At 57.0% G+C, this 55,408-nt stretch carries 59 protein-coding genes, 1 tRNA gene and 2 pseudogenes (1 of these 62 cut by a window edge); 15 read left to right on the plus strand and 47 right to left on the minus strand.

Annotated elements, in window-relative coordinates; translation table 11 throughout:
• Window positions 1-77: 77 nt before the first annotated feature.
• From AKU94_RS20720 to AKU94_RS04330, 13 genes and pseudogenes are all read right to left on the minus strand, one after another.
• Window positions 78-758 (minus strand): annotated as a pseudogene (locus AKU94_RS20720) (IS66 family transposase).
• A pseudogene (tnpB, locus tag AKU94_RS04275) lies at window positions 640-897 on the minus strand (IS66 family insertion sequence element accessory protein TnpB); the annotation flags it as partial. The pseudogenes AKU94_RS20720 and tnpB, both read right to left, overlap by 119 nt.
• On the minus strand, window positions 894-1,163 hold the full coding sequence (locus AKU94_RS20825; RefSeq protein WP_408633661.1) for a hypothetical protein: 270 nt from the start codon (window positions 1,161-1,163) through the stop codon (window positions 894-896). The gene AKU94_RS20825 and the pseudogene tnpB, both read right to left, overlap by 4 nt.
• A 527-nt stretch (window positions 1,164-1,690) precedes the next feature.
• A tRNA-Arg gene (locus AKU94_RS04285) sits at window positions 1,691-1,767 on the minus strand.
• Window positions 1,768-1,877: 110 nt separating this feature from the next.
• A complete protein-coding gene (locus tag AKU94_RS04290) occupies window positions 1,878-2,483 on the minus strand; it encodes a serine O-acetyltransferase (protein ID WP_198144826.1) in 606 nt (201 codons plus the stop codon).
• 173 nt (window positions 2,484-2,656) lie between these two features.
• Window positions 2,657-3,265 (minus strand): peptidoglycan-binding domain-containing protein, encoded by a 609-nt coding sequence (locus AKU94_RS04295; protein WP_050526099.1) that lies wholly within the window; start codon window positions 3,263-3,265, stop codon window positions 2,657-2,659.
• Window positions 3,240-3,644: a hypothetical protein gene (locus tag AKU94_RS04300; RefSeq protein WP_050526100.1), complete on the minus strand. Its 405-nt coding sequence runs from the start codon at window positions 3,642-3,644 to the stop codon at window positions 3,240-3,242. The genes AKU94_RS04295 and AKU94_RS04300 overlap by 26 nt, the downstream gene beginning before the upstream one ends.
• Complete coding sequence (locus tag AKU94_RS20830) at window positions 3,641-3,949, minus strand: choice-of-anchor L domain-containing protein (protein ID WP_198144827.1); 309 nt, start codon at window positions 3,947-3,949, stop codon at window positions 3,641-3,643. Before AKU94_RS20830 ends, AKU94_RS04300 begins: the two co-directional genes overlap by 4 nt.
• Before the next feature lie 239 nt (window positions 3,950-4,188).
• Complete coding sequence (locus tag AKU94_RS04310; protein ID WP_050526102.1) at window positions 4,189-4,599, minus strand: DUF2177 family protein; 411 nt, start codon at window positions 4,597-4,599, stop codon at window positions 4,189-4,191.
• A 15-nt stretch (window positions 4,600-4,614) separates the two neighbouring features.
• On the minus strand, window positions 4,615-5,358 hold the full coding sequence (locus tag AKU94_RS04315) for an SDR family NAD(P)-dependent oxidoreductase (RefSeq protein WP_050526103.1): 744 nt from the start codon (window positions 5,356-5,358) through the stop codon (window positions 4,615-4,617).
• Window positions 5,351-6,508, minus strand: a complete 1,158-nt coding sequence (locus AKU94_RS04320) for an SAM-dependent methyltransferase (RefSeq protein WP_050526104.1) — start codon at window positions 6,506-6,508, stop codon at window positions 5,351-5,353. Before AKU94_RS04320 ends, AKU94_RS04315 begins: the two co-directional genes overlap by 8 nt.
• Complete coding sequence (locus AKU94_RS04325; protein ID WP_050526105.1) at window positions 6,508-7,263, minus strand: DUF1365 domain-containing protein; 756 nt, start codon at window positions 7,261-7,263, stop codon at window positions 6,508-6,510. The genes AKU94_RS04320 and AKU94_RS04325 overlap by 1 nt, the downstream gene beginning before the upstream one ends.
• Complete coding sequence (locus tag AKU94_RS04330; RefSeq protein ID WP_050526106.1) at window positions 7,260-8,540, minus strand: NAD(P)/FAD-dependent oxidoreductase; 1,281 nt, start codon at window positions 8,538-8,540, stop codon at window positions 7,260-7,262. Before AKU94_RS04330 ends, AKU94_RS04325 begins: the two co-directional genes overlap by 4 nt.
• Before the next feature lie 125 nt (window positions 8,541-8,665).
• Between AKU94_RS04330 and AKU94_RS04335 the strand changes: the two genes are divergently transcribed.
• Window positions 8,666-9,388, plus strand: a complete 723-nt coding sequence (locus AKU94_RS04335) for an SDR family NAD(P)-dependent oxidoreductase (RefSeq protein WP_083444925.1) — start codon at window positions 8,666-8,668, stop codon at window positions 9,386-9,388.
• Window positions 9,389-9,395: 7 nt separating this feature from the next.
• Here AKU94_RS04335 and AKU94_RS04340 read toward each other — a convergent pair whose 3' ends face one another.
• Window positions 9,396-10,868, minus strand: a complete 1,473-nt coding sequence (locus AKU94_RS04340; protein ID WP_050526107.1) for an MFS transporter — start codon at window positions 10,866-10,868, stop codon at window positions 9,396-9,398.
• Between the two features lie 87 nt (window positions 10,869-10,955).
• Between AKU94_RS04340 and AKU94_RS04345 the strand changes: the two genes are divergently transcribed.
• Complete coding sequence (locus AKU94_RS04345) at window positions 10,956-11,528, plus strand: TetR/AcrR family transcriptional regulator (protein ID WP_050526108.1); 573 nt, start codon at window positions 10,956-10,958, stop codon at window positions 11,526-11,528.
• Window positions 11,529-11,552: 24 nt separating this feature from the next.
• On the opposite strand, the gene AKU94_RS04350 is transcribed toward AKU94_RS04345, so the two are convergent.
• Together AKU94_RS04350 and AKU94_RS04355 are read right to left on the minus strand one after the other, a co-directional pair.
• The gene (locus tag AKU94_RS04350; protein ID WP_050526109.1) at window positions 11,553-12,449 is read right to left on the minus strand and encodes a nickel/cobalt transporter; all 897 of its coding nucleotides are present in this window, start codon (window positions 12,447-12,449) and stop codon (window positions 11,553-11,555) included.
• Entirely contained in the window at window positions 12,440-13,081 is a 642-nt protein-coding gene (locus AKU94_RS04355; RefSeq protein WP_198144828.1) for a DUF1007 family protein, read from the minus strand. The genes AKU94_RS04350 and AKU94_RS04355 overlap by 10 nt, the downstream gene beginning before the upstream one ends.
• A 208-nt stretch (window positions 13,082-13,289) precedes the next feature.
• On the opposite strand from AKU94_RS04355, the gene AKU94_RS04360 reads away from it, so the two are divergent.
• Window positions 13,290-13,475, plus strand: a complete 186-nt coding sequence (locus tag AKU94_RS04360; protein WP_050526111.1) for a hypothetical protein — start codon at window positions 13,290-13,292, stop codon at window positions 13,473-13,475.
• 525 nt (window positions 13,476-14,000) lie between these two features.
• Entirely contained in the window at window positions 14,001-14,291 is a 291-nt protein-coding gene (locus AKU94_RS19560; protein WP_157056411.1) for a hypothetical protein, read from the plus strand.
• A gap of 367 nt (window positions 14,292-14,658) precedes the next feature.
• Here the strand turns inward: AKU94_RS19560 and gyrB are convergent, their stop codons facing one another.
• The 7 genes from gyrB to mutM form a co-directional block, all read right to left on the minus strand.
• A complete protein-coding gene (gyrB, locus tag AKU94_RS04370; protein WP_050526113.1) occupies window positions 14,659-17,112 on the minus strand; it encodes a DNA topoisomerase (ATP-hydrolyzing) subunit B in 2,454 nt (817 codons plus the stop codon).
• A 200-nt stretch (window positions 17,113-17,312) separates the two neighbouring features.
• Window positions 17,313-18,407 (minus strand): DNA replication/repair protein RecF, encoded by a 1,095-nt coding sequence (gene recF, locus AKU94_RS04375; RefSeq protein WP_050526114.1) that lies wholly within the window; start codon window positions 18,405-18,407, stop codon window positions 17,313-17,315.
• 32 nt (window positions 18,408-18,439) lie between these two features.
• Window positions 18,440-19,558 carry a DNA polymerase III subunit beta gene (gene dnaN / locus AKU94_RS04380; protein ID WP_050526115.1) on the minus strand — a complete coding sequence of 373 codons (1,119 nt, stop codon included), beginning with the start codon at window positions 19,556-19,558 and terminating at the stop codon, window positions 18,440-18,442.
• A 159-nt stretch (window positions 19,559-19,717) separates the two neighbouring features.
• A complete protein-coding gene (gene dnaA / locus AKU94_RS04385; RefSeq protein ID WP_050526116.1) occupies window positions 19,718-21,061 on the minus strand; it encodes a chromosomal replication initiator protein DnaA in 1,344 nt (447 codons plus the stop codon).
• Between the two features lie 514 nt (window positions 21,062-21,575).
• Window positions 21,576-21,851, minus strand: a complete 276-nt coding sequence (gene rpsT / locus AKU94_RS04390; RefSeq protein ID WP_050526117.1) for a 30S ribosomal protein S20 — start codon at window positions 21,849-21,851, stop codon at window positions 21,576-21,578.
• Window positions 21,852-22,014: 163 nt separating this feature from the next.
• Window positions 22,015-22,791 carry an enoyl-CoA hydratase gene (locus AKU94_RS04395; protein WP_050526118.1) on the minus strand — a complete coding sequence of 259 codons (777 nt, stop codon included), beginning with the start codon at window positions 22,789-22,791 and terminating at the stop codon, window positions 22,015-22,017.
• A 62-nt stretch (window positions 22,792-22,853) separates the two neighbouring features.
• Window positions 22,854-23,705 (minus strand): bifunctional DNA-formamidopyrimidine glycosylase/DNA-(apurinic or apyrimidinic site) lyase, encoded by an 852-nt coding sequence (mutM, locus tag AKU94_RS04400; protein WP_050526119.1) that lies wholly within the window; start codon window positions 23,703-23,705, stop codon window positions 22,854-22,856.
• Between the two features lie 93 nt (window positions 23,706-23,798).
• Between mutM and ubiE the strand changes: the two genes are divergently transcribed.
• Complete coding sequence (gene ubiE, locus AKU94_RS04405; RefSeq protein WP_050526120.1) at window positions 23,799-24,551, plus strand: bifunctional demethylmenaquinone methyltransferase/2-methoxy-6-polyprenyl-1,4-benzoquinol methylase UbiE; 753 nt, start codon at window positions 23,799-23,801, stop codon at window positions 24,549-24,551.
• Window positions 24,552-24,563: 12 nt separating this feature from the next.
• Window positions 24,564-26,093, plus strand: a complete 1,530-nt coding sequence (gene ubiB, locus AKU94_RS04410) for a 2-polyprenylphenol 6-hydroxylase (protein ID WP_050526121.1) — start codon at window positions 24,564-24,566, stop codon at window positions 26,091-26,093.
• Window positions 26,094-26,109: 16 nt separating this feature from the next.
• Here the strand turns inward: ubiB and AKU94_RS04415 are convergent, their stop codons facing one another.
• Genes AKU94_RS04415 through AKU94_RS04455 form a run of 9 tightly spaced genes read right to left on the minus strand, consistent with a single transcriptional unit; the run spans window position 26,110 to window position 30,563 of the window.
• Window positions 26,110-26,565 carry a flagellar basal body-associated FliL family protein gene (locus tag AKU94_RS04415; protein ID WP_050526122.1) on the minus strand — a complete coding sequence of 152 codons (456 nt, stop codon included), beginning with the start codon at window positions 26,563-26,565 and terminating at the stop codon, window positions 26,110-26,112.
• A gap of 4 nt (window positions 26,566-26,569) precedes the next feature.
• Window positions 26,570-27,289, minus strand: coding sequence for a flagellar basal body L-ring protein FlgH (gene flgH / locus AKU94_RS04420; protein WP_050526123.1), 720 nt, complete (start codon window positions 27,287-27,289; stop codon window positions 26,570-26,572).
• Between the two features lie 10 nt (window positions 27,290-27,299).
• Window positions 27,300-27,677, minus strand: coding sequence for a flagellar basal body P-ring formation chaperone FlgA (gene flgA / locus AKU94_RS04425; protein ID WP_232295678.1), 378 nt, complete (start codon window positions 27,675-27,677; stop codon window positions 27,300-27,302).
• Between the two features lie 44 nt (window positions 27,678-27,721).
• On the minus strand, window positions 27,722-28,507 hold the full coding sequence (gene flgG / locus AKU94_RS04430; protein WP_050526125.1) for a flagellar basal-body rod protein FlgG: 786 nt from the start codon (window positions 28,505-28,507) through the stop codon (window positions 27,722-27,724).
• A gap of 9 nt (window positions 28,508-28,516) precedes the next feature.
• On the minus strand, window positions 28,517-29,227 hold the full coding sequence (locus tag AKU94_RS04435; RefSeq protein WP_050526126.1) for a flagellar hook-basal body complex protein: 711 nt from the start codon (window positions 29,225-29,227) through the stop codon (window positions 28,517-28,519).
• A gap of 2 nt (window positions 29,228-29,229) precedes the next feature.
• Window positions 29,230-29,496: a flagellar biosynthetic protein FliQ gene (locus AKU94_RS04440; protein ID WP_050526127.1), complete on the minus strand. Its 267-nt coding sequence runs from the start codon at window positions 29,494-29,496 to the stop codon at window positions 29,230-29,232.
• Window positions 29,493-29,783: a flagellar hook-basal body complex protein FliE gene (gene fliE / locus AKU94_RS04445; RefSeq protein WP_050526128.1), complete on the minus strand. Its 291-nt coding sequence runs from the start codon at window positions 29,781-29,783 to the stop codon at window positions 29,493-29,495. Before fliE ends, AKU94_RS04440 begins: the two co-directional genes overlap by 4 nt.
• 12 nt (window positions 29,784-29,795) lie before the next feature.
• Complete coding sequence (gene flgC / locus AKU94_RS04450; RefSeq protein WP_050526129.1) at window positions 29,796-30,176, minus strand: flagellar basal body rod protein FlgC; 381 nt, start codon at window positions 30,174-30,176, stop codon at window positions 29,796-29,798.
• 3 nt (window positions 30,177-30,179) lie between these two features.
• The gene (locus AKU94_RS04455) at window positions 30,180-30,563 is read right to left on the minus strand and encodes a FlgB family protein (RefSeq protein ID WP_050526130.1); all 384 of its coding nucleotides are present in this window, start codon (window positions 30,561-30,563) and stop codon (window positions 30,180-30,182) included.
• An 84-nt stretch (window positions 30,564-30,647) separates the two neighbouring features.
• Between AKU94_RS04455 and AKU94_RS04460 the strand changes: the two genes are divergently transcribed.
• Window positions 30,648-31,967, plus strand: a complete 1,320-nt coding sequence (locus tag AKU94_RS04460; RefSeq protein ID WP_050526131.1) for a FliI/YscN family ATPase — start codon at window positions 30,648-30,650, stop codon at window positions 31,965-31,967.
• Window positions 31,968-31,981: 14 nt separating this feature from the next.
• On the opposite strand, the gene AKU94_RS04465 is transcribed toward AKU94_RS04460, so the two are convergent.
• From AKU94_RS04465 to AKU94_RS04490, 6 genes are all read right to left on the minus strand, one after another.
• A complete protein-coding gene (locus tag AKU94_RS04465; protein ID WP_050526132.1) occupies window positions 31,982-32,773 on the minus strand; it encodes a DUF1217 domain-containing protein in 792 nt (263 codons plus the stop codon).
• Window positions 32,770-33,174 carry a flagellar biosynthesis repressor FlbT gene (gene flbT, locus AKU94_RS04470; RefSeq protein ID WP_050526133.1) on the minus strand — a complete coding sequence of 135 codons (405 nt, stop codon included), beginning with the start codon at window positions 33,172-33,174 and terminating at the stop codon, window positions 32,770-32,772. The genes AKU94_RS04465 and flbT overlap by 4 nt, the downstream gene beginning before the upstream one ends.
• Window positions 33,171-33,545, minus strand: coding sequence for a flagellar biosynthesis regulator FlaF (flaF, locus tag AKU94_RS04475; RefSeq protein ID WP_232295685.1), 375 nt, complete (start codon window positions 33,543-33,545; stop codon window positions 33,171-33,173). The genes flbT and flaF overlap by 4 nt, the downstream gene beginning before the upstream one ends.
• Before the next feature lie 83 nt (window positions 33,546-33,628).
• Window positions 33,629-35,155 carry a flagellin N-terminal helical domain-containing protein gene (locus AKU94_RS20635; RefSeq protein ID WP_050526169.1) on the minus strand — a complete coding sequence of 509 codons (1,527 nt, stop codon included), beginning with the start codon at window positions 35,153-35,155 and terminating at the stop codon, window positions 33,629-33,631.
• A 221-nt stretch (window positions 35,156-35,376) separates the two neighbouring features.
• The gene (locus tag AKU94_RS04485) at window positions 35,377-35,721 is read right to left on the minus strand and encodes a hypothetical protein (RefSeq protein ID WP_050526134.1); all 345 of its coding nucleotides are present in this window, start codon (window positions 35,719-35,721) and stop codon (window positions 35,377-35,379) included.
• Window positions 35,718-35,999: a rod-binding protein gene (locus AKU94_RS04490; protein WP_050526135.1), complete on the minus strand. Its 282-nt coding sequence runs from the start codon at window positions 35,997-35,999 to the stop codon at window positions 35,718-35,720. The genes AKU94_RS04485 and AKU94_RS04490 overlap by 4 nt, the downstream gene beginning before the upstream one ends.
• Before the next feature lie 118 nt (window positions 36,000-36,117).
• Here AKU94_RS04490 and AKU94_RS04495 point away from each other — a divergent pair, with 118 nt between their 5' ends.
• The 5 genes from AKU94_RS04495 (at window position 36,118) to AKU94_RS20245 (ending at window position 44,248) form a co-directional block, all read left to right on the plus strand.
• Window positions 36,118-37,695 (plus strand): flagellar hook-length control protein FliK, encoded by a 1,578-nt coding sequence (locus AKU94_RS04495; RefSeq protein WP_050526136.1) that lies wholly within the window; start codon window positions 36,118-36,120, stop codon window positions 37,693-37,695.
• Between the two features lie 23 nt (window positions 37,696-37,718).
• Entirely contained in the window at window positions 37,719-38,381 is a 663-nt protein-coding gene (locus AKU94_RS04500) for a flagellar hook capping FlgD N-terminal domain-containing protein (protein WP_083444926.1), read from the plus strand.
• 310 nt (window positions 38,382-38,691) lie between these two features.
• Window positions 38,692-40,422 (plus strand): autotransporter assembly complex protein TamA, encoded by a 1,731-nt coding sequence (locus tag AKU94_RS04505; protein WP_232295679.1) that lies wholly within the window; start codon window positions 38,692-38,694, stop codon window positions 40,420-40,422.
• On the plus strand, window positions 40,422-42,347 hold the full coding sequence (locus AKU94_RS20240; RefSeq protein WP_232295680.1) for a translocation/assembly module TamB domain-containing protein: 1,926 nt from the start codon (window positions 40,422-40,424) through the stop codon (window positions 42,345-42,347). Before AKU94_RS04505 ends, AKU94_RS20240 begins: the two co-directional genes overlap by 1 nt.
• Window positions 42,348-42,370: 23 nt before the next feature.
• Entirely contained in the window at window positions 42,371-44,248 is a 1,878-nt protein-coding gene (locus AKU94_RS20245) for a translocation/assembly module TamB domain-containing protein (RefSeq protein WP_232295681.1), read from the plus strand.
• Here AKU94_RS20245 and AKU94_RS04515 read toward each other — a convergent pair.
• Window positions 44,242-45,090: a YihY/virulence factor BrkB family protein gene (locus AKU94_RS04515; RefSeq protein WP_232295682.1), complete on the minus strand. Its 849-nt coding sequence runs from the start codon at window positions 45,088-45,090 to the stop codon at window positions 44,242-44,244. The two genes, AKU94_RS20245 and AKU94_RS04515, sit on opposite strands and share 7 nt — an antisense overlap.
• Window positions 45,091-45,158: 68 nt before the next feature.
• On the minus strand, window positions 45,159-47,063 hold the full coding sequence (locus AKU94_RS04520; protein WP_232295683.1) for a polysaccharide biosynthesis protein: 1,905 nt from the start codon (window positions 47,061-47,063) through the stop codon (window positions 45,159-45,161).
• A 470-nt stretch (window positions 47,064-47,533) separates the two neighbouring features.
• Between AKU94_RS04520 and AKU94_RS04525 the strand changes: the two genes are divergently transcribed.
• Both AKU94_RS04525 and mobA read left to right on the plus strand, forming a co-directional pair.
• Window positions 47,534-48,451: a DMT family transporter gene (locus tag AKU94_RS04525; protein ID WP_050526140.1), complete on the plus strand. Its 918-nt coding sequence runs from the start codon at window positions 47,534-47,536 to the stop codon at window positions 48,449-48,451.
• A gap of 48 nt (window positions 48,452-48,499) precedes the next feature.
• A complete protein-coding gene (gene mobA / locus AKU94_RS04530) occupies window positions 48,500-49,111 on the plus strand; it encodes a molybdenum cofactor guanylyltransferase MobA (protein WP_050526141.1) in 612 nt (203 codons plus the stop codon).
• Here the strand turns inward: mobA and AKU94_RS04535 are convergent.
• From AKU94_RS04535 to AKU94_RS04560, 6 genes are all read right to left on the minus strand, one after another.
• A complete protein-coding gene (locus tag AKU94_RS04535) occupies window positions 49,095-49,322 on the minus strand; it encodes a sulfurtransferase TusA family protein (RefSeq protein ID WP_050526142.1) in 228 nt (75 codons plus the stop codon). The genes mobA and AKU94_RS04535 overlap by 17 nt on opposite strands.
• Before the next feature lie 3 nt (window positions 49,323-49,325).
• Complete coding sequence (locus AKU94_RS04540; protein WP_157056412.1) at window positions 49,326-50,207, minus strand: amino acid ABC transporter permease; 882 nt, start codon at window positions 50,205-50,207, stop codon at window positions 49,326-49,328.
• Between the two features lie 45 nt (window positions 50,208-50,252).
• A complete protein-coding gene (locus tag AKU94_RS04545; protein WP_050526144.1) occupies window positions 50,253-51,086 on the minus strand; it encodes a transporter substrate-binding domain-containing protein in 834 nt (277 codons plus the stop codon).
• A 24-nt stretch (window positions 51,087-51,110) separates the two neighbouring features.
• Window positions 51,111-51,920, minus strand: coding sequence for an amino acid ABC transporter permease (locus AKU94_RS04550; protein ID WP_050526145.1), 810 nt, complete (start codon window positions 51,918-51,920; stop codon window positions 51,111-51,113).
• Window positions 51,921-52,673, minus strand: a complete 753-nt coding sequence (locus tag AKU94_RS04555) for an amino acid ABC transporter ATP-binding protein (protein ID WP_050526146.1) — start codon at window positions 52,671-52,673, stop codon at window positions 51,921-51,923. It abuts the gene before it with no gap.
• Window positions 52,674-52,791: 118 nt separating this feature from the next.
• Window positions 52,792-54,222 carry an aminotransferase class V-fold PLP-dependent enzyme gene (locus tag AKU94_RS04560; protein WP_050526171.1) on the minus strand — a complete coding sequence of 477 codons (1,431 nt, stop codon included), beginning with the start codon at window positions 54,220-54,222 and terminating at the stop codon, window positions 52,792-52,794.
• 104 nt (window positions 54,223-54,326) lie between these two features.
• On the opposite strand from AKU94_RS04560, the gene AKU94_RS04565 reads away from it, so the two are divergent.
• Window positions 54,327-54,791 (plus strand): Lrp/AsnC family transcriptional regulator, encoded by a 465-nt coding sequence (locus AKU94_RS04565; protein WP_050526147.1) that lies wholly within the window; start codon window positions 54,327-54,329, stop codon window positions 54,789-54,791.
• On the opposite strand, the gene AKU94_RS04570 is transcribed toward AKU94_RS04565, so the two are convergent.
• Window positions 54,780-55,408 carry the 3' portion of a DUF1624 domain-containing protein gene (locus AKU94_RS04570; RefSeq protein WP_050526148.1) on the minus strand. It continues 91 nt past the right edge of the window, so the window shows 629 of its 720 coding nt (coding positions 92-720); the start codon falls outside the window, past its right edge; its stop codon occupies window positions 54,780-54,782. The two genes, AKU94_RS04565 and AKU94_RS04570, sit on opposite strands and share 12 nt — an antisense overlap.

Raw genomic sequence — 55,408 nt, forward strand, 5'->3', positions numbered from 1 at the left:
GACCTGCATGGCGCGTTCGGCGGTGTTGTTGTCCAACTCGAGGATACCATGGTATGGCCGGAGCCGCGCCATGCGGGTCAGGGCATAGCGGATCGCGCCTGCCAACGGCGATTTTCCAGAGATACTGGAGAGATACTGGGGAGTTGGGCATGTAGCCAGGATTCCAGATCATCGAAGATCGATTTTGCCTGTGCTTGTCGGAGATGGGCGCGCCGTTCTGGCGGTGATCCACGGGCCTCTTTCTCGACCGCATCCAGCTGTGCGATGCACTAGATGGCTTCGTCGGTGATGGCAGAGCCTTGGGCGCGGTGGATATCGGCGAACTTACGCCTGATGTGCGCCATGCAGGCACCCTCGTGGATATCGCCGGAACGATAGAGATCCTCAGATCCGGCATAACCATCCGCATGCATCCAGCCGCGATACCTCGCGAGGTGATCCTGGGGCTGCTGCCCTTTGCGATCTGGAGAGAATTGATGCCAGCTGGCGGGTGGGATCGAGCTGCCCCAAGATCCTTCGTCCCGACCACAGACCCACAATCGCGCCGTCGCTGTTTTGCCGGTGCCGAGGGCCAGCGTCGAGCGGTCAATATCGATCCCATCGCGTTCAAAGATGTCGCTGACCAGCCAACTGATGCCGCAGCTTGCCCTCTTTCGCCGATGGCCACACAAACCGACCCTTCCCAAGCCGGGTGCTGAACAGGCAGCCACCTTGTCCGTTCCACCAAATGATTTTAATGAGATCGCCGCGCCGACCACGGAAGACAAACAGATGGCCGGTGAATGGATCCTGCTTCAGCATTTGGTCGGCCTGTGCCGCCAGCGTCGTGAACCCGCGCCGCATGTCGGTCACACCGGCAGCTGGCCAGACCCGCGTGTTTGCCGGAACCGGGATCATACAGACAGACCTCGGATGAGCCGGGCCAGTGCTTCTGGATCATAGCTGCCGACAGTCCTCAGCTGATGGCCGCCTGCGATATCGATCTCAATCGCGCTTTGTGCGGGCTGGGCGTCGGTCGTTGGGGCCGTGCCTTTGGTCTGAGGGCGATCCACAATCTCGACGGGGAGAAAGCATGGCGTCTGAGCAACCTGCTCTTTAAATATCGCTCGATCCGGCGCAAACTTGGGATCACGCAACCATTTATGGATCAAATTGGGGTTCATGGCATACCGCCGCGCGACCTGCGCGACAGATACCCTCGGCGCGCAGGATTACCCGCAGATCGACACCTTCTCCTCATCAGGCCAGAACCGCTTCTTCTTACCCGTCATATCTGCACTCAAGATGTCCACTATCAACGGGGGACACTTATCAACACACTCTATGACGCGTCAGTAAAGGCAGGACGGACGCTTACGGTGCAGGTGTGCGTGACGGAGGAGCATATAAAGACTTTTTATCGGAGGTTCCCGACCACAACCATGATTGAACGGGGATTCGGGTTGCATCGCAATGCTATCGTGGCGTCTTTGAGAGCCAGAAAAGTGCTGCCATTCGCCGCGAATGGTCAAGAGTTCGGGACGTTATGGCTGTGTGAGGAAGGCGCAGGACTATTTTGAGCGCAACAATTCGTGCCCGTGTCTCCCCGACATCAAGGATGATTTCGCGGTTTGTTGAACTTAATCGAAGACCTGAGTGAAGGCCGTCTGTGGTTTCGAGCCTCAGACCCTGCATTCACTTGTCGCGCTGTTGGTGAGCCGTGCGGGACTCGAACCTGCTACCTCCAAATTAGGAATTTGGCGCTCTATCCAGATGAGCTAACGGCCCTGAGTGTTCTCTTTTAGGGAAGGACCCGACAATGTCAACGGCCCTGCACGCCCGTATTATACCCAAGCAACAGAAAGTGAATACCGTAAAAGCAGGGGCTTTCGCCAAGGTTATTCCTCGGGGCGCTTTACGATGCGGGCGGGCACGCCGACCGCCAGACAGCCGGGCGCAACGTTTCTTCGCACAACCGCATTGGCGCCGATCATTGCACCATCGCCAATTGTGATATTACCGACCAGAACTGCGCCGGCGCCGATATCGACACCCTTGCCGATAATCGGCCTTCCATCCAGGCTGTTGGCGCGGATTACGCCAAAGGTGGTATTCTGCCGGATGATCACATCATCCCCGATGCTTTGGGCAACCAGTATCATTCCGCCGAAATGCTCTAATTTAACGCGCCGCCCGACATAGGTGGTATAGGGCAGGTCAATTCCCCCAAACCACTGACATGCTTTATACATCACCTTGTAAAGTACGCTAAGGGGAAGCCGTAGTATCTGCGGCTTTACCGACATTCGCCAATTGCCAAAACGGTGCCAGAACAGCGCCCAAAACCCCTGCGCAAAAAAATCACGGTTATGGGTATCAAGATCCTCGCGGACCAATTTCCAGAAACGAATTCCACGCGGATTTTGGTTTTGATCGCCGGGGTTCAGGATGTGAGGATCTGCCATATCCGGGTTCAGGACTTTATCAAGCTGATCATCAGACACGAGCGCACTCTCAACAACATACCAAGCGGCTTCAGGAGTAAGAGATATTAATTTCAGCGTAAAGGTTAATTGAACATCTGCCGAACCATGGCTGATGATACGGCGCGTTATTGCCTGAATGATGAAATCGAAAGCAAAAAACCGCTCTGTTCGGATTATGAAAACTATTAAAATTAACAGCTATTTTTAAAAAACATCGCAAATAGGGTCGGTTGATCGGGTAGCCCTGTGGCCACCAGCCCGTTCTTGCGTTGATAGTCCATAAGCTGGCGGATCGGTGCCTGATCAACACCGCCGGTGTTATCCGCAATTTCATAACCATCATCGCGAAGCGCTTGTTGAACCCGGTTCAACACTTCGACATAGGCGATGGAACGGGCCTCACCATTGCTGATCCCCACCACGGCGCTTTCGGACTGCAGGCGTGCGGGAAAGAGGATGCGAAACACCCCCGCAAAGGTATCAATGAACCGCGTGTCCGGCCTGGCCTGATTGCACAAGGATTTTGTCAATTCCAACAGGGTGTTGGTCGTTTGCCACGGCGCGATGTCATAGGTGTCTTCGTTATGCTGGTTCTGCGCCGTTATGAACCCCTCAATCCAACCGCCATAAAGCGCGACCTCTGTTGAGCCTGTCTCCATGGCATCCATGAATTTTCCACAGGTCTGAAGCCCGCCTCCCTTGATCCCGAACTTGCGGTTTTCCTCTGCGGCATAGGCGGTCGCGGCGGTGAGGCCGCGCGCAAACTGCTTTTTGTCAGCGGCAAAACGCACGACCTGCAAGCAATACAGCCCCAAAATAGAGCAGGCCGGATGCAGGCAGCGGAACCGGTGACGGGCCGTCGATATCCTCGGTGATAGGGGTGATGACAACCGCAACGGCCAACGGTTCAGTGGGATCCAGTGACAGGGATGTGTCGATGCCCGAAAGGGTCAGGAAATCAATGCCAGCGCCGACAAAGGTATATGTCGCCCCCGCAGCAAGCGCGAAATCGCTCGCGCCGAAAATGAGGGTGTAACCGTCGATATCGGCAACTGTGGCCGAGGAAGGCGCTGTGACCGAAGTAATCAGGGACCCGCCGGTGACCTCATAGGTGAAACCGACAGAAACCGGTGGGTCGGTCCAGACCAGGGTGCCGCCCGGGGGCAAGAATGCCGTCAAGCTCGGTTCCGGCAATATTTGTCATGCTTGGGTGGTCGATATTGAACAGGCAGGTTTGGCCCCCCGGCACCTGCCGAAACACCTGCCTTATTGATACCCATCACGAAAAGACCAAACCCGTCGGTCACGCTTCCGCCAACATATTCGGGGAATTCCTCGGACCCGAACGTCCCTAAGAACGTAACCCTGTTCACATCTGCAGAAGTTTCGAACTCTATGTTCAGTTGCACGGCGTCAAAGTGACGATCCATTCCGGTGATCGGTTGAAGCAGGGCTCCTTGGCTTTCGGTGACCCGATTGCCCATTTTCGGGAAAATCTCAACCTCAGGGAAATCATCGTTGAATTCGACCGAGGCCGGAACACTCTCGTCAATCGGCGGGGAGTCTCCCCCATGAGCCAGCTCACACGATGATTTGAGCCTTAATCAAACTCTACACATCATCTTGACAAGCGGTATTTATCCGACCCGTAGACCGGTAAATAACAGGTTATCGACGAAATATCGCGCAATAATAGCTGTCTGTCGCAATTAATGCCGTCCAATCAAAGGACCTTTATTGAAAGGCTGCGCGTAATGAGCACCCCCGCCCAAGCCGAAAACCCCGTCAGCGCGCCGCCCCACAGCATATCGGTGGCAACCTGTTGCAGTGACCAGTCGCGCAGGGTCGCGTAATTGGTAAATTCATAGGTGCCATAGGCCATCAGCCCCAAAAGCACGCCTCCGGTCAAGGCAGCCATCGGATCCCCATTATGCAGGGCCGGAACCGACACGAACCAAAGCAGCCCCGCAACATAGGCAAGATAGAACACCAACGCGGGCCCAAAGCGAAAGGGCTCGGCATAGAGGTGGGCAATATGCCGGTCAAACACGGGCTTGATCAACAGGCGCAATCCGATTGCATCGGCCGCAAGAAAGATCACCGTGGTGACCGCATAGAGGATCATGATTTTCATCGGAGTGGTCCTTTTTCAGCGCAGAAGACGGCGCGTTAATTGCAGGGCGGCCCAATAGGGCAAAGCGCGCAAGAGTTTCAGCGCGTAAGTGAGCCGACGCGGGAAATGCACCTCAAACCGGTGGGAGTTGAGGCCTTTTATGATCGCGCGGGCCGCAGCCTCGGGCGTGACCATCGCGGGCATGTCAAAGTCGTTCGTTTTTGTCATGCGGGTGTCGACAAAGCCTGGGCATATCAGCCGAACGTCGACGCAGCCCTCCAATTCGATACGCAGTGTTTCGGCGAGGTTGATGACGCCCGCTTTGGTGGCCGAATAAATCTGACCTTGTGGCAGGCCGATATAGCCCGCAACAGAGCCGCAAAGCGCCAATTGCCCACCTGAGCGCAACAAAGGCGGCGCGATCTGTGCGATGTGAAAGCTGCCGGTCAGGTTGACCGTAATGATCTTGGCGGCGCGATCGGGATTTGCATCAGTCACCTTTCCGGGATCATAAAGGGCCGCCAGATGTACAATACGGTCCAGCGGCCCGATCGTGGCCAGCTTTGCCGCCGCTGCCTCGATGCTTTGGCGATCAGAAACATCCAGCGGCAGGGCAATATGCTGCGGCCCAAGGCGTGCCGCCAACGCGGCCAACCGGTCCTCTGATCGTGCAGACAGGATCAGCCGCGCCCCGCGCCCCGCCCATTCCTGGGCCAATGCTGCGCCGATGCCGTCGCTGGCGCCGATGATCCAGATGGTTTCGCCTGTGGCTTCACGCATGGGCCAGTTCCACCTGTACAACATCGGTCTGGCCAACCGCGAAACAGGCCGCGCTGGATTCAAGATAGAACCGCCAGTTGCGCATAAATCCCTCATCATAGCCCAGCCTGCGGATGCGCTTGGACTGGGCCTTCAGACGGTCCGCCCATATCTCGCAGGTCCGCGCATAATCGCGCCCGAAGGCATGGCTCTCGCGTACAACAAGACCGGCCTTGCGGGCCTGTTTTGCGATGACCGAATCAGACAAGAGCATCCCGCCGGGAAAGGTATAGTGCCGGATGTAGTCAGAGCTGCGGCGGTAGGTGTCGAACCCCGTATCCGCCACGGTTATGGCCTGCACCATTGCCACGCCGGTTTCGGCCAGCCGCGCCTTGAGCGTGGCAAAATAGGTGGGCCAGTAACGTTCACCTACGGCCTCGACCATCTCTATCGACACGATATTGTCATACCGTCCGCTGGTTTCGCGGTAATCCTGCAACCGAATATCTGCACGCCCGTCCAGTATCGCCGCAGCATAGCCCTTTTGGCTGGGGGAAATGCTTAGTCCCGTCACATGGCGCCCGCTGTCGGCGGCGCGCGCGGCAAACCCGCCCCAACCACAGCCGATTTCCAACACACGCTCTCCACTTGAAAGCCGGTCCAGAATGCGGTCGTATTTCCGGTTCTGGCCCCGCAAAAGATCATCATCCCCTGTTGCGAAAATCGCGGATGAATAGGTCATGCTGTCATCCAGCCAAAGCTGGTAAAACTCATTGCCCACATCGTAATGCGCCCGGATATTGCGTGCAGATCCGCGCAATGTATTGGCCCGCATCAGCCGGTTTATCAGGCGGAACTTCAACCCGTTCCAGAAATTGGCATTGTCGAATTCATGAAACAGATCGAGGTTCAGCAGGCCCACCTTTATCAAATCCTCAACCGAGGGCGTATCCCAAAGACCCGCGACATAGGTTTCCCCCATGCCGATATTGCCGCGGGCGACAATCGCCTGCACCGCGGCCAGATCGTTGATCTGCATCTCGGCCGCCGGATCGCCCGCCCCGAAATCATGGGTGGACCCGTCGGGCAGGCGCAGCCGCAGGCTTCCGTTCCGGATACGCCCACAGGTTTCCAGCAATTTTTTTTTCAAGCGCTTGTCGAGGAACGACATCAGGTAATCTCCGAATTCGGGGGGGTGGGATGGGCGCGGTATTTGGCGCCCTTTAATTTCAGGCGCAACGCCTGCCAATAAATCAGCGCGATGGTTCGCAACGCGCCAAACGGGCGGCGGATACCGGCACCGAGCAGGCCCGCATTGGTCATCGGCTTGCGCGGCCCCGACAGCATCGCAAGCACGCCCTCGGGGCCGTTACGGTGCAGGATGCGAATCGTGATTTGTTCAGGGCTTATGTCAAACCCGAACGCATAGGTTCCCGCCACATCCTGAAAGGGGGACACATGGAGCGATTTCGGTGTCTTGATGCGGGTATCCTTGGTAATCGGACTAAAATCAGCGTTGTGGCACAGATAGGAATGGCGATCGCCAAAGGGCGTAGAAACCTCAGCAATCACGGCGATAAGGGCGTCATCCTCCATCACCAGCCAAAAGCTGACGGGGTTAAAGACATAGCCCAGAAAACGCGGCTGGGTGAGCAAAAGCAAGCGCAGCTTGCGCGCCCCCAGCCCCCTGGCGGCCAAAACCGCACGCGCCCAGGCCGGACCACGCCCCTGACGCAATGGCCCGCCATGATCGCAGTCGTGGACCGCCATCAGGTTAAAACGGTTGCGTGAAAACAGCTTGGGCCAAGGCCCGCCCCTCTCGGGATCAATCAGCACATAATCGACGCCATAGCGAAACCCGTGGCTGATCCTGCCCAGCCGTTTATGGGTCGTGATGCCCGCGATATGTTGCGCTTGATGGGTCATGCGTGCTGGCGTTGCATCAGTCGGTTGATGCGGGCGGCACTGGCAAAGCCGTCCTCGTGAAACCCGTGCCGCAACCATGCCCCCGCAAACCAAGTATTGTTCTGCCCCTGCATCCGGGCGATCTGATCCTGTGCGGTCAGGGCGGCGGCATCAAAGACTGGATGGCGAAACACGGTTTGATCATAGATCAGATGCTCCGGTATCGTGCGCGCAGGGTTGAGCGTGACAAAGAGCGGGTCCTCCTCGGGGATGTTTTGCAAACGGTTCATCCAGTAGGTCACGCCGATGGCGGTCTCTGCCCCAGAGGTATCGGCATTATAGACCCAGCTGGACCAGACCGCCTTGCGCTTGGGCATCTGGGCGGTATCGCGGTGCAACACCATCAGGTTATCCTGAAAGCGAACAGCCGAAAGTGCAGCACGCTCTTGCGCGGTCGGTTCCTCTAGCAACTGTAATGCCTGATCGGCATGGCAGGCAAAGATCACATGATCAAAAGTTGCCGCCCCCTGTTCACGGCTTTGCACGATGCTTTGGGATGCGCTACGGCTGACGGATTGCACCGGCGTCGCTGCGTGGATGGTCACGCCCTGACTGCGCAGGTGATCCTCCAGCCGGGTGACATATTGCGTGCTGCCGCCATCGACGGTCCACCACTGATGCTGTGCCGTGGCACTCAGCAAGGCGTGGTTGCGAAAAAACTGGATGATGGCGCGGGCGGGAAAGCTGCGGATCTGCGCAGGCGGTGTTGACCAGATCGCCCCGCAAAGTGGCATCAGGTAATAGTCCTGAAACCAGCGCCCCAAGCGCATCTTGTCCATCAATTCACCGATGGTCATATCGCCGCCCTGCTCCACCGCTTCGGCGCCGGTGTTAAAGCGGTGGATGTCACGCAACATCCGCCAAAATCCGAGGCGCAGCATATTGCGCCGCTGTGCCATCAAGGACCGCAGGTTGCGCAAGGCATATTCGATCTGCCCGCCATTGACCGAAATACCAAAGCTCATATCGCTTTTGATAACGGGCACGTCCAACGCCTGAAACATGCGTGTCAAATGTGGGTAGTTGGCATAGTTGAACACGATGAACCCCGTATCCACCGCTTGGTCGCCATTCTTGCCCGCGATGACCGTGCGGGCATGCCCGCCAAGACGGGGGGCGGCCTCATACACTGTGACGTGATGGTTGGGCGCCAAAAGATAGGCAGCAGACAGCCCCGATATACCGCCACCAATAATAGCAATGCGTTGAGGGCGAAAAGGCGCGGCATCAAATGACATGAGCAATCCGGTTGTTGTTATGACACTCCTACGGCCGTGCCGAGCAACCGGATCAAAAATGATCCGGTAAAGCTGTTTTTGCGTAAGGGATTTATGACCATCCCATATGATGAAAGAAGGCAGCCATGACCGATAGAGTGGAAATTACGGCCAGCGGGTCCGGAAAGTCCGGTGGGACACCGATCAAGCGGGCGTTGGTTTTGGGCAGCTCTGGCGGGATCGGGGCGGCTGTGGCGCGCGCTTTGGAACAACGGGGGGCGGATGTTACCGGCCTGTCACGCCGCGATGACGGGCTGGATGTGACGGATGAGGCCTCTATCCAGCGCGCCTTTGGGCGGTTACAGGGAAAGCAGTTCGATCTGCTGTTCAATGCGACGGGCGGGTTGATCCTGAACGGGGTTGCGCCGGAAAAGACCATCGGTGCAATTGATCCCCAGAACATGACGGCCCATTTTGCGCTGAACGCTACGGCGGTTGCATTGCTCATAAAACATGGCACGGCCCTTATGTCGCCGGGACGCGCGGTCTTCGCCTCTCTCTCTGCGCGGCTGGCCTCGGTTGGGGATAACCGGCTGGGGGGGTGGATCAGCTACCGCGCGGCCAAAACGGCACAAAACCAGATCATCCATACTGCGGCGATTGAACTGGCCCGTACCCGTCCGGGGGCAATTCTGGTGGCACTTCACCCCGGTACGGTTGCGACACCCCTGACCGCGCCATTCCGGACTGCGGCGCAAACCGACACCGCGGCCGGCGCTGCCGCCCGCCTGATCGGCGTGATCGAAGGGCTGGAACCCGCTGACAGCGGCGGCTTCAGGGACCAGCACGGTGACACGGTCGCTTGGTAATTTTGTCCTAGGGCCCCCCGACCGGTTTGCGCCAGATGCTGATCGCGGTACAGGATGCCAAAATCGTCGCAAGGGCGATGACCCCGAAAAATGCCTGATCGAATGCCCCCCGCGCCAATTCGACCAGATGCGCCGCCGCCGCCGGTTCCAGGGTTGCGGCAACCAGCAGGGCCTCGTCGATGCTGTCCGATACGGTGGCTGACAGGCCTTGGGGGAGAACCATAGCGCGGGTGTATATCGCGGACATCAGGCTGCCGAGGATTGCAATGCCCAACGCGCCTCCCAGTTCAAAAGACACTTCCTCGATCGAGGCGGCCATACCGGCGCGATCCTCGGGCGCGGACATCATGATGGTACTGGACGCGGCTGTCATGGTGGCGCCGATCCCGACCCCCATCACCGCCAAAAACGACATCCACAGCCATGGTAGACCCTGATAGGTCATAAGATAGCCCGCCAATGCCAGCCCCGTTAGCGCCATCGACACGGTCAATACCCGCTTAGCCCCGTGATGCGGCAGCACAAGACCGGTCAGCGGACCGGCAACAAAGGCTGCCGCTGGAATAGGCAACATCATCAGCCCTGCCTGCAATGGTGACAAACCCAGCACCAGTTGCAAGCGCTGGCTGAATACAAGCTCTACCCCGATCAGGATCGCAGAGGCAGCCATCGCTGCAATGACTCCCGATGCGAATTGCGCGTTTTTGAACAGCGCGAAATCGATCAGCGGATTTGCGCTTGCTCTTTGGCGTCGCATGAAGGCAGCAACAGCGGCAAGACCTACAAGAAAGACGATGGCGGCGATGGTCCAGGATGGCTCTCGTTTGCTGGTCTCTTTGATGGCATAGACCAGCCCGACCAGTCCGACCATCACCTGTGCCGAACCGATCAGATCAAACGGAGGTGCCTGCGCAGGCCGCTTGTTGACCAATACCCGTGCGCCCGCCACTAGGGCAACAATGGCAATCGGCACATTGATCAGGAACACTGATCCCCACCAGAACCATTCAAGCAACACCCCGCCCACTACGGGCCCCAGTGCCGCCCCGCCCGAGGCCACGGCGGCCCAGATCCCGATGGCAAAGGCGCGCTCTTTCTCATCGGTGAAGGTCAGACGGATCAGGGATAATGTGGCGGGCATCATCGCCGCCGCCCCGACCGCCAGCATCACCCGTGCGGCAATAAGCACCGAAGGTGTGGGCGCAAAAGCCGCAGCCAAAGAGGCAATTCCAAACACCACAAGACCGGACAGGAACATATGCTTATGACCAAAGCGGTCGCCCAGCCCGCCCAGTCCCGGCAAAAGCCCGGCCACCACCAGCGGATAGGCATTCACGATCCACAGCTTTTCGGTGGCCGTGGCGGCCAGATCATGCGTCAGCCGTGGCAGCGCGGTGTACAGGACTGTCATATCAATCACGATCAGGAAAAGCGCGCTCGACACGATTGTCATGATAAGCCAACGGTTGCGGGTGGGCATGGTTATAATCCTTGGGGCGATAAGATACGGTTCGCATAAGCGGAGCTCGGAATATAAATACGTTCGTATCGTAATGAAAGAGAAAAAATGGCGGGACGACCACGCAGCATTGACAGGAACAAGGTACTGGATGCCGCCGAGGCGCTGGTGGTGACCGCGGGGGCGGGGGCGCTTAGCTTTGATGCTGTCGCAAAAGCGGCCGGGATCACCAAGGGCGGGGTACAATATGCCTTTGGCACCCGTGACAACTTGATCCGCGCGATGATAACACGCTGGGCAGAGGGGTTTGACGCCGAGGTTGCCGCACGAACCGGCCCCGGCCCAACGCCCGCCGCGCTGATCCACGGGCATCTGGAGGTGACACGGGATGAAAATGAGACGGACCACTCGCGCTCCGCCGCGATGATGACCGCGTTGTTGCAGCATCCTGATCAACTGTCAGAGACGCGGGCTTGGTACAACTCCCGTCTGGCGCGGCTCAATTTGGAAAAATCCGGGGACCGTCGCCTGGCGCTGGCCTTTCTGGCGGGGGAGGGGGCTTTCTTGCTCAAGGCGCTGGGCCTGATTGATCTTACTTCAGCGCAGTGGAACAGGTTGTTCGATGATATGCTGTCCACGGCAGCATCCGACGCGTCGGGCAAAGGGTCGTGCGAGGATTAATCACTGGTAATCACCGCGCCCGCGTCACAGATAGTGGCGCAGCATGCCCATAGAGACGATGACCACAAGCAAACCGGCCGTTATCTGGGCAACGGGCAAAACTAGTTTGGCCCCGGCGCGCTCTGTACTTAGCACGGAGATCAGAACACGCGCGCCGACCCCCGATCCGGCGACCGCCATATTAAATGCCGCCGTGCCAAGCCCCATCGCAAATGTCGCAAGGATACCCGCAAACAGGATTTGCAAACGCCATGCGATAACGAGCAAGAACAAGGCGCCTGTACAGGGGCGGATCGCAATACTGGCAATCAGGGCCAGCATCTGCCGCGAGGTCATGCCACCCTCGACCTCCTTTATCGAAGGGCCGTGCGTGTGCCCGCAAGAACATCCCTCTGCGTCATGTTCCTCATGATGGGACACTGCGTTTGCCCGCCAAGCCGCACGCGCCCCCCGCAGTGCAAGCAGCCCCCCGATCAGCCCGATGACCCCATAGCTCAGGGGGGCAAGAAGATCCTCTGTGATGTCGATAAGCGATGCGCTGGTCAGAGAAATAAGACCGATCCCCCCCGTCACAAGCAAAACTGCCGCAAGCGATTGCGCAAGGCTGGACGCAAGGGTCAGCGCCATCATCCGCCAAAGAGTCGCGCGGCTGGAAACCGCTGCCGCCCCGAGCAGGAATTTACCATGTCCCGGCCCGATCGCATGAACAACACCGTATCCAAATGTCAGACCACAAAGCGTCAGCAAGGCAGCAGGCTCTCCGGCGCGAATGGCCCGCAGGGCCGTGGCCATCGCGTTTTGGAAATCCCGCTGTGTTTGTGCTGCCCAACGCATAAGCGCGGTGACATCGAAGACCTGGATTATCAATATGGCCAAAGCCACCGTGCCTGCCAAAATCAAGGCAAGATGGATCAATCGCATCGCAACAAGATCTCCTCGGCAAACATCGCGCCTACATTCGGGTCATCAGGGATCTCTTCTTGCGATAACGCTTCAAGCTGTTTTTGCAGATCAGCGGATTCCTCATCCGGCGTAAAACGGTTGATCTGGACCGCACAGCCATCAGGGGCATCGAGGAGGGGGCTGTCCTTATCGATGCTATAGGCATAGTAATAAATCGGATCGTAAATTTTAAGCGAAGCGGATTTGTCCGACATATCAACGGGGTTTTCAAGCGTCAGCTCAAATCCCACACCAATCCGGTCGTCATGCATCTGTGCCGAGGCATTCGCCGGACGTGAGAGAACCTGCTTTGCGCCCTCAACCCATAAATACGTGTCACCCTCATAGTCGGGTGCCCAATCCGTTTCGCCCCGCTTGACCGTTTCCAGATCAGCAGCATCAAGTTTGCCATCGCCGTCTTTATCAAGGTCAAGCGTTTCGTAGAGCAGCAAGGTCGTGAAGGCATCATATAACCAGTAAATACGCACCCCCGCCAGGCGCCCATCCTCGGCAAAGATGAAGGTTCCCTTGGCATCCACGAATACATGTGGATGTGCCGCAGTTGCGTTCACCGATAAGACTAAAAGCAGGGCAGAGATAAAAAAGCGCATATCCCAGACGTATATCGCCAAGAAGGGCGACACAATCCGCCACATTCGACCTGTGCTGATTTCAGCCGGTTAAAGGATTTTGTCGCCGCAGCCATTGCAAACTAAGAAATTTTTCTTACCGCGAGGGTAAGGTGAGACGCAATACCTTGCCATCACCGACAACGGGATGCGCAAAGCGGTCATGGAAGCGATTTGATGGATCTGCACTTTGTTTGCTGCTGGGCTTGGGGCAATTGCCGGCGGGTTTATCAACAGGCTGGCAGGCTTTGGCGCCGCGCTTCTTGCGCTGGGTCTGTGGTTGCAGATCATGCCGCCCCAACAGTCGGTGGCCGTTATCGTCATGGTTTCGCAGTTGTCGGTGTCCAAGGGATCTGGATTGTCCGCCAAGGCTTGAAAGCCAAGGCACCATGGCTCGTGCCGCGTTGATCCGTCACCTCAGCTTTGTGATAAGTATCGAGGGTCAAGATGCGAGCCTGACGCTGAATACAGCACTGTCCGGCCAAACGCCCAAAGCAGCCGGACTTTGGTCCGTCTTGTGGGCCAAGGCCACATATCTATGACGGCCTCAAAGATATTCCCAGACGCTATCAAATTGGGTTTGAAAGAGTTGGACGGCAATAGATCTGATGCAATCGCCGCCGCGGCGCTCTTACTTTCCCCAGCGATTACCATAACCCGGGCCGAAGCATCGCCCGAAGGCTGGGGGCTCTCGTTGGGCGATGTTACCGATGTTTTACGGAGCGGATCGCCAAGCTTGAGAGAGGACGCCTCAGATGTCTTAGGGCAATGGGTCGTGCAAATTGATGGCGGGCCGGCTCAGGTCTGGCAAACCGCGATTGGGCCGCTTCTTGCAAAGGTTTAGCCTTAGGAACGCGCACTGCGAGAGAGTGGTCTGACGCGAAATTTCACAAAGCTTGAGGTGAATTCTGAGACAGCATTTCCGGAGGCATTTGATCAGTTGGAACCAAATCTCATGGGCCTTGAGCGAAACGGTGGCGTGTATCAAATCCATAAGTCTAAAGTTCCTGAGGATTTCCCGCAGGGAACACTCGGCCAGTTATGGTGCCTGTTCGACCCAGGACATACTGGTAGGGGTAGTTGCGTTGAGCAGCAAGAAATCAGCGCTTGTTTACAGTTCAGGCGAGGTGGCAATGCAAATAAAGATCGGCAAAAATGGATGTCCAACGGCGATCAGGGAGATGTGGCATGAACCTGTTTTTGGTCTCTCTGCGATCTAATCAACGGGGTACCTTCAACCTCTTTCATGACGGGAGGTCATCCCAAACTCGTAAAACTGGACCAGCAAGGGTGTGGCAAAGCCGTCGGCGTGAAGTTCAACGGCGTTCCAACAGTATACAGTCGACGTACAACTGAACACCAGAGTTGGGTGCAGCACTGGGTTGATGAGAATGTCACCCAACTAAATCCGGAAGCCCTGGAGAAATACAAACAGGGGCAGAGATATGGCCGTGATCTTCAGGGGCGATGACAGTGTAACAGTAGCTGACAGCCCAAGCTTTTGAGAAAATCGCGCAAACCTTGGTCGAACGTAAGGTTATGCGCGATCCAACAAAAGTCTAAAAGTCCAGATTTTCAACGCTAAGCGCATTTTGCTGGATGAACTCGCGGCGCGGTTCCACCACATCGCCCATGAGCTTGGTAAAAATATCATCTGCATCGGCCAGATCTTCAACCTTTACCTGAAGCAATGTGCGCGCTTCTGGGTCCAATGTGGTTTCCCAAAGCTGCTCGGGGTTCATTTCGCCCAAGCCTTTGTAGCGCTGTAGGGAGAGACCTTTCTCGCCCTCTGCCAGAATCGCGTTAAGCAGGTCGATTGGCCCGTGGATAGAGGTGTTGCGATCTTTGCGTACAAGGTGACCCTCGTTCCCAGTATAGACATCGCTGTGCGGTGCCGAAACTTGAGACAGGCGACGCGCCTCACCAGAGCGAAGGACCGCACCGTCAAGGGTGCGGATTTCCTCAACCCCGCGCAGGACGCGGGCAAGGCGGATGCCGTGATCCTGGGTGATGCGCCCTTGCCAGCCACGCTCATATTCGGTGGCAACGGCATCAAGACGCTTGGCCACGTTATCGGCAACAGCCTGCAAATCGGCATCGGCATTTCCTGCATCAAACGCGCCTGCGAGGGCGGCTTGTTCCAGAATATTGCGCGGGTAATGCGTTGGAAAGGCTTCCAGAATCCGGCGGAACTGACGCGCGCCCTCAATCACGCGAATAAGGTCGGAGCCTGCAAGCTCCTCACCCGAGGACATGCGCAGGATTGCACCGTCAATGCCCTGTTGGATCAGGTAATCATCCAGCGAGGCCTGATCCTTGAGATAAACCTCGGACTTGCCGCGCGCCACTTTGTAAAGCGGTGGCTGGGCGATATAGAGGTGCCCGGCCTCGATCAACTGTGGCATCTGCCGGAAGAAGAAGGTCAGCAAAAGTGTGCGGATATGCGCACCATCAACGTCAGCATCGGTCATGATGATGATCTTGTGATACCGAAGCTTTGCCAGATTGAACTCATCCCGGCCGATGCCGGTGCCCATCGCCGTGATCAGCGTGCCGATTTCCTGACTGGAGAGCATCCGGTCAAATCGCGCACGTTCCACGTTAAGGATCTTACCTTTCAACGGCAAAACCGCCTGATTTTGGCGGCTGCGCCCCTGTTTGGCCGACCCGCCGGCCGAGTCACCCTCGACGAGGAACAATTCGGCCTTGGAGGCGTCTTTTTCCTGACAATCGGCAAGTTTGCCGGGCAGGTTGGAAATATCCAGAGGGGATTTGCGGCGCGTCAGGTCGCGGGCCTTGCGCGCAGCTTCACGGGCAAAAGCAGCCTCGATGATCTTGCCAACGATAATTTTTGCGTTTGCAGGATTTTCCTCAAACCACTCGGCCAGCTTTTCGTTGACCATGCCTTCAACAGCGGGTCGCACCTCGGATGAAACCAGCTTGTCCTTGGTTTGACTGGAAAACTTCGGGTCTGGCGCCTTGACCGACAACACACAGGTTAGCCCCTCGCGGGCGTCATCGCCGGTAAAGTCGATCTTTTCCTTCTTTGCGATCCCGGTAGATTGCGCGTAGTTGTTGATCGTCCGCGTCAGCGCGCCACGCAGGCCCGCAAGGTGGGTGCCGCCGTCCCGCTGCGGGATATTGTTGGTGAAAGGCAGCACATTCTCGTGGTAGCTGTCATTCCACCACATCGCGATTTCCACCATAATGCCATTGCGTTCCCCGATGATATAGATCGGCTCTGGCAGGATCGAGGTTTTGGACCGGTCGAGGTATTTGACGTATTCGCGCACGCCGCCCTCATAGAACAGCTCGCTGTGCAGCGGCTCTGCGGGGCGTTCATCGATCACGATAATCCGTGCACCGGAGTTGAGGAACGCCAGCTCGCGCAACCGGTTTTCCAACGTCTTGAAGCTGTATTCGAGATCCGAGAACGTCCCATCGGGACGGTTGACCTTGGAGGAGGCCATGAAGCGCACCTCGGTGCCCCGCTCGTTCGGCGCTGGACCAACCTCGCGCACGTGTTCAACGCATTCACCATCCTCAAAGCGGGCGAAATATTCCATACCATTGCGCCAGACGCGCAATTCCAGCCAGTCGGACAGGGCGTTTACAACCGAAACACCGACCCCGTGCAACCCGCCCGAAACCTTATAGGCGTTACCATCGTCATCCGAGTTGTTGAACTTGCCGCCCGCATGCAGCTGGGTCATGATAACCTCGGCTGCGGAAACGCCTTCTTCCTTGTGGATGTCGACGGGAATTCCACGACCGTTATCGCGGACAGAAACGGAACTGTCGGCGTGTATTTTGACGGTGACAGCGGTCGCGTGGCCTGCCAGTGCCTCGTCAATTCCATTATCGACCACCTCATAAACCATGTGGTGCAGGCCCGAGCCGTCATCGGTGTCACCGATATACATTCCGGGGCGCTTGCGAACAGCCTCTAACCCCTTGAGAACCTTGATAGAATCAGCACCGTATTCGGCGGGCTTTTTGGCTTCTTCAGACATGCGGACTTTCCTTGAAATCTAACCCTTTTTATAGGGGTTCTGCCCCGGATTGTCACGCCCTAGACACAAGATTTAGCGGTTAAGGGGTAAAGTCAGTTTGCCACCCGCAGCGCGTGCCCAGAAGGGGGGCATAGCGTCGGTTTGGTCATAGCCTTTGAGGTCCGTGCGCCCGGATCTGAACCGTCAAATGTGTTGTTGGGTCATAGGAGGGTTTCCTCTACAACCGACCCGCGGGATGTTTCGGATATGGTGAAGGCCTGCGCGCGAGGCCCGAGGCTGTCAAACAGGGCGGCTTCGGTGCCGGTCATGATTGCCTGCGCGCCAAGGGTGCAAAGTTCATCGTAAAGGGCGGCACGGCGTTGGCTGTCGAGATGGGCGGCCACCTCATCAAGCAACAAGATCGGGGCGGCCCCTATATCTGTGGCCAAGGCGCGGGCATTGGCAAGGATCAGGCTGATCAACAGGGCCTTTTGTTCGCCGGTGGAGCATTGATCGGCCGCGACGCCCTTGTCGGTAAAGACGGCGGCAAGATCGGCGCGGTGCGGCCCTATCAAAGTGCGGCCCGCCGCCATATCCCTCCGCCGCCCTTGCGCAAGCGCGGTGGCCAGATCATCCACAGGCTCGGGGCTGGTCAGCGACAGGCTCGCGCAGGGAAAGGTGGTATCCGCCCCCGTTTGGGCTTGGGCAAGCCGCGCCAGCGTATCCGCGCGGTTGGTTTCTATCATCACGGCGGTTTCGACCATTCGCGCCTCAAGCGCCTTGTACCAATGCGCGTCCTGTACTTGATCTTTTAACAGCCGGTTGCGATCCCGCATCGCTTTTTCATAGCCCAGAACCGCCTCGGCATGGTCGGGGGCAAAGCTAAGGGTCATGCGGTCAAGAAACCGCCTGCGGCCCTCAGCTGCCTCGATCCAAAGGCGGTCCATCGCGGGCACCAGCCATAAAACGCGGGTAATGCGGGCGAGGGCCACTTGCGCCGCGGCTTTGCCATCAATGCGAACCTGTCGCGGCTGCCCCGGCTCGGCCCAGGTTTCGACCTCATGCGCGCTGTCGGGCCCGCGCAAATTTGCCGATATTTTCCAGCCAAGGGCTTCGGGTTTGCGGGCAAATTCGTCAACCGTGGCACGACGAAACCCGCGACCGGGTGAGAGCAGGGAAACCGCCTCGATCAGATTGGTTTTTCCGGCACCATTGGCACCGATCAGGGCCACAGGCCGCCCGTCAAAGCCGATGCGCACCGCGCGGTGGCTGCGGAAATGCGAAAGGGCAAGATCGGTAATGACCAGTCCCGACATTCTTGCCCTTTATTTCAATGGGTTGGCGCGTCTTAAACGCGCATCGGCATCACGACATAGATGGCAGAGGTGTCATTCCCCTCACGCATCAAGGTCGGATCGCCCGATGAGTTGAACATGAAGACCGCATTTTCACGGTCAACTTGGCTGGCGATTTCCAGCAGATATTTTGCGTTGAAGCCGATCTCCAGCCGTTCATCGCCATATGCCACGGCCAGCTCTTCCTCGGCGGCACCGGAATCAGGCGCGTTGACCGACAGGACAAGACGATCCTCATCCAAGGACAGTTTGACCGCACGGGACCGTTCCGAGGAAACAGTGGCAACACGGTCAACGGCCTTGGCAAACTCGGCGGCGTCGACTTCTAGGCGCTTGGTATTGCCGGTCGGAATGACGCGGGTATAATCGGGGAAGGTGCCGTCGATAACCTTGGACGTCAGTGAGATCACATCGGTCGCAAAGCGCACTTTGGTTTCCGAGACCGAGACCGCGATGATTGCCTCATCATCATCTAGCAGCTTGCGCAGCTCATTCACGGTTTTGCGCGGGATGATAACGCCGGGCATATCGCTGGCATTTTCGGGCAAAGGGGCATCAATGCGCGCAAGACGGTGGCCATCGGTTGCAACACAGCGCAAAACCGGACCATCCTCGGCAGTGGCGGTGTGCATATAGACACCGTTGAGGTAATAGCGGGTTTCCTCGGTCGAGATGGCAAATTTGGCCTTATCGAACAGGCGGCGCAATACCGGTGCCTTGGCCGAGAAGTTTGACGAATAGGCCGAGTTGGCCATGACGGGAAAATCTTCTTTGGGCAGGGTCGCGAGGTTGAAGTTTGACCGCCCGGCCGTCACCGTCAACCGGCCAGAGGCGGCGTCTTCGGACAGGTTGACCAAGGCGCCATCAGGCAATTTGCGAACAATTTCGTGCAGCATTACGGCCGAAACCGTTGTGGCGCCGGGACGTTCAACCACGGCGGCCGTGCGATCCACCACCTCTATATCCAGATCGGTGGCGCGAAAAGAGACGCTGTCACCCTCAGCCTCAATCAATACGTTGGCAAGGATCGGGATCGTATTGCGGCGTTCAACCACGGATTGGGCCTGACTGACCGCCTTGAGAAGCGTTCCGCGTTCGATGCTGATCTTCATGTTCCGTCCTTTGCCCGTCTTGCTGCTGGCTGTATGCCCGCCACGGCTGTGCCGCAGGGAGGGCCGAAGTTAGAGGTTTTAATGCGTCCCACAAGGGGTAAGACGCCATAACCTTGTTTTCAAGACTGAAATTTAAGGCTTTGTGGCTTTGGTGCCGAATTAGCCTTGCAGCAACCGCTTGAGCATCTGCAAATCATCGGAAAGCTGGCTGTCGGCTGTCATCAGTTCCTCAATCTTTCTGACGCCATGCATGATGGTCGTATGGTCGCGCCCGCCAAAGCGGCGGCCAATGTCGGGCAGGCTGCGGCTTGTCAGCTGCTTGGACAGATACATGGCGATCTGGCGTGGGCGTGCAATGGTGCGCACCCGCTTTGGCCCGATCATATCCGACAGACGGATGTTGAAATGCTCTGCCACTTTGCGCTGGATTTCTTCAATCGTGACCTTGCGGTCAGAGGCGCGTAGGATGTCGGCAAGGCAATCCTGGGTCAGTTCCAGCGTGATTTCGCGGCCAACGAGGCTGGCAAAGGCGAACAGACGCGTCAGCGCACCTTCAAGTACGCGCACGTTGGTTGAGATGCGGTGGGCCAGAAATTCCAGCACGCCCGGCGCAATCACCAGATCGCGGTATTGGGTGTGATAAAATTCGGCTTTTTGCTGAAGGATGCCAAGGCGCAATTCATAGTCTGTCGGGTGAAGATCCACGACAAGCCCGCATTGCAGGCGAGATTTGATCCGCTCTTCCAGGCCCTTGATTTCACCGGGCGCGCGGTCGGCAGAGATGATAATCTGTTTGTTCTGATCAACCAGCGCGTTAAAGGTGTGGAAGAATTCTTCTTGGGTGCTTTCCTTGCCCGCAATAAATTGCACGTCATCGACCATCAAAACATCGACCGAACGGAACAACTCCTTGAAATCCATGACCTGACGTTCGCGCAGCGCCTGCACGAAACGGTACATGAATTGTTCGGCGGAAAGATAAAGCACGCGCAGATCAGGTTGACGCAGCTGTAGCTCATGGGCGACGGCGTGCATCAGGTGGGTTTTGCCAAGGCCAACGCCACCGTAAAGAAACAGCGGATTAAAGGTCACGGGGCCACCCTCGGCCACACGGCGCGCGGCGGCATGGGCCAGTTCATTCGGCTTGCCGACAACGAAACTGTCAAAGGTAAAGCGGCTGTCGAGCGGGGCGCCGGGCACGTCCTTTTCTTCGACCGTGCGCTTTGGTGTTGCGGCTTCGGGTTTTGCCGGGGCGGGGGCGTTGCGTTCCAAAACAAAGTCTATGCGTTCAACAGCGGCGCCGGAACGGTGGAGTTGATGCAAGATATGGTCGGCAAAATTGCGCGAAACCCAATCGCCAAAAAAGGTCGTGGGGACGGCAAAGCTGGCGACGCCACCTTCCAGCGCAGCAAACTTCAGCGGCTCAATCCATGTAATGTAGTTGTCCTTGCCAACCCGCGTGCGCAAGTTTTCGCGGATATCTGCCCAGCCTTCGTTCGTCATTGCTCTACCTGTTCCACGGCTTCCCCATGCCCCGTCCTGAAACGGGGCCTTGATGCGGTACAAATGTACTGGGTTGTTTCTCTGGCTATGGCCAAGAAAACACGGGACGAAAGAAGCCATCCGGTACAGCACGGCTGTATCGGTTGATACCTCAAAAGACGGCGCTTGCAGATTGTGCAAATACCGCAGTCGAGTAAACCCGTTCATAGGAAAAGGCACCACAAAACCTGTGGAGCAAAGCAGCCTGACCCATTTTGAACGCGGTCACATCTTGTCCCCCAGGACGAAGTGAATCGCATGGTGAAGTTACCAACCTGTTGGGGTGGGGGGCAACCGATCTTCGCTGTTGACAATGAAATGGTCTGAGCGAATCTGGGCGCCTCGGCAAATAGGCCACGATTGGTTAACTTCCTGTGGATAGCAAAAGCAAAAAGGCGCATCAGTGATGCGCCTTTTGTTAATTTTTGCGGGGGGTTAGGCGAAATATATTCTGCCTTGCCCCGAATCCTTGATGTTAGGCCGTTGCGTTTTTCAGCGCTTTTACCCGCGATGACAGACGCGAGATTTTGCGCGAAACGGTGTTCTTGTGCAGCACACCTTTGGAGACGCCACGAGCCAGTTCGGGCTGTGCGACACGAAGAGCTTCGGCGGCAACATCATGATCCCCGGCGGTAATTGCTTCTTCGACTTTGCGCAGGAAGGTGCGGATACGCGAGCGACGTGCCTTGTTGATGTCGTGGCGTGCGTCGGCCTGGCGTGCGCGTTTTTTGGACTGGGTCGTATTTGCCATGGGATAGAATTCCTATTCGTCTGGTTCGATTATGTTTTGCGATGCACAATAGCCCCAGACCTTCCGCCCGTATCAGCGGAAATGATTCTTGCCTTAAGCGGGCCCACGCGCATTTCAACTGCCGCGTATAAGGCAAGAACCCCCGTTAGGAAAGGGCTATTCGCTATTTATCGCGAAACTGCGGCGTGCGCTTTTCAAGAAAGGCAGCCATGCCCTCTTTCTGGTCCTCGGTCGCAAACAGCGAATGGAACAGACGGCGTTCAAACAGCAGGCCCTCGCGCAGCGTGGATTCGTAGCTGCGGTTTACCGCTTCTTTGGCCGCCGAGGCAGAGATCATCGATTTCTCGGCAATTTTGGTGGCGGCCTTCTTGGCCTCTTCGATCAGGCTCTTGGCCGGGACCACGCGGGAAACAAGCCCGCTGCGCTCTGCTTCGGCGGCGTCCATATTGCGGCCTGTCAGATGCATATCCATGGATTTGGACTTGCCAACGAAACGGGTCAGGCGCTGGCTTCCGCCGAAACCGGCGATGACGCCGAGGTTGATCTCGGGCTGACCGAATTTCGCGGTGTCAGAGGCGATGATAAAGTCACATGCCATCGCCAGTTCACAGCCACCACCCAAGGCATAGCCCGAAACCGCCGCGATAATCGGCTTGCGAATCTCCAGTATCGTGTCGCTGATTCCGCCAAAAAGGTTCTTGGAATAGACGTCGACAAAGCTTTGTCCGGCCATTTCCTTGATGTCTGCACCGGCGGCAAATGCCTTTTCCGATCCGGTGATGATCATGCAGCGCACCTTGTCGTTGGCGTCTGCGGCTTGCAGCACTGTCGCAAGCTCTGTCAACAGTTTGGAGTTGAGGGCATTCAGCGCCTCCGGCCGATTGAGGCGAATCAGCGCGACATAATCCTCGATCTCAACGATCAGCGTTTCATAGGCCATCTGAGTTTCCTTTGGCTTGTTCTTGAACGCGACTCTCTAACAGGCCGGCAGGCAGGATCAAGTCATCTCTGACAGGCAGGGCAGTAGAAGGAGGAGCGCCCCGATTGCACAATGCGCGCGATACTGGCCGTACAGCCGGGGGTGACGCAGGGTTCGTCCTCGCGCCCGTAAGTGCGGAAACGGTGCTGGAAATAGCCCAATTCGCCATCTGCCTGACGGTAATCGCGCAAGGAGGATCCGCCCGCTTCGATCGCCTCGGCCAAGACCTCGCGGATCAGCGGGACAAGCCCCGCCACCGTTGCTTTGGCCAGCTTGCCCGCGGGGCGCGCAGGGTGCAGGCCCGCACGGTAAAGTACCTCACAGACATATATATTCCCCAAACCGGCCACGATACGTTGATCCAGAAGCGCGGATTTGATCGCCGTTTTGCGCCCCTTGAGCCGCTCTGTCAAATAGGTCTCATTGAAGCTGTTGCCAAAAGGTTCCGGCCCTATATTTGCAAGCAGTGGATGGGCATCCCCCAGCGCGGTTTCCAGCAGGTCCATCGCGCCAAAACGGCGTGCATCATTAAAGGTGATCCGCGCGCCATTGCCTAAGGTCAGTACAACGTGGTCATGTTTTGCGGGGGCAGGGTGGTCGTGATAGAAATCCCCCTGCATAGCACCCGAAATAAGAATACGGCCTGACATCCCCAGATGGATTAGCAGTGATTCCCCGGTCGAAAGATCGGCCAGAATGTATTTCGACCGACGGCGCAGGGCCAAGACGCTGGCGCCCGTCAACCGCTCAGCCATCCTTGGTGGAAACGGCCAGCGCAGGTCGGGCCGGTTGACGGTCGCGGTTGTGATGGTTTGGTCGGTCATGACCGGTTCCAACCCCCGACGGACGGTTTCAACTTCGGGCAGTTCGGGCATTTGGGACGCCTTTCGGACAGATGGGCGCATTGCAGCGCCGCGTCATCACCCTATAAAGAGCGGTGAGCGACCAAACGCAAGAGTATTAGAACCATGACCGAGACTGACGACAAGACCACCCACTTCGGCTTTCAAACCGTGGATGAGGGCGCAAAGGCCGGTATGGTGCATGGCGTCTTTACAAAGGTTGCCAGCAAATATGATGTGATGAATGATGCGATGTCCTTTGGCATCCACCGCATCTGGAAGGATGCGATGATGGATTGGCTTGCCCCGCGCCCCGGCCAGCGGTTGCTGGATGTTGCGGGCGGGACGGGGGATGTCTCGTTCCGGTTCCTCAAGCGCGCGCCGGGGGCACATGCCACGGTTTGCGATATGACCGAAAGCATGCTGGTCGAGGGTCGACAACGTGCCGAGGCCGCCAGTATGGCCGATGCCCTGGATTGGGTTGTCGGCGATGCGATGGCGCTGCCCTTTGCCGATAACAGTTTTGACGTCTACACGATTTCTTTCGGGATCCGGAATGTGACCCGTATCGGTGATGCCCTGTCCGAGGCTTACCGGGTGTTGCGTCCCGGTGGGCGGTTGATGGTGCTGGAATTCAGCCAATTGCCCAATCCGGCGATGCAAAAGGCCTATGACCTCTATTCATTCAATGTGATTCCGGTGATGGGGCAGGTGATCGCAAATGACCGTGACAGCTATCAGTATCTTGTTGAAAGCATTCGCAAGTTTCCCGATCAGGAACGTTTTGCGGCGATGATAAGTGAGGCAGGTTTTGATCAGGTGAAATATCGCAACCTGACGATGGGCGTGGCCGCGCTCCATTCCGGCTGGAAGTTATAAGGGGTGCTCTAGATGCGTGGGCCACATAACATTATCCGCTTGGTGCGCACGCTTGCGACCTTTGAACGGACGGGCGCGATAAACCTTGTGCTGGAGGCGCTTGAAGCGCCGCCGCGGTTGCGCTTTGTCGCGCGCGTACTTGGTTGGCCGTTCAAATGGCTTGGCCTGAAGGGGGATCCGGCTTTGCCGCCCGCGACCCGCGCGTTGACGGCATTGGGCCCGGCCTATATCAAGTTTGGCCAGATCCTGAGCACCCGCCCCGATGTCGTGGGTGATGAACTGGCGCTGCAATTGCAATATCTGCAAGACAAACTGCCGCCCTTTCCCTTGTCCGTTGCCAAAGAGATGGTTGCGGCCGAATTGGCGATGCCGGTCGATCAGATCTTTTCAACCTTTTCCGAACCGGTTGCGGCGGCATCCATCGCGCAAGTGCACCGTGCGCGGTTGCTGGATACGGGCGAAGAAGTCGCCGTCAAGGTTTTGCGTCCGGGCATTGAGCGGGCTTTTCGCAAAGATATCGATGCTTTTTATTTTGCGGCAGGCATAATCGAGTTTCTGTCACCGGCATCCCGGCGGCTGCGGCCGATGGAGGTTGTGAAGCATTTCGACGGTGTGGTGCAGGGGGAGTTGGACCTAAGGCTTGAATCTGCTGCTGCGGGTGAATTTGCGGCGAATACCGACAAGGACGAAGGATTTCAGATCCCCAAGCCGGTGTGGCATCTTTCTGGACGAACCGTGCTTACGATGGATTGGGCCGAAGGGGTCAATATGGCCGATAATGCCGCGATTGATGCGGCAGGTGTTGACCGGAATGTGCTTGCATCCCGGGTGTTGCAACTGTTCTTGCAACATGCGTTGCGCGATGGATATTTCCATGCCGATATGCATCAAGGCAATTTGAAGGTTGCGGCAAACGGCGACATAATCGCCTATGATTTTGGGATCATGGGACGGCTGGATGAATATACCCGGCGTGTCTATGCCGAAATATTATACGGCTTCATTCGCCGCGATTATCGTCGCGTGGCCGAGGTACATTTTGAAGCGGGCTATGTGCCCGCCGACCGCGATATCGATGAGTTCGCTCGCGCGTTGCGTGTTGTGGGGGAGCCGATCTTTGGCATGGATGCGACGCGTATTTCGATGGCACGGCTTTTGGCCTATCTGTTTGAAGTCACTGAACGTTTTGGCATGGAAACCCGAACCGAATTGATCCTTTTGCAGCGCACGATGGTCGTTGTCGAAGGCGTGGCGCGCAGTCTCAATCCGCAGATCAATATATGGCAGGATGCGCGCCCCGTTGTGGAAAGCTACATCAAAGACAATGTCGGCCCCAAAGCCTTGCTGCGTGATTTGCAGAAAACAGCGATGGTTCTTGCGCGGTTCGGGCCAAAGCTGCCGCGCTTGGTAGAAGCGCAGTTGGAACGGCAAAACCGCCCAATGCAAGAACCCGATAATAAAGGCGCGCTGCACCCCCTGATTTGGATTGCGTTGGGGGCCGCAGTTGCCTTGTCCGGCGTCGTTTTGGGTCAAGCGCTCTGAAGGGATTTGTCTGTTTTCAAGTGTCCTGACGCGCGATGTCTGAGATCAGGATGCCATGTGCAATCTCGCCAAGTACCTTTTGGGTGACCTCTAGCAACGCGTGACGCAGAAGCGTTAGGTTGGCCCCATCGGTAAAGACCCCTTTAAAACCACCGGCATTTGCATGATCAAACAACACTTGCAAAAGAGCGTCCCTTAGCTTTGGTTCTTGCAAATAAACGGTTTCGGTGCCGCCGATGGACACTTCGACGCTGAGCGACATTATTACCAAAGAGGCCACCCGGCCGTCCTCTACCACCGGGACAACGAACTGGTTGTTTAGCTTGGCAAATTCGGTTGCAGAAGGCGTCTCCTCTACTGGGGCTTCTACGATTTCGCTATGTTCCTCTGTCGGGCGTAGCGCTATACCTGCACCTATACCTGCACCAAGGCCGACAAGAACGAGAATGATGGGAAGAATTTTTGCTATCATGGGATTAGAACGGCAAAATGGTGTCGGTGATCTGCTGGCCATAGCGCGGCTGCTGCACATCAGAAATCTGTCCGCGGCCGCCATATGCGATTCGTGCGCCGGCAATGCGGTCGTAGGTGATCTCATTTTGCCTTGAAATATCCGCCGGGCGTACATAGCCGGTAACGATCAATTCCCTTATCTCAAAGTTCACGCGGACCTCCTGTTGTCCTTCAATTCGCAATACGCCATTTGGCAAACTCTCTACCACGGTCGCGGCGACACGAAGCGTCAGTTCTTCATTCCGCTGGACAGATCCTTGTCCGGAAAACTGAGAATCCGACGTGGTTGAAACCGCATCAGCCATTGAGGCCCCATCGGGCAGCGCCTCATTCAGCCTTTGCGGAATACCGAAGAGTGAGGGAATACCCATGCTTTGTGACCCCGTACGACTGCGACCGGAGGAGTTGGAAATCTCGGCCTTGTCATCAATTTCGATGACAACGGTTAAGATATCCCCTCTTTTGCCGGCGCGCCTGTCCCCGAATAGGGAACTGCTATTGGCCGACCACAGAGAGGATGCCTCGGTCGGGCCGTCAGGCTCTGTGTATTCTGGCAACAAAGAGGAATACATGGCATGGTGCTGATAGCTACCTTCCAGAGGGGAAAAAGCCGGTTCCTTGCCAACCTCACTGAGTTTGGAACAGGCCGGAACGAGTAGAAGTGCCAAAAGCAAAATCCGCATTGAGTTTCCTTTATTGGTTGGCGCCGACATGAACGGTGCCATCATTGGCAACGCGACCGTTTAAGACGGTGCGTGACGACAAATTCATCACACGAATTACATCTCCCAAACCTGCGCGCGCCAACGCCCTGCCTTCTGCGGTGATGCCAAGGCCGCCTACACGGTAAACCAGCGTTACGATTTGATTGCGATCAATGAGCGCAGGAGGGCCAAGATCTTGGGCACGTACAGCGCGGCCGGGATAGAGTGTGACCTTGGCCTCTAGACCAAGTGCTTGGGATGTTTCGGTAAGCGCCCCTGGGATTTTAGCCGCAACCAACGTTACGTCAGTGTCAGAGAGGACAGACTGCGCCCGCACGATACGGGTTGCGATCAGGCTGTCGGCCATCACGGGCCACGCCATCAGTGAAATAAGGGCTGCACATTTTAACATTAGCGTAACGTCGTTGTAGCTGACAGCATTTGGTCCGCAGCCGTGATGACTTTGGCATTCAGCTCATACCCACGTTGGGCCTTGATCAACTCAGTCACCTCGCGCACTGCATCGACCGAGCTTTCCTCAAGATAGCCTTGGCGCAATGTGCCCAATCCATCCTCGCCTGCGGTGCCTTGCTGCGGTGGTCCTGATGCGGGGGTTTCAAGAAAGAGGTTGGACCCCATGGCTTCTAGCCCCTTGTCGTTTGTAAACCCGGCCATATTGAATTGGCCCAAAAGCTGCGGCTGCACCTGATCGGTGAAATAGGCATAAACTTCGCCTTCGCCATTGATCGACAAACTTTTCGTATCGGAAGGGATCGTGATGCCTGGGTTCACTTGATACCCTTCGGAGGTCACGATCAGGCCATCTCCGGTGCGTTTCAGGCCGCCATCACGTGTGTAGGCATTGACGCCAGAGGGTAGCGTAATCTCAAGATAGCCGCTACCTTCGATTGCAACGTCGAGGTCGCCACCCGTTGCAGACAGCGAGCCCTGAGCCAACACGACCGATACCGCAGCGGGACGTACGCCAAGACCGACCTGAACTCCGGTCGGCAGCATAGAGCCGTCTTGTGCAGAAATCGTGCCGGGACGTGCGACCTGCTGGTAATGAAGGTCGGCAAAATCAGCGCGCCTTGTATTGTATCCGGTTGTCGACATGTTTGCGAGGTTGTTGGATACCACGTCAACACGCATTTGCTGCGCGGCCATCCCGCTTGCTGCGATTTGTAAGGCTTTCATAGCTTTCTCCTATTGACCCAAGGTCTGAATGACATTGCGCATACGCTCGTCTTCTTTTTCCATGAACCCTTGGCCAAGCTCATAGGCGCGCTGCACGGCAATCATTCGGGCAATTTCTGAAATTGGGTTGACGTTACTCTCCTCAAGGAAACCCTGCAGGATGGTGGCACCTTCGGATGGCTCAATGTCGTCACTGACAAAAAGAGTGCCGCCCTGATGTGTCATTTTCAGTGGATCTGCTGGCTGCCAGAGACCAATTTGTGCAAGAGGCTGGCCTTTGGCGGAAATGGTCCCGTCTGATGAAAGAGCAACAGGCCCGGCATCGGGGGGGACAAACACTGGTGCGCCACCCAGATCCAGCAGGCGGTGGCCGTCATTATTGACCAACTCCCCTTCGGCATTCGGCGTAAAGCTGCCTGCACGCGTCATGGCCTGCCCTTGCGGGGTTTCAACCAAAAAGAAGCCTTCGCCCTGAATCGCAAAATCGAATGCCGCACCGGTTTGTGACAAACCTGCCTGACGCAAATCCATGTGACGAGTGTTCCCACTTGCCATGGAAAGTGAAGGGGCGTCCTCCATCCGCGTGATATGTTCTGAAAAAATGACACCTTCTCGGCGAAAACCCGTTGTGGAAATATTAGCGATGTTATGCGCGACAACCTGCATCTCGCGCATCAGGCCTGCTTGGCGGGTAAGGTTCGTATAAATGCCGGATTCCATAGTTAGCCTCCTGCGATCAAAGGTATAATACGGTCAGTAAAGAAGCTGAGGAGCGTCGAGGTCATGAAGCTCATAGAGACCCAAAAGACGATCAGCATTGCCCCCACTTTTGGTACGAATGTCAGCGTCATCTCTTGCACCGAGGTCAGGGCCTGGAAAAGGCCCACGGTCACACCCGCGATCAAGGCCACCGTAAGCAGCGGCGATGAAATCATCACTGCAATCCAGAGCGCCTGCCGCAAAGTGTCAAAGATCAGGCCTTCGGTCATACCGGCATCCGCAAGAGCTCTTGGTAAGCTTCAACAACCTTGTCGCGCACAGTCACGACTGTCTCGATCGCGGTTTCCGTTGCGGCCAGTGCCTGCACCAAAGAATGGGGATCGGCATCGCCCACAAGCGCCGCTTTGGCAGTGGTTTCACCTGTCACCAGGGTGTTGGCAAAGCCTTCTGCCATTTTGGTGAAGGTGTTATCGGTACTTTCCGTCTTTGGTTCGGGGAGGGCCGCCTGGCGTGCTATGGCATAGGATTGGGCGGCAACTGATGTCTTGATATCCATTCTGGATCTCCTTTAGCGACGTAAAATCTCAAACAGGCTTTGGTTCATTTGCCGTGCTTGATCGAACAGTTTAAGGTTTGCCTCGTAGCTGCGCTGTGCTTCGCGGGCGTCAGCGATTTCAACCACCAAGTTGACGTTAGAGCCGTCATAGTGCCCGCTCTCATTCGCCAGCGGATGTCCGGGGTCATAAATCTTTGTCAACTCGCTCCGGTCAAGGCGGACCGGTCCTGTTTCCACTCCTTGGCCATCGATCTCGTCACGAAAGCTAATGGTCTTGCGGTGATAGCCGGGGGTGTCCGCATTCGCGATATTTTCAGAGACATGGCGCAATCTTTGCGCCTGCGCTTCCATACCAGAGGCGGCGATTGATAGGCTGTTGATGAGGTCAGTCATTGCTTACCTCCCCCGCCCGAGCGCCAGTTTTAGAATGTCGGAAGTGCTGCTGTAAATTGCCAGAGCCATATCATGGTCCTGCCGTACTGTGGCCGCTTTTACCATCTCTGCTTCAAGAGAGACAGAGTTCCCGTTCGGTGAGCTCGGGCCCCGAAGTATCATAGGCTCTATGGTGCTGGGTCCACTGGCCCCAAGATGACCGGCGCGTGTTGTACGCAACCCTTGGTCGTGTTGGTCAGCATAGGTTGTAGCAAAGTCGGGCAGGTCGCGGGCCTTATAGCCTGGGCTGTCGGCATGCGCGACATTCTGTGCGATAACGCCCATTCTCTGTCCGGCATGGGATGCCAACGACTGCGCCATTCTGGTTAATTCGAGCTTTTCAAGCATCGGGGCTTCTCCCTCGATTTCGGTTCACTAAGACTTAAGGGTGATTCCTTTAGAAAGAGTAAGCACGAACATAAGAGGAACCACATGACGGACATTTTTGAGAATCTTCGAGCACGAATTTCCCAGACCTCTATAACCAAGCGTATTGGCCGGGTTGCAGAGCTGGCGGGTGGAACGCTGCGTGTTACGGGGTTGTCTGCAGGAAGCAGCCTTGGTGACAGGGTTCTGATTCGTGGTGAATCCGGCACTATTGGCGGGGAGGTGTTGCGCCTTTCAAAAGAAGGAATCTCTGTGCTTCCAGATGGTTCCGGTGAAGGGTTGGCCATTGATGACACGGTTGAGATTGTTGGCAGGGCTGAAATTTCGCCGGACCAAAGTTGGGTTGGCAGAATTATTGACCCCTTTGGCGAACCGATTGATGGTAAGCCTTTGATGCCGGGACAGCACGCCCGTTCGCTGCGCTCGGCACCGCCATCCCCTGCCGAGCGCCGCAGTTTGGGTGAGCGGCTTGAAACCGGAACCTCTGTTTTCAACACGATGCTGCCACTGGTTCGCGGACAGCGAATCGGGCTGTTTGCCGGGTCCGGTGTTGGGAAATCATCGCTTCTTGGTAAATTTGCACGCGGGGTCGATGCCGATATTGTCGTAATTGCTTTGGTTGGCGAACGGGGCCGCGAGCTTAGAGAGTTTACCGAGCGGGTTTTGGGGCCGCAGGGGATGTCCCGCGCGGTCGTCGTAGCGGCGACCTCGGACCAATCCCCGCTGGTGCGACGCCGGTGCATGTGGACTGCAATGACCGTAGCAGAGCATTTCAGGGATCAAGGCCTGCATGTTCTCTTGCTGGCGGACAGCATTACCCGGTTTGCCGAGGCCCATCGAGAAGTCGCCCTTGCTGCGGGTGAGCAGGGAAATTTGCGTGGTTTTCCGCCCTCGACATCCCATACAATCATGTCATTGGCAGAGCGTGCAGGGCCGGGGGTCGAAGGGGCGGGGGACATTACGGCAGTCTTTACCGTCCTGGTTGCAGGGTCGGACATGGAAGAACCTGTCGCCGATATTCTGCGCGGTGTTTTGGATGGGCACGTGGTTATGGATCGGACAATTGCAGAGCGCGGCCGATTTCCGGCGATTGACGTTTTGCGGTCGGTATCCCGAAGCTTGCCAGATGCCGCGACCGAGGTCGAGAACGGGCTTATAACTGAAGCGCGCCGCCTTTTGGGTGCATATGAACGTGCTGAAATGATGATCCAGGCAGGTTTGTACAGCAGTGGTTCAGATCCTGCGGTCGATGCCGCAATCAAAGTCTGGCCCGCACTGGATGGTTTCTTTGCCGAAGATGCTGCCGGTGGGATTGAGGGCAGCTTCCAAATGTTGGATCACTGCCTCAGTCTTGGCCGTAAATAGAATGGCTATTGCCCTTATCCTTGCAACAGGGTAAGGGCAATAGATCCGCTGGAGGTCGAAGAGAAACTGGCCAATGCTTCAGACCTGATCAAGAAACGCTTGATTAAGGCATCCAGGTTTTCCGCGTCGGCGAATTGTGCAACGCCGCTATCACCGAAAGTCTTCTGTGTCTTGGCTTTCAAAGTTGAAAGTTGCATATCGAGATCAAGTGTTGCGAAACTACTCGGTAGGCCAAGCGCCTTTTCAAATACTTGTCTTAGCGGCTCATTCCCCATGATGCTGTACCATTTGGTGTCGTCACTGTTGTCTTTCGCAGCCAGTACTGCCAACTCCCTTTCCGCGTTCAATGCGAAGCGTAAATCTTCGTCCTGTTCGCCCACGGCCGTTTCAAATTGACGGTCTTGATAGGCGGTCAGAATCTTATCTGCAAAACCTTCATTTTGCGTGTTGGGGATTGCCGAATCTCCGAAACCAAAGCTTGCGGAAAGGGCGAGATATTGTTTGTCGGCCAGTTTGTTGCCTAATGCCGATGCATCCAACGTGCCATCATCCAAAACCTTCTGGATAAAATACTTGTTATTGATGTCGTCATCCAAGCCAAAAGCGCCAAGTGCGACCTTCAGCAAGCGGTGATCGGAAACCAGATCTTCGGCAGTTTGGATCGACCCGATATTGGCCCGAAAATAGTCCTCGTCACGGGCCAAGGTTGCTGATGACTGAAATGCCTCTTTTTGCTCAGGCAGGGTCCGCTGTAGGAAGGCCCAGCCTGAATAGCCTCCAAATGGAACGATCGGTGAAAAACTCATGATGGACAGGCGGCAAAGAGCCGCTCCTCCCTGGGCAGCAGGCTGCGCAGTGCTTTGAGTGCTTGATAAAAGTTGTTGTCCAGAACACTTTCCGTCGCTTGATTGAGTTGAATGCGACTGTCGTGATCGGTCAGGACCTGGCTCAATTGCTCAATCCCGCGCAAAAGCTGCATCCGTGCGCCTTCTGCTTCGGCATCGCCGGAAAGAACCAGCTGTGCGATGTAGCAGACCCGACGTACGGGCGTTGTCACTTCTTCGGGGTGGATGGCATCACGCAAGCGCAGAATATTCGCGTTTGGCGTCATCACCGCAAGCTTGGATCGCCGGTCGCCATTCTCAATGACGGCCCCGTTGATCAAGACACGCTCATGCGGCCCTAGCTTCAAGACCAAACCCGTCATTTCGATTCACCGTTTCCCCGCAATCCGCGCATGACGGCCGTATTGATATCGATCAGAACATCGGCGCTCGCTTTGCCGTCCAGTACATTCCTGCTGTGGACGTCTGTAAATTTGTAAAGGTAGAAAAGCTGGGCACGCAGGGGCGCGGGCAGGCTATTGCCTTGATCGGCGACGTCGACAGCCAGTGTGCGCCACATTTTTCCGTTATCGTGCAAGGCGCGAACAAGCGCCGCGTGATTTTCTTTGCGCTGCGCCCATGCAGCCGAGAGTCTGCGTGTCATGCGCGCGAAGAGATCGTATTCGATGGTGCGCGCATCCCGGCCGGGTGCGTCGGGGCGGGCGTAAGCTTCATTTGCTCGTGCAGTCATCATGTTCACGGTTGGGGTCCTTCCAGTCATAGGGTGATCAGCGAGGGGTTCGGGGCGCGCCTAAGCGCGCCCCGATTTGGCTGGATTTACTGGAACAGCGACAGGATCGACTGCGGCGACTGGTTCGCAATCGACAGAGCCTGAACACCAAGCTGCTGCTGGACCTGAAGCGCCTGCAAGCGTGCAGAGGTTTCTTCCATATCCGCATCAACCATAGAGCCGATACCAGATTCCATCGCATCCGAAAGTTTGCTGACGAAATCAGATTGGATATCAATCCGGCTTTGTGCAGAACCGAATGCAGCGGCAGCATCGATTGCGCTGTTGATCATGGTTTCGATATTGGTAAGTGCCGATGCCGCACCCTCATTGGTGGTGACGTCGAGGTTATCAAGCCCAAACAGACCGCCCGAAGCCGTACCATTCTGCGCCACGGAAAGTGTCAACGCTTCAGCGCCATCACTCTCTGCGGAGTCCACTGCAAGGGACCATTGGCCAGTTTCGGCATTTTTCTGGACCTGTGCCGTCACCCCTGTAGGCGGGTTGGAGTCAATGGCCGTCTTCAGACCTTTGGCCACATCCTCCATCGTTTCACCTTTACCGGCGATATAGTCAAAGGATTGTGATCCAACAGTGACTTTGAAGCTGTCACCTTCGACAACACTTGCGGTGAGAGAGAAGTCGATCGTTTCAGCACGCTGCTCTACGTTGGAGTTTGTTGCCGATGAAGCGAGGCCGTTGTAGGTCATGGTACCCGTATTTGCGGTGTTACCCACCACTTCCACCGACTCAAACGGATTGGTGTTGGATATGGATAGAGCCGCTGCCGTGGCATCCGCTGTCACGCCTTCCAAACCAAGCGCATTAATTGCGCTTGCGAAATGCGCAGCGACAGTATCCGCAGTATCACCCGTAATCGAGGTGTAGTTTAGCTGAGCACCGCCAACCGTCATTTGATAGGCTTCACCTGCGCCACCGGGGCCCGCGAAAGTGGTTTCGGCAGCCTTCCCGTCCTTATCAGTTGTTACTGCAACGGTTGTTCCAGCCGCATCGGTGCTGGTGCCGTAAGCGGACGCAGCGACACTGTCTGCACCAAACTTGCCTGCGTCAGAGCTTAGGTCCATGCGGTTGACAGTGATCTGCGATGCGGTGACGCTGCCATCGTTTGAACGATCAAGCGATGACAGGATGCTGACATCATCCGTACCCTTCACCATATTCAGGCCGTTGAATTGTGCTGCGCCAGTCACCGTTTTGATCTGATCACGCAGCTCCGAAATATCTGCCTGGATCTTTTCGCGGTCAACGTTTCCTTCCTGCGCTGCAACGATCTTGCCTTTGATCTCTGTCAGCAGGTCGGTCACGCTTTCCGAAGCCTGACGGGCAACCGAAAGAGTCGAGGACCCCAGCGAAAGGCTGTCAGAAATCCCGGCAAAGCCTTTTACGTCACTTTCCATAACCTTGGAAATTGCCCAGACGGCCGCGTTGTCTTTTGCAGTGGCAACAGATTTACCAGTCGAGATCTCGTTCTGAACCTGTGTCATGCTTTTGTTGATCGACTTCAACGTCTGCAAGGCCACCATGGAGCTGTTATTCGTCAAGATAGAAGACATGTTTAGTCCCTTTATTTTGCCGGCGCTTTGCGCCCGGCGGATAACCGTCCGCAGACGGCAAGAAGGGCATTTTGCCATTGCCACCGGTGTTTCTGTCCGGGGCGCCACCCCTTCGTGGGATGCAGTTACATTGATCGGCGTAAAGAGCTAATAGAATCCTAAAACGAAACTTTTTTAGCAAATACAATGTGATGCATTTTATTCAAAGCTGATGCGCTTGTTTAAAAACGGGCCTTGAGCGTCCCCGCCGGGCCACCGATTTTCTGTGCTTTTCCAGTGTTGTCGTAAGTCTGAACACCTGTGCGTACGGTTGTCACTTCTTGCAGGCGGCGGCGCGCGGCACGGATGCCTTTTGCGGCCGCTTGCAAGGCCAAGGCGTTGCGCCCCGCCAAATCACGCAGCGCTGTCAGCCGCGTGGCATCGGTCTGGGGGTCAAGCTCTGCCAGCGCGGTCTCGGCACGCAAGGCCAGCTCTCCCATTGCGACAAAATCGCCTGCGCGAATCGCCGCTGAGGTCTCTTTTGCCGCTGTCTCCAGCCGCTCGATTGCGTTTTCCCTGTGTGTCATTGGGCGTCTCCTGATTCGTTGCTCGACATTGCGCGGAAAAGCACTTCGGTGAGTCCGATCCCCCCCGCTTTTACCATCGCGGTGGCTTGTTCCTGCCGCAGGAAGGATGAGAATTGCTCCTCGCCGATCCCGCCACCAAAGCTGTCTCTTGCTGCGCCAAGTCCTGCGTAGCCAAGCATTTCTGCAAGAAAGGCGGCTTCAAGCTCCGCCGCTTTTTCGCGTAGCGGGTTGGGTTTCGGGGGTTGCGGCAATTGTTGTGCCACCGGGGTTACATCCATGTCGAATCCTCTTTGGTTGGATTTTCATGATTGTGCGGGGTGGCGGTAAACAACCGGTAACTAGTTTCAAAGATACTGGCATGAGGTGAAACAGGGGGCGGCAGAAGCCGGAAGATAATTGGACAATATCAATGTCAGTGGCGCGACTGTCGGTAAATCACACCCGGCCCCGGTCAATCAGCGTTGCGCACAAGTGCCGGGCAATCAGGATTTCGCCGCCTTTATGCAGGCTGCCATGGCTGAGCTTGCTTCCTTGCCGGTTACGCAGACCGCCGCGCAGGCGGTGGATGCATCTTTGGCTGACCAGCCTCTCGGCACGAATGAAGTTGACGCATCGGAAATGACGATGACATCCGGCCCTGAGGAAGTCGAAGCCGGTGAGGATGAGGTGGAGCCGATGCCTTTTGTCCCTGTTTCGTCCGAGACGCAGGATATGGTTGGCGCGCTTCGTTTGAATGAAGGTGATGCGCACATGGCTGAACTGGATGCGGCATCTCCTGATCACAAAGAGGCTTCGGAGCGCCAGAACCTGCCCCCTCTAAAAGTGGGTGCGTCGCGTGAGCCTGATAAGGCGGCGCAGCCATCCCTTGCAGGGCGAACAGCCGAAGGGGCTGAGGCGGATCTTGCCGTGGGTGCTGAATCTGATGTTAAGATAGCTGGGAGCAGTCCGGACAGCCCTGTTCCCGTTCAGATCGATGACGTGGATGGAGATACGGCAATGGTGCAACGGGGCACCAGTAAGTTCGATATGACACAGCCTATTGAAGGACGTCAGCCCGGAACAGTAGAAGCTGCGCCAAGTCACAAAACCAAGGCTGCTCTGCATCCCGAATTGGCAACGCGCAGCCTGCCTGAGGGTGTGTTGGCTGGAGTGCCAGATGGTGCGACAGATACGGACACTTTGAAACCTTCGCCTTCTTCCCCAAATGCTGTTCCCGTGAAGGTTTTGCCGCAACCCGGCCCGCTTCAGGTTGTGTCTTGGTCCGAGGGGATTTCTAAAACAGAAAAAACAGTCGATACTTTGGGGCGTGTTGAGTCGACACCGTTACGCAAAGTTGACGGTTCGGCAATGTATACCGCAGCCAATGCTCCTGTCGACGGCAAGATTTCCTTGCCTGAGATGCCGTCCCAAGCCGATCAGAAACGCGATGCTCCGCTAAAGACGATCAGTATCTCATATCCGGCGGCGCCTGCGGTGGCTGAGGCCGGATTTGCCCCGGGGCAGGCCCCTCTGGTCGCCCCTGTGCTACATCTTAATGGAAATCAGCCAGCCCCGCCGATGGCATCGCAAGCTCCCGTTCCTGTTCAGGAAGTATCCGCGCAGATATTGGCGCATGTTCAATCGGGCAAGCCAACATCAATGGAACTTATCCTGGCGCCAGAGGAGTTGGGCAAGATCCGTATCCATCTGACGCCCGATGGTGATAATATGCGGATTGCTATTCAAGCTGAGCGACCTGAAGCCATGGACCTTATCCGCCGTAACATTGAATCGCTTACGGCAGAGATGCGCCAATCGGGATTTGCCAGTACATCCTTCAGCTTTGATGGCTGGAGTGGCGACACAGAGGGCAGGCAAGCCAAAAAATCAACCGCCGCAATCGAGAGTGCTTTGCATATTGATCTTGATGAAGTGGCTTCGAATAAATCCACCAACAATATGCAAAGCGGCGCGGGTTTAGACCTTCGGGTCTGACAGCACCCCTTGAAAGGAAAGTCATGGAAGTAGCTGCATCAAATTACGCAACGACGACAACCACTACCACAACCAATTCAGATACTACGAGCACGATCTCGTCGGATTTTGATACGTTTCTCAAGATGTTGACGGCCCAGATACAAAACCAAGACCCAATGAATCCAATTGATTCGTCAGAATTTGCGGTACAACTTGCCACGTTCTCCAGCGTAGAACAGCAAAGCCTTACAAACCAGAAGCTGGATACACTTGCAGGTTTGATGGGTGTGCAGGGTATGACGCAACTTGCCCCGTGGGTTGGTCAGGAGGCACGCAGCGCGGGCCCTGTTTATATGAATGGAACCCCCGTGACGATTTCAACTGATCCGCATGTCACGGCTGATCGTGCTGTTCTGGTGGTAAAGGACAATAGTGGGAATACGCTGGCAAGAGAGGATGTTCCTGCTTCTGGTGGTGCGTATGAATGGACAGGCTCTGATATTGCAGGCAAAGCTTTGCCCAGCGGGATCTATACCCTCAGCTTGGAAAGCTATCGGGACGGGGTGCAAGTCGGAACATCTGCCGTTGAGAGTTACGCAAGTATTCAAGAGGTACAAACGGCAGCCACCGGTCCACAGCTGATTTTGGCGGGGGGCATTGCCATTAGCGCAGAGCAAGTCACTGCTTTGCGACAGGCCTCATAAATGACCAGCCCGACAGAATGGAGAAAGCGGCTGACCCGCGTTGACAGGGAAGGCGATCGAGCGATCACATACCGTATGATGAATTCCTGAGGGTATCGATTTCGTAGACCCGTCAGAGATCCACACGTTCCTTCCAGTTCATTTATATCGGAACCGGATAGCGTTTCGCTTTGTTGTATGCACAGTGATATGGTGTAATATAAGCAAATTGTGTGGATATCTGGGCGGGTCACCTATGCTTCGTACTAAATCTCGGTCGACGCTATGGGCGGCTCTTATATTCGGATTTGGGGTCGCAGCGGCCCCGGCGATGGCTCTGGACGCAATTACGTTCGAGGTCACCGGCGGTGACGAAGATGTGGAGGATGCCCTTCGGGGCGCGTCTTTGTTATTGTCAGCACAGGCTGAGGGCACAGATAACAACCAAGACCTTTTTGCAACCGCACGCGCCGATTACGGGCGCCTTTTAGGTGCGCTTTATGCAATGGGCCGCTATTCGGGTGTGATCGCGATTGGCATTGACGGGCGCGAGGTGGCCTCAATCCCGTTGCTGGATACGCCTGCTAATATCCGCAAGATTTCAGTGCGTATTGATCCCGGTCCTGCGTTCAAGTTTTCCAAGGCGCGCGCGATGCCACTGGCGCCGGAAACGGACTTGCCGGAAGGTTATGCGGTGGGTGAGACTGCGAAAAGCGAAGTGATTTCCGCCGCGGCTGGGGCGGCCGTGGACGGTTGGCGTGCCGCAGGCCATGCCAAGGCTGCGGTGGCTGGTCAAGATTTGCTGGCCGACCACAACAAGGCGACGATGGCGGCTGAACTGACGTTGAATGCGGGTCCGTTGCTGCGCTTTGGCCCGTTGCAAGTAACCGGACAGGACCGGATGGAATTGCGGCGCATCATCAAGATTGCGGGCCTGCCTGAAGGTGCGCAATACGATCCCGAGAAATTGGAAGACGCCGCGGAACGTCTGCGCCGCACTGGCATTTTCCGTTCTGTCTCATTGGTAGAGGATGAGGAAATCACCGCGCCGGATAAGCTAGGTATCACCGCAAAACTCGTCGAGGAAAAGCCGAGACGCTTTGGATTCGGAATTGAGGCGGCCAGCAGCGAAGGCGCGCGGGTCAGCGGTTACTGGCTTCACCGCAACCTTCTGGGCGGCGGTGAGCGATTGAAGGTGGATGCGGAAGTGGCGCAAATAGGCGCTCAGGACAGCGGGATGGATTACAGTCTTGGGGCAACGCTTGACCGCCCCGCGACCCTTAGCGCCGACACGACCGCGACTGCTTTTTTCCGTATCGGGCATGAGGACGAAGAGGATTACGTCCAGGACTTTGCCGAGGCGGGTTTGGGGTTCACGCATTATGTCTCGCGTGAAATGACGGCGCGGGTAGCATTGGAATATTCCCGCTTTTGGGTGAAATATCCCAGTGAAGAGATCAATTTCAGCAGCCTTGCCCTGCCTGTCGGTGTCAATTGGGACAAGCGGAATTCCAAAACCGATGCGACCCAAGGGTTTTATATTGATGCGGAAATTGCCCCATTTCTGGGTTTCGACTCAACCGATTCCGGCCTCTTGCTGAGCGTTGACGGACGCGCCTACAAAGGGTTCGGCACGGATGACCGGGTGACGATCGCAGCACGTTTGCAGGCCAAGGGGACGTTAGGTGCCTCGATTGACCGCTTGCCGCCGGATTATCTGTTTTATTCGGGCGGTGGCGGAACCGTGCGTGGGCAGGCCTATCAGTCGCTTGGGTTCACCTCATCGACGACGGGGCGGGATTCGGGGGGCACGGGGTTTATTGGTGCGTCACTAGAGGTGCGCACCAAGGTGACAGAAAGCATCGGGATCGTGGGTTTTGCTGATTACAGCCAGATCGCATCGGACGGGTTGTTCGGCGGGGACACGCTGGACCATTCAGGTGCGGGTCTGGGGATCCGTTATGCGACGGGTTTCGGCCCGATCCGGCTTGACGTCGGCGTGCCTGTGTCAGGCGAGGACAGCAACCCGCAGATTTATATCGGGATAGGGCAGTCGTTTTAATGCGCAGATTTTTCATCACTTTTCTTTGCCTATGCTTTTTGCCCTTTGCCGCGATGGCACAAGAGGATGATCGTGGTTTCCTGACTGAGTTCTTGGAAGAGAATCTTTCCGGTGCGGGTCGTAAGGTTGTTGTGACCGGCTTTACCGGCGCGCTCTCGTCTCAGGCGCAGATCGAACAGCTGACGATTGCCGATGATGACGGTATTTGGCTGACGCTCAATAATATTGTACTGGACTGGAGCCGCGCCTCGCTTCTGCGCGGAGTGGTTAGCGTGACAGAGCTGGTGGCGGATGAAATCATTGTCGCACGCAAGCCTTTGCCCGCAGTCGATGCGACACCAGCTCCCGAGGCAAAGGAATTTTCCCTGCCGGATCTGCCCGTTGCAATTACGGTTAAAAAGCTTGAGGCAAAGCGGATTGCGCTTGGCGAATCCCTATTGGGGGAAGCACTTGAGGGCTCGCTTCTGGCCGCATTGAGCCTTGATGATGGCGAGGGCAGCGCCGATTTGCAGATTTTGCGCACCGATGACGGGCCGGACGGGCGCGTGAACCTCAAGGCGGATTATGCCAATGAAAGCGGCAATCTTGCGCTTGATCTTGAGGTGGTCGAAGCGGCGGGGGGCATTGCCTCCACATTGCTGGGCCTGCCGGGCACGCCCTCGGTCGCGCTGACAGTTGCGGGCAGCGGCCCATTGGATGCCTTTGCCGCCGATCTGGAATTACGCACGGATGGTGAGGACCGGCTTGTGGGCAAGGTGACGCTGCAAGGGCAAGAGGACGGCGCACAGCGTCTTGGCGTGGATTTCGCAGGCGATGTGGCCCCCTTGTTCCTGCCGCAATATGCGGAATTCTTTGGTCCCGAGATCAGCCTTCAGGCCGAGGCTCTGCGGCAAATGTCGGGAGAGATCGACCTGTCACAGCTGTCGCTGCAGGCGCGCGCGATCAGCTTGGAGGGGTCCGCCAGCATTGCTACCGATGGTTTGCCGCAACGGTTTTCCCTGACAGGCCAATTGGGCCTGCCGGGGGCGGATTCTGTGCTTTTACCCTTGGGAGGGGAGGTGGAAACGCGGGTTTCCTCGGCGGATCTGGCTGTGGCCTTTGATGCCGCGCAAAGTGACGGCTGGACGGCGGAGGTCACGCTTGAGGGGTTGACTCGTGATGATGTCACCTTGGACAGTGCCAAGATCACAGGTGCGGGCCGTATTGACCGCGGAACGGAGGGCGCCATTGTTAACGGGGTCCTGAAATTTGATGCGGAGAACGTCGATTTGACCGATCCTGCACTGGCGGTGGCCGTGGGCCAGGATCTGCGCGGGCAAGTCGCTTTTGATTGGCAGCAGGGCGGCCTTGGCCTGCGCATCAGCCAATTGGAACTGACCGGGGACGGCTATGATATTCTTGCCTCTGCGCGCTTTAGCGATCTTGCTGCCGGGTTTCGTACCAGTGGTAAGGTTGAGGCTCGCTATGGTGATCTGTCGCGACTTTCAGCCTTGGCGGGGCGGCCCTTGGGGGGGGCTGGCGCGTTGCGTGTCAGCGGCCAGATCATTCCCTTGGGCGGGCAATTTGATGCCGAAGGCAGCGTGATGGGCACCGATATTTCTGTTGGTATTGCGGAGGTGGACAATCTGCTTGCGGGCCAGTCGACCATAGATTTTGCGGCTGGGCGGTCCACAAAAGGCACCTTCTTGCGCAAACTGGATGTGACGGCCGGGACGCTTGGCCTGACGGCTTCGGGTAAACTGGCGTCTGATGGCAGTGATATATCGGGCAAGCTGCGGTTTTCGGACCTGTCCGTTCTGGGGACGAAATATGGCGGCAGCCTGATCGCCGATGCAGGATTTACGGTACGCTTGACCAAGGCCGTGTTACGCTTGAGGGGACGGGGACCGACCTTAAAATCGGGCAGGCCCAAGCTGACGCGCTGACCCGTGGTGAAAGCCGCTTGTCAGTGGCAATCGGCCTACAGGGCCAGCGGATTGAGATCGAGCAGGCGCGGCTCTCCAATCCACAAATCAGCGCCGATGCCTCGGGGTTTTATGACCCTGCGGGCAGCGATGTTTCGGCCAAGCTTTCCTTGCCCGATCTGACACCGCTTGGTCCGGGCTATCGTGGCTCTTTGCGTGCCGATGTGACGGCGACCGGTACGCTGGACGCGGGGCGCGCGGTCTTGACGGGGCAGGGGGATAACCTTGCCATCGGCAACAGTCAGGCGGATAGTTTGTTGAAAGGGCAGAGCACCCTCGATGCCAGCGCCAGCTTTCGTGACCGCAAGATCCAGATTGAAAATGCCACGCTTTCCAATCCGCAGCTTTCGGTGAAGGCCAACGGCAGCGTGAGTGACGATGTCAGGCAGTTGCAAATGGAGGCACGGCTGGCCAATCTTGCACTTTTGGTGCCGGAATTTCCCGGGGCGGTGACGATTTCTGGCACGGCAAGTGAAGATGGAAATGGGGTTCAACTTGATCTGAAGGGCACTGGACCCGGCGGGATTGATGGACGGATCTCGGGTCGCATCGACGAGGGGTTTGGCAGTGCCGACCTTTCGATCAAGGGATCTTCGCAGGCGGCTCTTGCCAATGCGTTTTTGGGGGGGCGTGCCATTTCTGGGCGCACCGAGGTCGATTTGCGCCTGAATGGTCCCTTTGCCCTGTCGTCGATTTCAGGGCAGGCGCGGCTTTCGGGGGGGCGTTTTTCTGCGCCGAATCTGCCATTCGGGCTGAATGATCTTGCGGCTACGGCCAATCTTGCTTCGAATGTCGCGCAGATATCGGTCAAGGCCAGCCCCAGCACCGGGGGCAATTTAACGGTGGATGGCAGTATCAACCTGTCTGCGCCGAATGTGGCCGACCTTCAGACAACCCTACGTGATGTTGTGGTGAAGGATCCTGATTTATACAACATCATGCTTAGTGGCGATGTCACGGTCAAAGGTCCCCTGACAGGCGGTGCGGTGATCGGCGGCGAGCTGCGCATCCGCGAGGCAGAGTTTCGGGTGCCCACAACGGGCTTTACGGCCATCGGGTCCTTACCCGACCTCAAGCACAGCAACGAACCTGCAGCGGTGCGTGCGACCCGTTTCAAGGCGGGGTTGATCGATCTTGGCAGCAACGGTGCAGGCACGACAAGACGACCCTTTGGCCTGAACCTTGTGATCTCGGCGCCGTCACGCATGTTTATACGTGGGCGCGGGATTGACGCGGAGTTGGGCGGGCGTGTCGTGATCCGCGGTGACACCAATAATGTTATCCCCAGCGGAAGCTTTGAGTTGATCCGTGGGCGGCTGGATATTCTGGGCAAACGACTGGTGCTGGATGAGGCGCAACTGTTGCTGCAGGGGGATTTGATCCCGACATTGAATATCGTGGCGAATAACGAAAGCGACGATGTGGTGACCTCGGTCGTGATCGAGGGGCGCGCGGATGATCCGGAGATCACCTTCAGTTCGGTGCCCGATTTGCCGCAAGAAGAGGTTTTGGCGCGTCTGCTGTTCGGGCGGGATATTCAGGATATTTCCGCGCTTCAAGCGGTTCAGCTTGCCAATGCCGTGGCCACACTGGCTGGCAAGGGCGGCGAGGGGATTATCAGCAAACTGCGCAAAGGTTTTGGTCTGGATGATTTCGACGTCAGCACCGGTGACGATGGCGAGGTATCGCTCAAGGCGGGGAAATACATTTCGACGCGGGTCTATACCGAGGTCGAGGTCGACCAGAAAGGTCGCAGCCAGATCAACCTGAACCTTGATCTGAAAAAGAATGTCACGGTGCGGGGATCGGTCGGGGCGGATGGGCAGGCGGGCTTGGGGGTGTTCTTTGAAAAGGATTACTGACCGTTTCGGCCCTCAAGCTCGGCGTTGATGGCGGCCCCCAAAAGCACGGCAAAGGCCGATAGATAGAACCACATCAAAAGTGCCACCACCGCCCCGATAGAGCCGTAGACCTGATTATAATTCGCGAAGTTCGTCAGATAAAACACGAGCCCGCGAGATACAGCAACCCAAAGGCCAATGGCCAGAAACAAGCCCAAGGTAAAGAAAGGCGGGCGGTTGGCATCGCGCGCACGGTTCGGGCCAAGCCGGTAAGCCAAGGCAATGCTGACCATCACAAACAGCATCCCCACCAGAAAGTTCGCGGTGCTAAGCGCGATTTCGGCCGCCACCCCAAGCTTGAAGAAACCCAGCACCACCGGCACGACAACTGCCAGCGTCATACCGGCCAGCACCAGCCCGACCAAGACCAGCGTCAGCACAAAGGCTCGCACCACATGGCGAAGCCCGCTGCGGGTCGGCAGCCTGTAGATCGTATTGAGGCCGGTAATCAATGCACTAACGCCTGCGCGCGCCGACCACAGAGCGAACAGCGTTGAAAGCAAGGTTGTTATCCCAAGACTGCGGGAGTTGGTGGCCAGAATACGCCCCACTTGCCCGCTCAGCAGATCAAAGGCCTCATGGGGCAGATAGTTCTGGGCAAGCTCCAGCTGGGTTTGCACGACGATAGGGTTCGCGGCAAAACCCCAGATAGTGATCACGGCAGCCAAGGCCGGAAAGATTGCCAGAAACCCGAAAAAGCCGATTCCGGCCGCAATCAGCCCGATCTGCGCCTCTGTCACCCGGTGCCAAACGCCGAGGGTCACCTCATATAGCTTTGTCATCTGGGGTAATATTCCGTTCATCTTTGCGCCTTCCTAGCTTACGCATGGTTAGCGCAGTCGGTCTATAGTGTCGATTGTCTGGGCCCCGTTTATTGGGCGATGGTCAGTTTTTGTGGTGGGGCGTATTCTTTGACATAGGTGCAGATTACATCAAGCGCCGCGGGCGTGGACCCGGTTGCGATGGCGGCCCGCAGGCTGCGCAAGGCTTTGGCCATTTGCAACTCAGTCAGGCTGTCTTCTTGGGCACGCAGGATTTTTGGATGGGGTGTGGTCAGCAAACCTTCTCCGATCAGCAGTTCTTCAAAGAGCTTCTCACCGGGGCGCAGTCCGGTGATGGCGATCTCTATATCCCCATCCGGCGCATCTGCGTCGCGCACGCTGAAACCCGCCGCCTCGATCATCTGACGGGCGAGATCGCGGATTTTCACCGGTTCCCCCATGTCCAGAACAAAGACATTTCCGCCAAAATGAGCCTCGGCATAAGAGCCGGCCAGCAGCACCAGTCGCGCCGCCTCGGTCAGCGTCATGAAATAACGGGTGACATCTTCATGGGTCAAGGTGATCGGGCCGCCCTTGGCGATCTGTTCCTTGAACAGCGGAATGACTGAGCCCGAAGATCCCAGAACATTGCCAAAGCGCACGATAGAGAAATCAGTGCCTTTCGCGCGCTTGGCCAAATCCTGAACCACCAGCTCTGCCAGACGTTTTGACGCGCCCATGACATTGGTCGGCCGTACGGCCTTGTCGGTGGAAATCAGAACGAATTTCTTCACGCCGGTTTCATGGGCGGCATCGGCAAGGGTGCGCGTGCCCAACACGTTGTTGGCCAGACCTGCGATCGGGTTCGCCTCAACCAGTGGCACATGTTTATAGGCGGCCGCGTGCAGTACGATATCCACCCGGTGATCCGCCATCACCATCCGCGCCATGCGACTGTCGGTGACGGAACCGAGCACAGCCACGATGCGGGTATTGGTGCCGATGCTCAACTCGATCAACTGGCGCTCGATGGTGTAGAGGGCGATCTCGCTCACCTCGAACAGGATGATGCAAGCCGGTTTGGCGGTCAAAAGCTGACGACATAGCGCCGAGCCGACAGAGCCCCCCGCGCCCGTGACCAGCACCACACGATCATGATAGGACCCGCCCCCCCAAAACATGTCACTGTCCAGCTGTTCACGCCCCAGAAATGTGACCGGCGATACCGGCGCCAGTGTGTCAACCAGACGCTCCACCCCGACAAGCTGCGCAAATGATGGGACTGTCATCACCGTCAAGCCCATCACCTGAAGTTTGCGGGCGATTTGTTCAAGCTTGGGCGGGGCCAATGACGGCATGGCCAGCAAGACGCGGTCCGCCTCCAGTCGGGTGCTCAGATCCAGAATACGGTCAGAACCATAAATCTTTAGTCCGCCCGCGGACATGCCGTGCAGGCCCGGATTGTCATCGACAAATGCGACCGGCAAAATACTGTCATGTGATCGCAGCGCGGCCAGCAACTGCATACCTGTTGGCCCCGCACCATAGATCACCACACGGCGGCGTATCCGACCCTCTCGAAGCACCCACAACAAGATATGCAACAAGGCAAACCGGGTGCCGACGGTGGCAAGGAAGAACACCAGCCCAAACAGGATAATTCCGATCCTGGGCATCTGCAGCGTTGTAAAGGCCACGATCAGCGCAAAGGACAGCGTCACCAGCAGGGCCATGATCCCGGTCCGCAAGATACCGCCGGACTCATAAGCTTTAAGCTTGATATTCTGTAGCTTTAGCAGGGCGGAAAAACCACCGGCCAGCGCGGCCAAGAGCGCCAGTGCAATCCAGTTGGCCTGAAGGAAAGCCAAGTCTGGCAGGCTGTTATAAAGAACCGAAGCGGATATTAGGAATGCGACTGGCGCAAGCGTGATGTCAACCAAAGACAAAAATGCCTTTTTTTGCGGACGCGACATCCTGTCGACGATCTTGAAAAGCGGTGGACGTATGAGCGGCATCGGCATCCTCATGGCGGTTTTGCGGTGCAAAATGCGACTTGATATTCGATAGAGTGAACCCGCGACTGCCCAAAATCTATTCTTAAAACTTTAGTGTCACAAGCTTGGAGGCGCAGATATTTCTACTTTTACCAGTGATCGGGCATATATTTCGCCCATTGCGTGCATAGAGATTTGTCGCCTCAGGCATCTCTTATCGCCTGCCGCGCGCTGTCCGGAGCGCCTTGCCAGAGGAAAGAGATATCCCCTATGGAGTCATCTGAACAAAACCCATAAGCTGCCTGAAACGTGGGGGGAGTATTGATGTTCGATCTGTGGAGGCCTGAAAGTACAGGCAATCATGTGCGGTGCTTGTCCGTGGGAGGCGGCGCGGTGCCGCTGCCCCAATTGCGTGGTCAAAAATCTCAAGTTCCCGAAAATACGACGCTTTTGCCCTGCAACCGCGACGGACTTTTGGCCGGGGTGTCATAATGCGGGCCCCTCAGGCGCGCGAAGACAACCCGATGCTGGGCCTTGGGTTGATGTGTATGGCAGTCGCGATTTTTACGGCGACAGACAGCTCGGCGAAATGGTTGATATTGGCCGGGCTGCCGATCATGCAGGTGGTGTTCACACGCTTTTGCGTGCATTTCGTCCTCTGGAGTGTGGTCGCGATCCCGCGAGAGGGGCTGGGTGCGTTCCGAACCAGCGCGCCGCGTGTTCAGGCCGCGCGAGCGTTGCTTTTGCTTGGGACTACAGCGTTCAACTTTGCCGCGCTTAAATATTTGCCGATTACGATGACCACTGCGATCTTTTTCTCTTCTCCGATTACGATCACGATCATGTCGGTCCTGTTTTTGAACGAGCGTGTGGGCGTGCGCCGGGTCGTTGCCATTCTGGTCGGATTTATCGGGGTTCTGGTCGTGGTGCAGCCTTGGGGTGCAGGATTCCATCCGGCGATGGTTTTGTCACTTTGTGGGCTGTTATGTGTCTCGGGTTACTTTTTGTTGACGCGGCAACTTGCGGGGGTGGATAGCAATGCGGCCAGCCAGCTCTGGGTTTCAGGGTTGGCAACGGTTGTCTTGGCGCCCTTTGGCCTGTCGGTTTGGGTTTGGCCCGAAACGATGTCTGCTTGGGTGGTTCTGGGACTTGTCGGGCTCTTTGGGGCGACGGGGCACGGGATTGCGGTTGCGGCACATCGGTATGCGGATGCCTCCAACCTTGCGCCGATGACCTATATTCAGATTATATTTGTAACCGCAGTGGGGTATTTCGTTTTTGATAACCTGCCCAATTGGAATACCGGCATCGGCACCGCGATCATTATTTCCTCGGGGGTTTATATCTGGCAAAGAGAGCGGACCCTGATGTTGCGACGCAGACAGGCAGAGGTGCCGACGACACGCTGACGGCCAACAAGACCCGCCTTACATTTACAGTCCAAGAAAGAGCAGCCCATGATCCTCCCCGCCATTATTCTTGCAGGTGGAAAAGCCTCGCGGATGGGGGGCGCTGACAAGGCATTATGTGTGCTGGGGGGGCGGCCGCTTTTGTCCCATGTGATCACGCGGCTTGAACCGCGATGCGCACCGATTGCGATCAATGCCAATGGTGATGCTGCACGGTTTGATGCCTTTGGCCTGCCAGTTCTGAGCGATTCTGTCCCAAACCAACCCGGTCCTTTGGCGGGTATTCTGGCCGGAATGGATTGGGCTGCATCGCTCGGTGCCCCTGCTGTTATTAGCGCTGCGGCAGATACACCGTTTTTCCCATTAGAGCTTGCAGCGCGATTGCAACAAAACGCAGGCCCTTCGGGGCTGTGTCTTGCGGCCAGCGGTGATGGTGCGCAGGTATTTCTTCAGCCGACGTTCGGCCTTTGGCCAGTGGCCTTGCGTGATGATCTGCGCCACGCGCTGGAGGGCGGGCTGCGCAAGGTTCGTGTTTGGGCCAGCCATCACAAGGCAGGCACAGCCCGCTTTGATGCCACCGATGTTGATCCGTTTTTCAACATCAACACGCCCGAGGATCTGGCCAAGGCCGAGAGGCTCCTGCCTAGCCCCGGCGGATGAAATAGGTCTGGGTGCCGTCCTTGTCGGTTTGCTCCAACAGCAGATGCCCAGCCTCGGCGCAAAAATGGGGGATGTCGATGACGGCGGCGGGGTCTGTTGCCTGAATGCGTAAGACCTCTCCCGGCGTCATCGCCAACAGGCGTTTGCGCGCGCGCAACACCGGCAAAGGGCAAAGCAGCCCGCAGGCGTCAACCTCTTGATCCCAATCCATTTCCTATCGCCCCTTATTCAATTCCAGTCGCCGGAACAGAAGCGACAACCCGTAACACAGCACAAAATACATCAGCGCGGTTGTGATCCATGCCTCGAATATCATGCGCGTTGATGCGACCAGCTCCAGCGTTTTATAGGTCAGTTCCTGCACCGAAATCAGCGAGATGATAGAGCTGTCCTTGACCAAAGATATGAACTGGTTCGACAGCGGCGGCAACACCTTGCGCATGGCTTGGGGCAAGACAATGAAGCGCATCTCATCCAGACGGGTCATGCCGATGGACCGCGCTGCTTCACGCTGGCCGCGGGGAATGGACTGGATGCCCGCGCGGATGATCTCTCCGACAAAGGCGGATTCGAACAGCGCCAGCACGATCACACCCGAAATCAGCGAGGGAAACCGCCGCATATCGCCAAAGAAAAACTCCCACACTGCGATGTTTTCCTGACGGGCAATCCCGCGCGCCCAACGCTCCATTTGCAGGGCGGCGATCAATTGTTCCGACAGGAAAAAGAAGAAGATAAACACCACCACCACCGGCGGAATGTTTCGCAAAACCTCTAGATATGTGCGGGCAAGCATCCGTATCGCAAGATTGTTGGCGGTGCGCGCGATGCCCAGAATGGTGCCAAGGACCAGCGCCAGAATGCCGGAGTAAACCGCGATCCTTATGGTGGTGATCAGCCCCTGCAAAAGCAGGTTGGTGAACCAGCGCCCCTCATCCTCATCCCAACGCAGGATGTAATTGGGGATACGGTGCCATTGCCAGTTGTAGTTGAGCGCGCCTGATATACGAAACCAGATCGCCGCCGCAAAGGCGATGATCACGGCAAGGATCAGGTAATCCGGCCAATGCAGTCTCTGGCGTCTTTTGTGGCGCATGGGCATCCCCGAATTGGCCCGGCATTTGCCGCCGGGCCGATGCTTTTACTGGTCGACCTGATCGGCCCAATCGCGGCTTTTGAACCAATAATCATTGCGCTCTTTCAACCAGCCATTGGCCCAGTTCACCGCAATCCAGTTGTTGAAGAAGTTGGTCGCATCGGGATCACCCTTGCGGTAGGCGAACCCTTCGCCGCTAGCCAGAAATGTGGTGTCAAACGGCACGCTGATGGTTTCGGGATAGTCGCGTGCGGCATCCGAGGGGCTTGGCTCTGCCATCATGGTCGCATGGGCATTGCCGTTCAGCACTTCCTGGGTTGAGGCGCTGTCCTCATCGAAAAGCAGCAGGTTCGCCTCGGGGAAGAGCTGTGCGATAACGGTGGCGGGGGTGGCACCCCGGCGCGCAGCAAAGGTGATATCCTTGCTGTTGTAATCTTCCAGCGTCATCCCTTCGGTCATGGCTTTATTGGCCATAATGGTTAGCCCGGAATAGGCATAGGGGTCGGAAAAGTTGACGGTCAGGTTGCGCTCGGCGGTGATCGACATGCCGGAGATGATCACGTCGAACTTGCCCGAGACCAGCGCCGGAATGATGCCGTCCCAGGCGGTCGGGATAAATTCCGCATCCACGCCCATATCCTCGGCCAGCTTGCGGCCCACGTCCAGCTCAAAGCCGATCAGATCGCCTTTCTTGTCGCGCATCGACCATGGCACAAAGACCGACAGCCCGATCTTGATCACGCCGTTTTCCTTGATCTGCTCGATCACGCTGGTTTGCGACAGGGCGGCGCGGGCGTCTTGGGCCGCTGCTGGCAGGGCGAGGCCTGTGGCAAGTGCCATCCCCAGCGTGGCGGTCATCATGCGTCTTGTCAGTTTCATCAAGTGGGCTCCGTTCTCTATAGGTCAGTCCTGCACGGCATAGCGCCGTTCCAGATAGCTGGCGAAGGTCGAAATAATTAGCGTAACAACCATATAGACCGCTGCGATCGTAAACCAAATCTCGAAACTCATATAGGTGTCGGAAATGATGTTGCGGCCCACGGTTGTCAGTTCCACCACCGCGATCACGCTGACGATGGCCGAGGATTTGATCACATTGACCACTTCGCTTGTCATCGGCGGCAGCATGAAACGGATGGATTGCGGCAGGATGATATAGGTATAGATCTGGCCCGTGGTCATGCCGATGGATTTCGCGGCCTCCCATTGGCCCGCAGGAATAGAGGTGATGCCGCCGCGAAATATCTCGGACATCAGTGCGCCGTGAAAGACTGCCAAGCAAAGCACGCTCGCGGTATAGCGGTCCATCCCGAAGATCGGACCAAGCACATAGTAAAACACATAGAGCAGCACCAAGAGCGGTATATTGCGGACAAATTCCAGAAATATCCGCGCCACCGCCCGCCCGACGATCAAATCCGACAGCCGCAAAAGCGCGACCAGCAGCCCGATCCCTAGTGCCAAAACAAAGGCGAGGGTCGAGAGGGTGATCGTGCCGACCAGTCCCCAAGGGATCTCGCCCAGGGTGACGCCGCCTTCGGTATGCTCAAAGAAGTATTGCGGGATGCGGTACCATTGCCAGTTATAGCCCATCGCCTCGGCCCCCTTTAGCGAGGCACCAATCAGGGCGGCCATTACCGAAAGGTAGATCAGCACCGAGACCGGGCGTGACGACAAGGCCCGTTTCAAACGTTTGGCAGAACGCGCAGGCACTTAATGCTCCAGTATCTGGTCAAGGAAAAGACGCGCACGTTTGCTTTTGGGGTTGGTGAAAAACTGGGCGGGGGGGGTGGTTTCGACAATCCGGCCTGCCTCCATGAACACCATCGTATCGGCCACGCGGCGGGCAAAGCCCATCTCATGCGTCACACAGACCATGGTCATACCAGAGTCCGCAAGCTCTACCATCACGTCCAGAACCTCGCTGATCATCTCAGGGTCAAGCGCGCTGGTCGGCTCGTCAAAGAGCATGATCCGTGGTTCCATGCATAAGGAGCGCGCAATCGCCACACGCTGTTGCTGCCCACCCGAAAGCTGGCTGGGGTACTTATCGGCCTGCTCGGGGATGCGCACGCGGTCGAGATAGGTACGGGCCAGCACCTCGGCGGCGGGTTTGTCCATTTTGCGTACACGGATCGGGCCGATGGTCAGGTTTTCCAGCACCGTCAGATGCGGGAACAGGTTGAACTGCTGGAACACCATGCCGACCTCTTGACGGACCGCGCGAATGTCTTTGGTGTCATCGCCCAGTTCGATCCCGTCGATGGTGATGGTGCCCTCGTCATGCTCTTCCAGCCGGTTCAAACAGCGGATCAGGGTGGATTTGCCCGACCCAGAAGGGCCGCAAATCACCACCCGCTCCCCCTGCCGGACAGAGAAGTTGATATCCGTGAGCGCTTGGAAGGGGCCAAAGAATTTGGCCACATTCCGCATGGATATAATCGGGGGCGCGCCGGGTGAAACCATGTCTTTTCTTACTTCATGCTGCAATGTGACCCTTGGTTCTAGGGGGAAAGCGGCAAAAAGCCAGCCTTCCCCGAAAGGCATGTGCAAGACTCTGGCAATGTGGCGCGATTGTAAAGGGCTATGCGGCGGGTTGGAACCGCGCGGTCGCCGCATCACAGCAATAGCGGTCAGCCATCGGATAGGGGTTGCGCGCCAGCGCATCAACGGCATTGATCACGCGGTCCGCCTTGGCATCATCCATCAGCGCCGAAAGGTTAAGCCGTGTCCAGCCGGGTTTCTCCATTTCTTCGCCGCGCAGGATGGCGGCGCGGATGGTCTCGGATTCTCCCGCTTCAATCCCGAGCAAACGGTGCGCATAGGGGCCGGCACAGGCACAGCCGCCGCGTGCCTGAATGCCGTAAACATCCGACAAAAGCCGTGTAAAGAGCTGGTGATGCAGATAACCGCCCCGCGCCCCGTCCCGCACCCGGAATGAAAAGATCGGCAGGGCATCGGCATCGCAATTGCCCATCAGTTCAAGGTTGGGGTTCTGCTGCCAGACATCCAGCGCGCGCTGGCGCAGCTCCGCATGGCGGGTATCAAGATATGCCTGCCCAATGGCCGCTTTGACCAAAAGGCAAAGGGCGGCCCGGATATCGCCGACGACATTGGGGGTTCCGGCCTCTTCGCGCGTGGCGACATCGGCGCTGTAATCATGCGCGGTGGGTGAAACAAAGCGCACCGTCCCGCCGCCGGGTTGAAACATGCGGTTGCAACAGACAGCATCCTTGCGCACGATCATCACGCCCGACGCGCCCGGCCCGCCCGGAAACTTATGTGCCGAAAACACCACCGCATCCTTTTGCGCATCCGTGTCCGCACGCATATCAATTGGCAGATAGGGTGCGCCGCCCGCATAATCCCAGACCGCCAGCGCGCCATAGCGTTTGAGCAAGCGCGTCACCGCATCGGTATCGGTCAGAATGCCGGTCACATTGGAGGCGGCGGAAAACGCGCCCACAATCCGGCGCCCTTTTGCTGCGATCAAGGCCGCCTCCAACTGCGCCAGATCCGGCCCGCCTTTGGGGGCCTCACAGATTTCAATCACCTCGGCACCGCTTTCGCGCCATGGCAGGATGTTGGAGTGATGCTCATAAGGGCCGATCAGCACCAAAGGGTAGTCTGTAGCATCGGCAATACCCAACAGATGCACCAGCCGGTTCAACCCCGCCGTCGCCCCCGATCCGGCAAAGACGGTGGCATAGCTGTCATCCGCCCCGCATTCCGCAGCAATAATCGCGCGGGCCTCGCGGCGCATCTGGGTCATTTCCCCGCCGCAATGAGAGGCCTCTGTATGGCTGTTGGCATAAAACGGCAGCACCCGTTCCATCACAAAGGTTTCCACCTGCCGCAAGGCCCGCCCCGAGGCGACATAATCGGCATAGACCAGCTTTTGCAGGCCAAAAGGCGTTTCAAAAGCCGCGCCCTCGCCGATGACACCGTCGCGCAGGTATTCGATAATATTTCCCTGCGTTAACTTGGTGGCGAAATCTTGCAGGGCGGTTTTCATCGGGGTCTCCATCTGTTTGTGATTTTGCCATCATAAATGAGCTGGCCTGGGGAAAGCGCCCTTTTATATATTGTCGAAAGGTACATATTGGGTCATATGACCACATGGATACAGCAAAACTAGATCAGATTGATCGTGCGTTGTTGCGCGCCCTTCAGCGGGACGCCACCCAATCACAGCGCGAATTGGCCGAAGCGGTGGGCCTGTCGCAAAATGCCTGTTGGCGGCGGTTGAAAGCCTTGCACGAAAGCGGGTTAATACTGGGGCAGACCCTGCGGCTTGATGCGCAAAGGGTGGGCCTTGGCTTGACGGTTTTTGTGATGGTGCGCACACGCCATCACAGCGGCGACTGGCTGGCGATTTTCCGGCGTGAGGTTCTTAACATTCCACATGTGATCGACTTTTACCGCATCGCGGGTGACTATGATTATATGCTGAAGGTGGTGGCTGAGGATATGAACGCCTTTGACCAGATTTATCAGCGATTGACCGCGCGGGTGGAGCTGGAAACGGTCACCTCTTATATCACGATGGAGGCGATCGCGGACGCCCGCGACCTACCCGTGTAGCCAGTTCCAGCCGATAAAAAGCCCGATTAAAACGGGCTGGTGGATAAGGTAGATGACCAGGCTGTGCCGTCCCGCAAAGCTGGCCCAAGCCATCGCAGGGGATGGGGCTTTGCGCGCCAGCGGCCCGCGCGCCAGCAACAGCTTTGCCCCCGCCATCCCGATCAGGAATGTGCCGAACCATGGGAAAAGCGGCTCAAAATCCATAGAGGGGCGCACATGCGCAGACAGCCCCACGAACCACAGTGGCGGTGCATCAAATACCACATCACGCCACAGCTGCGGCAGCACAATCACCCCCGCCGCTAATCCCAGTATCCCCACCCAATGCAGCCGCAAGAACGCCAGTCCGATCAGGGATGACAGAACGATGGAATGCAGAATGCCGAAAAAGACGAATTGATCGGGCATGACAGACCATGTGGCAAATGATACCAGCGCCGCCCCGGCAGCGATGACACCGAACCTGCGCCAAAAGCGTCGCCATCCGATGCCGCGCCCATGTGCCAGCACAAGGCCGAACCCTGCCAGCGCGATAAAGCTGCCCGCCACGGCACGCGCAAAAACGGCCCAAAATCCGGTGACGGGTGTGGCGGCGTGGATATAGCCGAACATCGCCA

This window comes from Pseudorhodobacter aquimaris (assembly GCF_001202025.1).
Classification (GTDB): Bacteria; Pseudomonadota; Alphaproteobacteria; order Rhodobacterales; family Rhodobacteraceae; genus Pseudorhodobacter; species Pseudorhodobacter aquimaris.

Coding starts and splice junctions, on each gene's coding strand:
- flbT (WP_050526133.1), bottom strand. CDS start 33,174: ATGACGGGTTTGGTCTTGAAGCTAGGGCCGCATGAGCGTGTCTTGATC.
- AKU94_RS04455 (WP_050526130.1), bottom strand. CDS start 30,563: ATGCTTGAAAAGCTCGAATTAACCAGAATGGCGCAGTCGTTGGCATCC.
- AKU94_RS04485 (WP_050526134.1), bottom strand. CDS start 35,721: ATGACACACAGGGAAAACGCAATCGAGCGGCTGGAGACAGCGGCAAAA.
- AKU94_RS04345 (WP_050526108.1), top strand. CDS start 10,956: ATGGCGGGACGACCACGCAGCATTGACAGGAACAAGGTACTGGATGCC.
- rpsT (WP_050526117.1), bottom strand. CDS start 21,851: ATGGCAAATACGACCCAGTCCAAAAAACGCGCACGCCAGGCCGACGCA.
- mobA (WP_050526141.1), top strand. CDS start 48,500: ATGATCCTCCCCGCCATTATTCTTGCAGGTGGAAAAGCCTCGCGGATG.
- dnaA (WP_050526116.1), bottom strand. CDS start 21,061: ATGACGAACGAAGGCTGGGCAGATATCCGCGAAAACTTGCGCACGCGG.
- AKU94_RS04560 (WP_050526171.1), bottom strand. CDS start 54,222: ATGAAAACCGCCCTGCAAGATTTCGCCACCAAGTTAACGCAGGGAAAT.
- dnaN (WP_050526115.1), bottom strand. CDS start 19,558: ATGAAGATCAGCATCGAACGCGGAACGCTTCTCAAGGCGGTCAGTCAG.
- AKU94_RS04555 (WP_050526146.1), bottom strand. CDS start 52,673: ATGGTTTCACCCGGCGCGCCCCCGATTATATCCATGCGGAATGTGGCC.
- AKU94_RS04395 (WP_050526118.1), bottom strand. CDS start 22,791: ATGGCCTATGAAACGCTGATCGTTGAGATCGAGGATTATGTCGCGCTG.
- AKU94_RS04505 (WP_232295679.1), top strand. CDS start 38,692: ATGGCTCTGGACGCAATTACGTTCGAGGTCACCGGCGGTGACGAAGAT.
- AKU94_RS04310 (WP_050526102.1), bottom strand. CDS start 4,599: ATGAAAATCATGATCCTCTATGCGGTCACCACGGTGATCTTTCTTGCG.
- fliE (WP_050526128.1), bottom strand. CDS start 29,783: ATGGATATCAAGACATCAGTTGCCGCCCAATCCTATGCCATAGCACGC.
- AKU94_RS04350 (WP_050526109.1), bottom strand. CDS start 12,449: ATGCGATTGATCCATCTTGCCTTGATTTTGGCAGGCACGGTGGCTTTG.
- AKU94_RS04320 (WP_050526104.1), bottom strand. CDS start 6,508: ATGTCGTTCCTCGACAAGCGCTTGAAAAAAAAATTGCTGGAAACCTGT.
- ubiB (WP_050526121.1), top strand. CDS start 24,564: ATGCGTGGGCCACATAACATTATCCGCTTGGTGCGCACGCTTGCGACC.
- AKU94_RS20825 (WP_408633661.1), bottom strand. CDS start 1,163: ATGAACCCCAATTTGATCCATAAATGGTTGCGTGATCCCAAGTTTGCG.
- flgH (WP_050526123.1), bottom strand. CDS start 27,289: ATGCGGATTTTGCTTTTGGCACTTCTACTCGTTCCGGCCTGTTCCAAA.
- flgA (WP_232295678.1), bottom strand. CDS start 27,677: ATGGCCGACAGCCTGATCGCAACCCGTATCGTGCGGGCGCAGTCTGTC.
- gyrB (WP_050526113.1), bottom strand. CDS start 17,112: ATGTCTGAAGAAGCCAAAAAGCCCGCCGAATACGGTGCTGATTCTATC.
- mutM (WP_050526119.1), bottom strand. CDS start 23,705: ATGCCCGAACTGCCCGAAGTTGAAACCGTCCGTCGGGGGTTGGAACCG.
- AKU94_RS04330 (WP_050526106.1), bottom strand. CDS start 8,540: ATGTCATTTGATGCCGCGCCTTTTCGCCCTCAACGCATTGCTATTATT.
- AKU94_RS04565 (WP_050526147.1), top strand. CDS start 54,327: ATGGATACAGCAAAACTAGATCAGATTGATCGTGCGTTGTTGCGCGCC.
- AKU94_RS20635 (WP_050526169.1), bottom strand. CDS start 35,155: ATGTCTTCTATCTTGACGAATAACAGCTCCATGGTGGCCTTGCAGACG.
- AKU94_RS04465 (WP_050526132.1), bottom strand. CDS start 32,773: ATGAGTTTTTCACCGATCGTTCCATTTGGAGGCTATTCAGGCTGGGCC.
- AKU94_RS04340 (WP_050526107.1), bottom strand. CDS start 10,868: ATGCCCACCCGCAACCGTTGGCTTATCATGACAATCGTGTCGAGCGCG.
- AKU94_RS04315 (WP_050526103.1), bottom strand. CDS start 5,358: ATGCGTGAAGCCACAGGCGAAACCATCTGGATCATCGGCGCCAGCGAC.
- AKU94_RS04440 (WP_050526127.1), bottom strand. CDS start 29,496: ATGACCGAAGGCCTGATCTTTGACACTTTGCGGCAGGCGCTCTGGATT.
- recF (WP_050526114.1), bottom strand. CDS start 18,407: ATGTCGGGACTGGTCATTACCGATCTTGCCCTTTCGCATTTCCGCAGC.
- AKU94_RS04540 (WP_157056412.1), bottom strand. CDS start 50,207: ATGCGCCACAAAAGACGCCAGAGACTGCATTGGCCGGATTACCTGATC.
- AKU94_RS04355 (WP_198144828.1), bottom strand. CDS start 13,081: ATGCGCTTTTTTATCTCTGCCCTGCTTTTAGTCTTATCGGTGAACGCA.
- AKU94_RS04490 (WP_050526135.1), bottom strand. CDS start 35,999: ATGGATGTAACCCCGGTGGCACAACAATTGCCGCAACCCCCGAAACCC.
- flaF (WP_232295685.1), bottom strand. CDS start 33,545: ATGATGACTGCACGAGCAAATGAAGCTTACGCCCGCCCCGACGCACCC.
- AKU94_RS04515 (WP_232295682.1), bottom strand. CDS start 45,090: ATGAACGGAATATTACCCCAGATGACAAAGCTATATGAGGTGACCCTC.
- flgG (WP_050526125.1), bottom strand. CDS start 28,507: ATGAAAGCCTTACAAATCGCAGCAAGCGGGATGGCCGCGCAGCAAATG.
- AKU94_RS04435 (WP_050526126.1), bottom strand. CDS start 29,227: ATGGAATCCGGCATTTATACGAACCTTACCCGCCAAGCAGGCCTGATG.
- AKU94_RS04325 (WP_050526105.1), bottom strand. CDS start 7,263: ATGACCCATCAAGCGCAACATATCGCGGGCATCACGACCCATAAACGG.
- AKU94_RS04545 (WP_050526144.1), bottom strand. CDS start 51,086: ATGAAACTGACAAGACGCATGATGACCGCCACGCTGGGGATGGCACTT.
- AKU94_RS04500 (WP_083444926.1), top strand. CDS start 37,719: ATGGAAGTAGCTGCATCAAATTACGCAACGACGACAACCACTACCACA.
- AKU94_RS20240 (WP_232295680.1), top strand. CDS start 40,422: ATGCGCAGATTTTTCATCACTTTTCTTTGCCTATGCTTTTTGCCCTTT.
- ubiE (WP_050526120.1), top strand. CDS start 23,799: ATGACCGAGACTGACGACAAGACCACCCACTTCGGCTTTCAAACCGTG.
- flgC (WP_050526129.1), bottom strand. CDS start 30,176: ATGACTGACCTCATCAACAGCCTATCAATCGCCGCCTCTGGTATGGAA.
- AKU94_RS04335 (WP_083444925.1), top strand. CDS start 8,666: ATGACCGATAGAGTGGAAATTACGGCCAGCGGGTCCGGAAAGTCCGGT.
- AKU94_RS04520 (WP_232295683.1), bottom strand. CDS start 47,063: ATGCCGCTCATACGTCCACCGCTTTTCAAGATCGTCGACAGGATGTCG.
- AKU94_RS04525 (WP_050526140.1), top strand. CDS start 47,534: ATGCGGGCCCCTCAGGCGCGCGAAGACAACCCGATGCTGGGCCTTGGG.
- AKU94_RS04460 (WP_050526131.1), top strand. CDS start 30,648: ATGACGGACATTTTTGAGAATCTTCGAGCACGAATTTCCCAGACCTCT.
- AKU94_RS20830 (WP_198144827.1), bottom strand. CDS start 3,949: ATGGGCAATCGGGTCACCGAAAGCCAAGGAGCCCTGCTTCAACCGATC.
- AKU94_RS04415 (WP_050526122.1), bottom strand. CDS start 26,565: ATGATAGCAAAAATTCTTCCCATCATTCTCGTTCTTGTCGGCCTTGGT.
- AKU94_RS04535 (WP_050526142.1), bottom strand. CDS start 49,322: ATGGATTGGGATCAAGAGGTTGACGCCTGCGGGCTGCTTTGCCCTTTG.